Annotated in this window: 47 protein-coding genes and 2 pseudogenes (2 of these 49 running past the window's edge); 17 read left to right on the top strand and 32 right to left on the bottom strand. The window is 66.3% G+C overall.

What is annotated here, in order from left to right; translation table 11 throughout:
• Positions 1-845, bottom strand: partial view of an OPT family oligopeptide transporter gene (locus XCSCFBP4642_RS0108315; RefSeq protein WP_029219380.1) — the 5' end (the start) only. The gene continues 1,108 nt to the left of window position 1, outside the view; 845 of the gene's 1,953 nt are visible here — the first part of the coding sequence; the start codon lies at positions 843-845; its stop codon lies off the left edge, out of view.
• Positions 846-1,345: 500 nt separating this feature from the next.
• Between XCSCFBP4642_RS0108315 and XCSCFBP4642_RS24355 the strand changes: the two genes are divergently transcribed.
• Positions 1,346-1,579 carry a hypothetical protein gene (locus XCSCFBP4642_RS24355; protein ID WP_033898160.1) on the top strand — a complete coding sequence of 78 codons (234 nt, stop codon included), beginning with the start codon at positions 1,346-1,348 and terminating at the stop codon, positions 1,577-1,579.
• A gap of 18 nt (positions 1,580-1,597) precedes the next feature.
• On the opposite strand, the gene XCSCFBP4642_RS0108305 is transcribed toward XCSCFBP4642_RS24355, so the two are convergent.
• Both XCSCFBP4642_RS0108305 and XCSCFBP4642_RS0108300 read right to left on the bottom strand, forming a co-directional pair.
• The gene (locus XCSCFBP4642_RS0108305; protein ID WP_029219379.1) at positions 1,598-2,416 is read right to left on the bottom strand and encodes an HDOD domain-containing protein; all 819 of its coding nucleotides are present in this window, start codon (positions 2,414-2,416) and stop codon (positions 1,598-1,600) included.
• A gap of 716 nt (positions 2,417-3,132) precedes the next feature.
• Entirely contained in the window at positions 3,133-6,381 is a 3,249-nt protein-coding gene (locus XCSCFBP4642_RS0108300; protein WP_029219378.1) for an error-prone DNA polymerase, read from the bottom strand.
• Between XCSCFBP4642_RS0108300 and XCSCFBP4642_RS29145 the strand changes: the two genes are divergently transcribed.
• Positions 6,380-6,523, top strand: coding sequence for a hypothetical protein (locus XCSCFBP4642_RS29145; protein WP_160170359.1), 144 nt, complete (start codon positions 6,380-6,382; stop codon positions 6,521-6,523). The two genes, XCSCFBP4642_RS0108300 and XCSCFBP4642_RS29145, sit on opposite strands and share 2 nt — an antisense overlap.
• Positions 6,524-6,544: 21 nt before the next feature.
• Here XCSCFBP4642_RS29145 and XCSCFBP4642_RS0108290 read toward each other — a convergent pair whose 3' ends face one another.
• From XCSCFBP4642_RS0108290 to lexA, 3 genes are read right to left on the bottom strand one after another with little or no spacing between them, the layout of a single operon-like run.
• Positions 6,545-7,963, bottom strand: coding sequence for a Y-family DNA polymerase (locus tag XCSCFBP4642_RS0108290; protein WP_029219377.1), 1,419 nt, complete (start codon positions 7,961-7,963; stop codon positions 6,545-6,547).
• Between the two features lie 9 nt (positions 7,964-7,972).
• Positions 7,973-8,623, bottom strand: a complete 651-nt coding sequence (gene imuA, locus XCSCFBP4642_RS0108285) for a translesion DNA synthesis-associated protein ImuA (RefSeq protein ID WP_029219376.1) — start codon at positions 8,621-8,623, stop codon at positions 7,973-7,975.
• 1 nt (position 8,624) lies between these two features.
• Entirely contained in the window at positions 8,625-9,230 is a 606-nt protein-coding gene (gene lexA, locus XCSCFBP4642_RS0108280) for a transcriptional repressor LexA (protein ID WP_029219375.1), read from the bottom strand.
• A 145-nt stretch (positions 9,231-9,375) separates the two neighbouring features.
• Here lexA and XCSCFBP4642_RS0108275 point away from each other — a divergent pair, with 145 nt between their 5' ends.
• Entirely contained in the window at positions 9,376-9,597 is a 222-nt protein-coding gene (locus tag XCSCFBP4642_RS0108275) for an AbrB/MazE/SpoVT family DNA-binding domain-containing protein (protein WP_029219374.1), read from the top strand.
• 9 nt (positions 9,598-9,606) lie between these two features.
• Positions 9,607-10,032 (top strand): type II toxin-antitoxin system death-on-curing family toxin, encoded by a 426-nt coding sequence (locus tag XCSCFBP4642_RS0108270; protein ID WP_029219373.1) that lies wholly within the window; start codon positions 9,607-9,609, stop codon positions 10,030-10,032.
• Between the two features lie 322 nt (positions 10,033-10,354).
• Here XCSCFBP4642_RS0108270 and XCSCFBP4642_RS0108265 read toward each other — a convergent pair whose 3' ends face one another.
• Both XCSCFBP4642_RS0108265 and XCSCFBP4642_RS0108260 read right to left on the bottom strand, forming a co-directional pair.
• Positions 10,355-10,948, bottom strand: a complete 594-nt coding sequence (locus XCSCFBP4642_RS0108265; RefSeq protein WP_029219372.1) for a GIY-YIG nuclease family protein — start codon at positions 10,946-10,948, stop codon at positions 10,355-10,357.
• Positions 10,945-12,276: a DUF763 domain-containing protein gene (locus XCSCFBP4642_RS0108260; RefSeq protein WP_029219371.1), complete on the bottom strand. Its 1,332-nt coding sequence runs from the start codon at positions 12,274-12,276 to the stop codon at positions 10,945-10,947. Before XCSCFBP4642_RS0108260 ends, XCSCFBP4642_RS0108265 begins: the two co-directional genes overlap by 4 nt.
• Positions 12,277-12,557: 281 nt before the next feature.
• On the opposite strand from XCSCFBP4642_RS0108260, the gene XCSCFBP4642_RS0108255 reads away from it, so the two are divergent.
• The 4 genes and pseudogenes from XCSCFBP4642_RS0108255 to XCSCFBP4642_RS0108240 all read left to right on the top strand — a co-directional run bounded on the left by XCSCFBP4642_RS0108255 (position 12,558) and on the right by XCSCFBP4642_RS0108240 (position 19,023).
• Entirely contained in the window at positions 12,558-13,133 is a 576-nt protein-coding gene (locus XCSCFBP4642_RS0108255) for a (2Fe-2S)-binding protein (protein ID WP_029219370.1), read from the top strand.
• The gene (locus XCSCFBP4642_RS0108250; RefSeq protein WP_167331408.1) at positions 13,106-14,194 is read left to right on the top strand and encodes an FAD binding domain-containing protein; all 1,089 of its coding nucleotides are present in this window, start codon (positions 13,106-13,108) and stop codon (positions 14,192-14,194) included. Before XCSCFBP4642_RS0108255 ends, XCSCFBP4642_RS0108250 begins: the two co-directional genes overlap by 28 nt.
• A pseudogene (locus tag XCSCFBP4642_RS24350) lies at positions 14,191-16,510 on the top strand (xanthine dehydrogenase family protein molybdopterin-binding subunit). The gene XCSCFBP4642_RS0108250 and the pseudogene XCSCFBP4642_RS24350 overlap by 4 nt, the downstream one beginning before the upstream one ends.
• Before the next feature lie 227 nt (positions 16,511-16,737).
• Complete coding sequence (locus tag XCSCFBP4642_RS0108240; protein WP_029219368.1) at positions 16,738-19,023, top strand: glycoside hydrolase family 3 N-terminal domain-containing protein; 2,286 nt, start codon at positions 16,738-16,740, stop codon at positions 19,021-19,023.
• 261 nt (positions 19,024-19,284) lie between these two features.
• On the opposite strand, the gene XCSCFBP4642_RS0108235 is transcribed toward XCSCFBP4642_RS0108240, so the two are convergent.
• Together XCSCFBP4642_RS0108235 and XCSCFBP4642_RS0108230 are read right to left on the bottom strand one after the other, a co-directional pair.
• Positions 19,285-21,819, bottom strand: coding sequence for an excinuclease ABC subunit UvrA (locus XCSCFBP4642_RS0108235; protein WP_029219367.1), 2,535 nt, complete (start codon positions 21,817-21,819; stop codon positions 19,285-19,287).
• 97 nt (positions 21,820-21,916) lie between these two features.
• Complete coding sequence (locus XCSCFBP4642_RS0108230; RefSeq protein WP_029219366.1) at positions 21,917-22,555, bottom strand: HD domain-containing protein; 639 nt, start codon at positions 22,553-22,555, stop codon at positions 21,917-21,919.
• A gap of 346 nt (positions 22,556-22,901) precedes the next feature.
• Between XCSCFBP4642_RS0108230 and XCSCFBP4642_RS0108225 the strand changes: the two genes are divergently transcribed.
• Positions 22,902-23,648, top strand: a complete 747-nt coding sequence (locus tag XCSCFBP4642_RS0108225; RefSeq protein WP_029219365.1) for an EAL domain-containing protein — start codon at positions 22,902-22,904, stop codon at positions 23,646-23,648.
• Positions 23,649-23,735: 87 nt separating this feature from the next.
• On the opposite strand, the gene XCSCFBP4642_RS0108220 is transcribed toward XCSCFBP4642_RS0108225, so the two are convergent.
• Positions 23,736-25,469 carry an FAD-dependent oxidoreductase gene (locus XCSCFBP4642_RS0108220; RefSeq protein WP_029219364.1) on the bottom strand — a complete coding sequence of 578 codons (1,734 nt, stop codon included), beginning with the start codon at positions 25,467-25,469 and terminating at the stop codon, positions 23,736-23,738.
• Positions 25,470-25,846: 377 nt separating this feature from the next.
• Positions 25,847-26,485: an alpha-ketoglutarate-dependent dioxygenase AlkB family protein gene (locus tag XCSCFBP4642_RS0108215; protein WP_029219363.1), complete on the bottom strand. Its 639-nt coding sequence runs from the start codon at positions 26,483-26,485 to the stop codon at positions 25,847-25,849.
• A 310-nt stretch (positions 26,486-26,795) separates the two neighbouring features.
• Between XCSCFBP4642_RS0108215 and XCSCFBP4642_RS0108210 the strand changes: the two genes are divergently transcribed.
• Entirely contained in the window at positions 26,796-29,150 is a 2,355-nt protein-coding gene (locus XCSCFBP4642_RS0108210) for a GH92 family glycosyl hydrolase (protein WP_029219362.1), read from the top strand.
• Position 29,151: 1 nt separating this feature from the next.
• Here the strand turns inward: XCSCFBP4642_RS0108210 and XCSCFBP4642_RS0108205 are convergent, their stop codons facing one another.
• Positions 29,152-29,859 carry a DUF429 domain-containing protein gene (locus XCSCFBP4642_RS0108205; protein ID WP_029219361.1) on the bottom strand — a complete coding sequence of 236 codons (708 nt, stop codon included), beginning with the start codon at positions 29,857-29,859 and terminating at the stop codon, positions 29,152-29,154.
• Positions 29,860-30,043: 184 nt separating this feature from the next.
• On the opposite strand from XCSCFBP4642_RS0108205, the gene XCSCFBP4642_RS0108200 reads away from it, so the two are divergent.
• Complete coding sequence (locus XCSCFBP4642_RS0108200; RefSeq protein ID WP_029219360.1) at positions 30,044-30,946, top strand: SDR family oxidoreductase; 903 nt, start codon at positions 30,044-30,046, stop codon at positions 30,944-30,946.
• A gap of 273 nt (positions 30,947-31,219) precedes the next feature.
• On the opposite strand, the gene XCSCFBP4642_RS0108195 is transcribed toward XCSCFBP4642_RS0108200, so the two are convergent.
• The 3 genes from XCSCFBP4642_RS0108195 to XCSCFBP4642_RS0108180 form a co-directional block, all read right to left on the bottom strand.
• Positions 31,220-32,668, bottom strand: coding sequence for a glycoside hydrolase family 30 protein (locus XCSCFBP4642_RS0108195; RefSeq protein ID WP_425480172.1), 1,449 nt, complete (start codon positions 32,666-32,668; stop codon positions 31,220-31,222).
• A 444-nt stretch (positions 32,669-33,112) separates the two neighbouring features.
• Positions 33,113-33,988 (bottom strand): NAD(P)H-hydrate dehydratase, encoded by an 876-nt coding sequence (locus XCSCFBP4642_RS0108185; RefSeq protein WP_029219358.1) that lies wholly within the window; start codon positions 33,986-33,988, stop codon positions 33,113-33,115.
• The gene (locus XCSCFBP4642_RS0108180) at positions 33,988-34,776 is read right to left on the bottom strand and encodes a histidine phosphatase family protein (protein ID WP_033898159.1); all 789 of its coding nucleotides are present in this window, start codon (positions 34,774-34,776) and stop codon (positions 33,988-33,990) included. The genes XCSCFBP4642_RS0108185 and XCSCFBP4642_RS0108180 overlap by 1 nt, the downstream gene beginning before the upstream one ends.
• 173 nt (positions 34,777-34,949) lie before the next feature.
• Here XCSCFBP4642_RS0108180 and XCSCFBP4642_RS0108175 point away from each other — a divergent pair, with 173 nt between their 5' ends.
• Positions 34,950-35,579: a TetR/AcrR family transcriptional regulator gene (locus XCSCFBP4642_RS0108175; RefSeq protein WP_029219356.1), complete on the top strand. Its 630-nt coding sequence runs from the start codon at positions 34,950-34,952 to the stop codon at positions 35,577-35,579.
• 5 nt (positions 35,580-35,584) lie between these two features.
• Here XCSCFBP4642_RS0108175 and XCSCFBP4642_RS0108170 read toward each other — a convergent pair whose 3' ends face one another.
• Positions 35,585-35,851, bottom strand: a complete 267-nt coding sequence (locus tag XCSCFBP4642_RS0108170; RefSeq protein ID WP_029219355.1) for an XAC0095 family protein — start codon at positions 35,849-35,851, stop codon at positions 35,585-35,587.
• 416 nt (positions 35,852-36,267) lie between these two features.
• Here XCSCFBP4642_RS0108170 and XCSCFBP4642_RS0108165 point away from each other — a divergent pair, with 416 nt between their 5' ends.
• A complete protein-coding gene (locus XCSCFBP4642_RS0108165) occupies positions 36,268-37,230 on the top strand; it encodes an IS1595 family transposase (protein WP_006448937.1) in 963 nt (320 codons plus the stop codon).
• Positions 37,231-37,520: 290 nt separating this feature from the next.
• Here XCSCFBP4642_RS0108165 and XCSCFBP4642_RS0108160 read toward each other — a convergent pair whose 3' ends face one another.
• The 5 genes from XCSCFBP4642_RS0108160 to XCSCFBP4642_RS0108140 all read right to left on the bottom strand — a co-directional run bounded on the left by XCSCFBP4642_RS0108160 (position 37,521) and on the right by XCSCFBP4642_RS0108140 (position 40,127).
• Positions 37,521-37,829: a type II toxin-antitoxin system RelE/ParE family toxin gene (locus tag XCSCFBP4642_RS0108160; protein ID WP_029219354.1), complete on the bottom strand. Its 309-nt coding sequence runs from the start codon at positions 37,827-37,829 to the stop codon at positions 37,521-37,523.
• Positions 37,830-37,835: 6 nt separating this feature from the next.
• Positions 37,836-38,099: a YlcI/YnfO family protein gene (locus XCSCFBP4642_RS0108155; protein ID WP_029219353.1), complete on the bottom strand. Its 264-nt coding sequence runs from the start codon at positions 38,097-38,099 to the stop codon at positions 37,836-37,838.
• Positions 38,100-38,194: 95 nt separating this feature from the next.
• Complete coding sequence (locus XCSCFBP4642_RS24345) at positions 38,195-38,881, bottom strand: hypothetical protein (protein WP_033898158.1); 687 nt, start codon at positions 38,879-38,881, stop codon at positions 38,195-38,197.
• On the bottom strand, positions 38,871-39,401 hold the full coding sequence (locus XCSCFBP4642_RS0108145) for a hypothetical protein (protein WP_029219351.1): 531 nt from the start codon (positions 39,399-39,401) through the stop codon (positions 38,871-38,873). The genes XCSCFBP4642_RS24345 and XCSCFBP4642_RS0108145 overlap by 11 nt, the downstream gene beginning before the upstream one ends.
• Positions 39,402-39,530: 129 nt before the next feature.
• Positions 39,531-40,127: a TetR/AcrR family transcriptional regulator gene (locus XCSCFBP4642_RS0108140; protein WP_029219350.1), complete on the bottom strand. Its 597-nt coding sequence runs from the start codon at positions 40,125-40,127 to the stop codon at positions 39,531-39,533.
• A gap of 71 nt (positions 40,128-40,198) precedes the next feature.
• Here XCSCFBP4642_RS0108140 and bdcA point away from each other — a divergent pair, with 71 nt between their 5' ends.
• Positions 40,199-40,912 (top strand): SDR family oxidoreductase, encoded by a 714-nt coding sequence (gene bdcA / locus XCSCFBP4642_RS0108135; protein WP_005913962.1) that lies wholly within the window; start codon positions 40,199-40,201, stop codon positions 40,910-40,912.
• 159 nt (positions 40,913-41,071) lie between these two features.
• Here the strand turns inward: bdcA and XCSCFBP4642_RS30720 are convergent, their stop codons facing one another.
• From XCSCFBP4642_RS30720 to XCSCFBP4642_RS0108085, 9 genes are all read right to left on the bottom strand, one after another.
• Positions 41,072-41,251 carry a hypothetical protein gene (locus XCSCFBP4642_RS30720; protein WP_425480171.1) on the bottom strand — a complete coding sequence of 60 codons (180 nt, stop codon included), beginning with the start codon at positions 41,249-41,251 and terminating at the stop codon, positions 41,072-41,074.
• 225 nt (positions 41,252-41,476) lie between these two features.
• A complete protein-coding gene (locus tag XCSCFBP4642_RS0108120) occupies positions 41,477-44,140 on the bottom strand; it encodes a M1 family metallopeptidase (RefSeq protein WP_029219348.1) in 2,664 nt (887 codons plus the stop codon).
• A gap of 175 nt (positions 44,141-44,315) precedes the next feature.
• Positions 44,316-45,608, bottom strand: a complete 1,293-nt coding sequence (locus XCSCFBP4642_RS0108115) for an adenylosuccinate synthase (RefSeq protein ID WP_024938603.1) — start codon at positions 45,606-45,608, stop codon at positions 44,316-44,318.
• A 460-nt stretch (positions 45,609-46,068) separates the two neighbouring features.
• Positions 46,069-46,533 (bottom strand): REP-associated tyrosine transposase, encoded by a 465-nt coding sequence (locus XCSCFBP4642_RS0108110; protein ID WP_029219347.1) that lies wholly within the window; start codon positions 46,531-46,533, stop codon positions 46,069-46,071.
• A 411-nt stretch (positions 46,534-46,944) separates the two neighbouring features.
• Positions 46,945-47,808: a protease modulator HflC gene (hflC, locus tag XCSCFBP4642_RS0108105; protein ID WP_029219346.1), complete on the bottom strand. Its 864-nt coding sequence runs from the start codon at positions 47,806-47,808 to the stop codon at positions 46,945-46,947.
• Positions 47,808-48,947 (bottom strand): FtsH protease activity modulator HflK, encoded by a 1,140-nt coding sequence (gene hflK / locus XCSCFBP4642_RS0108100; RefSeq protein WP_029219345.1) that lies wholly within the window; start codon positions 48,945-48,947, stop codon positions 47,808-47,810. The genes hflC and hflK overlap by 1 nt, the downstream gene beginning before the upstream one ends.
• 703 nt (positions 48,948-49,650) lie before the next feature.
• Complete coding sequence (pilH, locus tag XCSCFBP4642_RS0108095) at positions 49,651-50,037, bottom strand: twitching motility response regulator PilH (protein ID WP_029219344.1); 387 nt, start codon at positions 50,035-50,037, stop codon at positions 49,651-49,653.
• A gap of 319 nt (positions 50,038-50,356) precedes the next feature.
• Entirely contained in the window at positions 50,357-51,253 is an 897-nt protein-coding gene (locus XCSCFBP4642_RS0108090; protein ID WP_029219343.1) for a DnaJ C-terminal domain-containing protein, read from the bottom strand.
• 140 nt (positions 51,254-51,393) lie between these two features.
• Positions 51,394-51,870, bottom strand: a complete 477-nt coding sequence (locus XCSCFBP4642_RS0108085) for an Hsp20/alpha crystallin family protein (protein WP_029219342.1) — start codon at positions 51,868-51,870, stop codon at positions 51,394-51,396.
• Positions 51,871-52,033: 163 nt separating this feature from the next.
• On the opposite strand from XCSCFBP4642_RS0108085, the gene XCSCFBP4642_RS0108080 reads away from it, so the two are divergent.
• Both XCSCFBP4642_RS0108080 and XCSCFBP4642_RS0108075 read left to right on the top strand, forming a co-directional pair.
• On the top strand, positions 52,034-52,516 hold the full coding sequence (locus XCSCFBP4642_RS0108080; RefSeq protein WP_029219341.1) for a peroxiredoxin: 483 nt from the start codon (positions 52,034-52,036) through the stop codon (positions 52,514-52,516).
• 42 nt (positions 52,517-52,558) lie between these two features.
• Positions 52,559-53,119, top strand: a complete 561-nt coding sequence (locus XCSCFBP4642_RS0108075) for a ferritin-like domain-containing protein (protein ID WP_029219340.1) — start codon at positions 52,559-52,561, stop codon at positions 53,117-53,119.
• Between the two features lie 707 nt (positions 53,120-53,826).
• Here XCSCFBP4642_RS0108075 and pbpC read toward each other — a convergent pair.
• On the bottom strand, positions 53,827-56,217 hold the full coding sequence (gene pbpC / locus XCSCFBP4642_RS0108065; RefSeq protein WP_167331406.1) for a penicillin-binding protein 1C: 2,391 nt from the start codon (positions 56,215-56,217) through the stop codon (positions 53,827-53,829).
• Positions 56,218-56,409: 192 nt separating this feature from the next.
• Between pbpC and XCSCFBP4642_RS26675 the strand changes: the two are divergent.
• Positions 56,410-56,673: pseudogene (locus XCSCFBP4642_RS26675) on the top strand (integrase core domain-containing protein) (it continues 262 nt past the right edge of the window).

The following is a 56,673-nucleotide window of genomic DNA, read 5'->3' as shown; positions in this document are numbered from 1 at the left end:
AAGGTCCACACGCCACCGATCAGCATCGCGCCCACGCCCAGGTAGCGGATCTTTGCGCCCCAGATGCCGAACGCCGCATCGGCGGCCGGCACACCGGCCAGGCTCTGCGCCAGGGCCGGATCGCTGCCCATGAAGAACTGCTGGTACAGCGGGATGGCGATGTGCCAGGACAGGATGGAGCCGGACAGCACCACGATGCCCACGTTCAGGCCAACGATGTAACCCACGCCCAGCAGCGCCGGCGACAGGTTGGTGCCGATATAGCCCACCAGGCGGCTGCTGCCCAGGTAGGTGGCCTGCGCCCAGGTATCGGGAATCACGCGCAGGCCGCTGGCCGCACCCAGTTTGACCAGCGCGCCGATGGCGCCGGACACCGCCAGGATCTTCAGGCCCGGGCCGGGATTCTCGCCGGCCTTGAGCACCTCGGCCGCCGCCTTGCCTTCGGGGAATGGCAGCGGGTCTTCGACGATCATCGAGCGCCGCAGCGGCACCGAGAACAGCACGCCCAGCAGCCCGCCCATGCCGGCGATACCCAACACCCACCAGTACTTGAAGTCCGGCCAGTAGCCCATGATCACCAGCGCCGGAATGGTGAAGATCACCCCGGCGGCGATCGACGAGCCGGCCGAGGCGCCGGTCTGGACGATGTTGTTCTCCAGGATGGTGCCGCCGCCGAGCAGGCGCAGCACGCCCATCGACACCACGGCCGCCGGAATGGCGGTGGCGATGGTCAGGCCTGCGAACAGCCCGAGATAGGCATTGGCAGCCGAGAGCACCACGGCCAGTACGATGGCCAGCACAACGGCGCGGAAGGTGAGCTGGCGCGGTTGCGCGTCGTGGCTCATTGGGCATTCCCCTGTAGGCGAAAAATCCGCACCACGCTAGCGCCTGCGCCTGCACGAGTCCAGCTGCGGCGCGGCGTGACAGTGTGCAAGGTATGGCGTGTGGCGCAAACAACATCGGCGGCGACGCCTTGCGTGGCGCGATGGAGACGCCAACTGGCGGCAGCCCGTGTGGATCGGTGCGCCCGTGGCGCCACCGATTCGCACACGGCGCCGGCCAGGGCGTGGCGCTCGCTATCGTCCTGCACAGCAGCGCATCGACAAGCGCCTGTGCGCCACCGCTCCGGCCGATGCGGCGTGTGCTGACCGCCAAACCCGTTTCATCGGCCTTGCGTCGCTACCGCGGCCGCGTGCCGAAAGGTCCGACCCATGATCCGTCCACTGACAGCGTTGTTCTGGCCGGCCTGCCGCCGCCATGCATCCGGCAAGCAGCCTGCTCAGGCCGCGGCACGATGCCCGGCACCTGAAACGGCACCCTCGCCGCGGCGGCGCCCAGCACCGGAGTGCTGGTCAATTGCAGCTACGCGCTAGGCGGTGGCACGGTGGTGGATCTGGCCTACGTCGATCGCCAGACGCCGGGTACGCAACGCAATCTGATCGTCACCCTGCAGAGTCCATCCCGTTGGCGGTTCGATCAAGCGCCATCCCCTGGGCAGGATCAGTTCTATGCATGTTCCCGGAGCGAGGACATCCGAAGCGCGGCGGACCGCGCGTTCGAGCCGCTGCGTCTGGAGTGACGCAGCGGCAAGCACTGTTCAGTGCAGCAACTCGGCAAAGGCGCGATCGGCTTCGATCACATCCGGCAGCGCCGCGAACAAGGCGTTCAGGTCCACGCCATCCATCAACGGCCCACGCACCGCTTCCAGCGCCGCCGGGGTGGCGCCGCCGTGGGCGTGCAGCGCGTCGGAGACCTGCACCGCCTGGGCGACCAGTAGCGGCATCCGCGCACCGTCGGGCGCAGCCGCGGGGCGCACCTGGTAGGCAATGGCGTCCTGGATCACGGCCGGCAGTTGCCAGCGGCGCGCCAGTTCGGCACCCACCTCCGGATAGCCGAAGCCAAGTTGCAGGGTCTCTTCGGCGGCATGGCCGGCCGAGGAGCTGTCGTGGTTGATGCGGCTGGCGTAATCCGGAGCGCCGGACTGGATCAGCAGCTCGCCGATGTTGTGCATCATGCCGCAGGTGAAGGCGGTCTCCGGATCGAGCCCGTGCTGACGCGCCAGCAGGCGGCAGATGCCGGCCACTTCGAAACTGTGGCGCCAGAATGCCTTGAGGTCGAAGCCCGGGCCGGCACGGAAGGCGCCGGTCATCGCCGAGGCCAGCACCAGCGTGCGCAGCGTATTGAAGCCCAGGCGCATGGCGGCGTCTTCCACGCTGGTGGAATCGCGCAGGCCATGGAAACGCGCCGAATTGGCCAGCCGCAGCACCTTGGCGGCGATCACCGGATCGCGCTCGATGGTGTGCGCCAGCGTATCGATATTGGTGTCCGGATCGTCGAACTGACGGATCAGGTCCTGCGCCACCTTGGGCACGGTGGGCAAGGTGTGTAACTGGTCGAACAACGCCTCCAACTTCATGATCGCCTCGTGGATGAAGGAACAGGCCGCGCGGGCGCGCGGGAGTGCATGGTGTAGCACAGACCGGTTGGTTCCCGGTGACTGGGACGTGGCCGGATTCACCTGCGCGTGAGGCGCAGGGGCGCGATCGAGGCATCGTCCGGCAGATGTGCCGAGATGTCGCCCATTGGCGAGCTCGGCCGTCTATGGAAAGCCAGAAGTCATCGACGCCGACGCTCGATGATGGCGCGCCGGGTCGCTGGCGGCAATGCCGCACCGAACCGCGTTGGCGCGAAACGCTTGCACTGTCGGGTGTACGAATGTGGGTAGCCTGGCCCAGGACCGGAGCGCACCGGTGCATGACCAGTTGGATCGATGCTGGCGCGGTCTGCGATCGGCGGCAATGCGCAACAACCGCACCAGTGCGGAACGGCCGCACGGGCTGACCGATTGCCGGCCTGTGCGTGATCGCCGCTGCCTGGTACCTGGGCGCTGCGTGCAGACTCGCTGGCACAAGCCGGTTGTTGGAGAAGGCACGAGCGAAACCTGCGGAGCCGGCGCACTGGCCGCGCCTGACTGCTGGTGGTTGGGATTGAAGCGGCCAACAACGGGTTGCAGGCGGCCGTCGGTGGATGCGCATAGCGGGCAGTCACCTTGGTCGTCAGGTGTTGTATGCCGACTCGGGGCACGGGCGGCGTCAGCCCTCGCCGCCCACGCAGCGATAGGGTTGGCTGTGGTTAGTGGAAATCGCGCGAGGGCAGCTGCATCTGGCCGAGCAGGTCGCTGAGGTCGTGCAGATCGCCGGCGATCAGGTGCTCCACGCCGTCCACGCGTTCCCAACGGCCGCGCACGGCGAGCAGGCGCGATTCCAGCAACGCGCGGCGGCGGCGCAGCGCCAGATGCGCCCAGACGATGACGTTGATCATGCCGTGTTCGTCTTCCAGGGTGACGAAGATGGTGCCCTTGGCAGTGGCCGGCCGCTGGCGCTGGGTGACCAACCCGGCCACGTGCACGCCGCTGCCGTGGCGCCGCCCCCGCAGCTCGCGCAGGCCCAGGATGCGCCGCTGCAGCATCTGCGGGCGCAGCAGCGCCATCGGGTGCTGGCGCAGGCTCAGGCCGACCGAGCGGTAGTCGGCCAGGATCTCTTCGCCCGCGCGCGGCGCCTCGAACTCCACCGGGCGCTCTTTCGGGCTGCCCGGCAACAGCGGGCGGCGTGCTTCCACCCCGGCCATGGCCCAGCGCGCGGCGTTGCGATTGCCCACCAGGCCTTGCAAGGCGCCGGCTTCGGCCAGGGCCAGGCGCGCTTTTTCGTCCAGTGCCGCGCGCAGGCAGAGATCGCCGATATCGGCGAACGCCCGTTGCGTGCGTGCAGCGACGATGCGCTGTGCCACCACTTCTGATAATCCAGCGACTTGCCGCATGCCAAGGCGGATCGCCGGTTGTTCGCCAGGATCTGCATCGCTGCGCCACGGCCGTCCGCCGACCAGGATGTTGTCCCAGTCGCTGTGCAGCACATCCACCGGCAACACCTCCACCGGCTGGCGCTCCGGGCTGCCGCGGCGCGCGTCCTGCACGATCTGGCTGGCCGAATAAAACCCCATCGGCTGCGCATTGAGCAGGCCGCAGGCAAACGCCGCCGGCTCGTGACGCTTGAGCCAGCAGCTGGCATACACCAGCTTGGCGAACGAGGCGGCATGGCTTTGCGGAAACCCGTAGGAGCCGAAGCCCTTGATCTGTTCGAAGATCTGGTCGATGAAGGCGGAGGCGTAGCCTCTGCCCTCCATGAGGGCACGTATGCGCACGCGATGCGATTCCATATCGCCGCCGCGCCGCCAGGCTGCCATCGAACGCCGCAGATTGTCGGCCTCATCAGGCTCGTAGCCTGCGTGGATCACCAGTTCCATCACCTGCTCCTGGAACAGCGGAATTCCCAGGGTCGGTCGGAGAATCTTTTCTACGCCTTCGGAGGGGTAGCTGATCAGGCTGCTGTCTTTGCGACGTTGCAGATACGGGTGCACCATGTCGCCCTGGATGGGTCCTGGTCGCACGATCGCCACTTCGATCACCAGGTCGTAGAACCTTGCAGGCTTGAGCCTCGGCAGCATCGCCATCTGCGCACGCGATTCGATCTGGAACACGCCGACGGTGTCGGCGCGCTGGATCATCTTGTAGGTAAGCGCATCCTCATCGGGCAGCGTGACCAGCGTGTAATCGCGACCACGGTGGCCGCTTACCAGATCCAGCGTCTTGCGGATGCAGGTGAGCATGCCCAGGGCCAGGCAATCGACCTTGAGCAGCTGCATGGTTTCCAGATCGTCCTTGTCCCACTGGATGATGGTGCGGTTAGCCATGGCCGCGTTTTCCACCGGCACCAGCAACGACAATGGCTCGTCGGAGATCACGAACCCGCCGACATGCTGCGACAGATGGCGCGGGTGATCGCGCAGATGCTCGGTCACTGCAAGGATCTTGTTGATCAGCGGGTTGGCCAGATCGAAGCCGGCTTCTTCGATGCGCTGCTCCATCGGCGTGTCGCCATTGCCCCAGCCATAGCAATTGGCCAGCAACGCGATCTGGTCCGGCGGCAGGCCGAAGGCCTTGGCCACGTCGCGCACCGCGCTCTTGCCGCGATAGCAGATCACCGTGGCGGCAAGGGCTGCACGTTCGCGTCCGTATTTGTTGTAGACGTATTGCAGCACTTCCTCACGGCGTTCGTGCTCGAAATCCACATCGATGTCCGGTGGCTCGTTACGCGCCTTGGACAGGAAGCGCGAGATCAGCAATCGTGTCTTGATCGGATCCACCGAGGTGATGCCGAGCGCATAGCAGACTGCCGAATTTGCCGAAGACCCACGTCCCTGACACAGAATTGCTTTGGACCGGGCGAATCGCACCACATCCTGTACGGTGAGAAAAAATGCCTCGTACTTCTTGTAGGCGATCAGTTCCAGTTCGTGTTCGATGTCATCGCGTATTTTGCTCGGCACCCCATCCGGCCAGCGCTCGCGGATGCCGGCTTCGGTGAGCTGACGCAGATAACTGGCAGGCGTATGCCCTTCGGGCACCAGCTCCCTGGGATAGGTGTACTCGAGCTTGGAAATATCGAAGGTGCAGCGCTGCGCCAATGCCACCGTGGCCTGCAGCAAGGCCGGCGGGTAGATATTGCCCAGCGCGCGCCGGGTGCGCAGATGCCGCTCGCCATTGCGGAACAGGTGCGCGCCGCATTCGGCCAGCGGCAGGCCGTGGCGGATGGCGGTCAGGGTGTCCTGCACGATGCGCTCGCGGCGCTGCGCCATATGCACATCGCCGCTGGCCAGTGCGGTCATGCCCAGGCGCTGGGCCAGCAATTGCAGCGCCTGCAGGCGCGCGACGTCGTCCTGTTCGCGGTGCAGCTCCACCGCCACGAATGCGCGCTCGCCGAACACCTGCTGCAACCACGCGCCCTGCTCTGCCTGCGGTTGCACACCGGGCAACCACAACGCGAACACCCCCGGCACCCCGGCGCGGAACTGCGCCTCCACCTCGGCGCGCCCCAACCGATAGGCGCCCTTGCCTGCCGCGCGCCGTGCGGTGGTGATCAGCGCGCACAGCTGCGGATAGCCTTGCGCATGTTCCACCAGCAGCACGAAGCGGGTGCCATCGACCAGGGTGAATTCGCTGCCGACGATCAGCCGCACCCCGGTGGCACGCGAGGCCTCCAGGCCGCGCACGATGCCGGCCAGCGAGCATTCGTCGGTGATCGCCAGCGCGCTGTAGCCGCAGTGCTGTGCGCGGGAAAACAGCTGCTCGGCACTGGATGCGCCATGCAGGAACGAGAAGTCCGACAGACAATGCAGCTCGGCATAGGCGGGCAACCCATCGGCGACTTCCCCATGGGTGACATCGTCATTGGCCGCGCGCAGGCGTGCAGCCACAGTCCAGGCACGCGGCATGCGCCCGCCGGGCGTATCACGGTCCACTCCATCGACGGCGTCGTCCCAGCTCATGGACACAGTTCTTGCGCAGCGCACGACCCTGCACGGACGTTGCAGTGCGCGGCAGATCGTGCGCCTGCAGATCCTGTTGCCGATTGCGCGAAAAGCGGGCCGCGTGCGCCACCGCCGCAGCGATGCGCCGGCCAGGACGTAAGGCGAACGGGCCTGGGTCCGGTCACGCAAACCACCCATGCAGCATCCAGCCATCCACACGGCCCGGCGCGGCGAACACCCAGGCGCGCCGACCGCGCGCGGTTTCCACCACGTAGTAGTCGCGTCGTGCCTCGTCGTCGTCCCACCAACCGCTTTCCAGGCGCTCCGGGCCGGACACGATGCGCAACTGCGTTTCGTGCAGCGGCACCGGTTGCGGCAGCAGCCAGGTGGGCCGCGGCGGGCGCGCCGGCGCGGCGGCTTCGTGTACTGCATCGCCGATGGCGCGGCGCCAGGCCCGCTCCGGGCGCGGGTCGTCGGCCGGCATCACCCGATAGACGGCCTCGTCGCCCAGCCGCGCACGCAGCCGCTCGCGCAGCTGCGGCCAGTCCACCGATTGTTGCGCACGCTGATCGAACAGGTCGCGCATGGCCGGCACGAACGGCGGCAGCTGGCGCGCCAGCAGGCGCATCGCCACCACCGGGCGCGGAATCTCCACCCGCTCCAATCGGTTGCGGGCCAGCTCGAACAACAGCGTGGGCGCACGCTCGGGCGTGAGCAGGCCGATCGCCACATCGGTGGCGCCTTCCTCGTGCTCCAGCCGCAGCAGGAAACGCTGCACGCCGCCGTCGCGGATCGACAGGTAGGTGCACAGGTCGCCGATCAACCGCCGCAGCGGAAACAGCAGGGCCGGGTGCGTTTCCACCTCGTAGCCCAGCTCCACGCGCTGGTCGAAGTGGTCCGGCGGCGCATAGCACTCCAATGGGTCATCGGCATCGCCGTAGAGACGATCCAGGTGATCCAGCAGGCCGGCACCGAAGCGCCGACGCAGGCCGTCGCGCGGCAGCGCACGCACTGCGGCGAGCGTGCGTACGCCCATGTGCTGCAGGCGCTCGCCGGCATCGCCCGGTAACGCGGCGCGGCGCACCGGCACGGCGTCCAATGTGCGGTGCAAGGCCTGCAGTTCGGTCACCACCATGCCATCGCGCAGGCCGGCCAGCACGCGCGCCGCGCGCGGCGTGGGCGCCAGCGCAAGCCGGTGCTGGAAGCCCAACGCCTGCAGTTCATCGCGCAAGCGGCGCTCGAAGCGTGGCCAGGGGCCGAACAGGCGAAAGCTGGCCGCAGCTTCCAGCACGATGGCACGCGACCACTGCTGGCTCACCAGCGAACTATGCCGATACGCCCAGGCCGCCAGAAACCGCTGCGTGCGCGCTTCGTTCTGCGCGTCGTAATCGATGGTGCGCACCTGCGTCATCAGCGCATGCGCCGCCGACAGCCGCATCCCCGCTTTCAAGCCGGCCGCTGCGGCCGCGGCATTGACCGAATGCAGGTTGCGCAGCTGCGCCGGCCCCTGCACCAGCACCAACGGCGCCTGCGGTTCTTCCAGACGCCGAAGGACAGCGTCCAGCGCCAGCTGCGGCAGCAATAGACAGGCCCACAACATGCGCGCGCCTCAATGCGCCAGCCGCAGCGGCTGCGACGGCACCTGCCCGCCGCGGCACTTGCGCACCTGCCAGGCATCGCGCTCGGGCAGGAATTCCAGCCGCAGGGCCGCCGGCGATGCATTCACCGCATGGCGCCGGTCGCGCAACGCGAACGCACAGCAGTTGCCGCTGTCGGCCGCCACCTGCAGGCGCCGCAGGGCGCGGGTATCGCCGGTCTGCGGCCAACCCAGCACCGCCGCACAGGCACCACTGCGCAGGCATTGCTCGAACGCCCACAGTGCTTCGCGTGGCTCGGCCTGCACCACCTCCAGCTGCTGCAGCACCACTCCGCCCGCCTGCCAGGCCGGCGCATACGGAATGAATGGCGGCGCCACCAGCACCACCCGGCTGCCGGCGCCGGTCATGCGCGCCAGCGTGGGCAGCAGCAAGGCGATCTCGCCTACGCCATGGGCGGGCAATAGAAGTTCGGTCAGCGCGCGCCTCGGCCAGCCGCCATCGGGCAGCACCGCATCCAGCCCGGCATGCCCGGTGGCTTCGCCACCGCCGACGGTCGCCGTGCCATGGCCGGCCCGCCACACCGTACGCGCCGCCAGCAATGCGTCCAGCGGCATGGCCACCGCCGCATTGCCGTGTTGTCGCAGTTGCACCGGCTCGCTCATCTCAGCCCTGCCGGATCAGGCCGCAGTAGAGCCCTTCGATCGCGAAGTCGGCATCGGCCGCCACCACGATCGGCGCATGCGCGCGGTTGCGCGGCAGCAGGCGGATACGCTCGGCACCACGCTCCAGCCGCTTGATGGTGATTTCGCCATCCACCCGCGCCACCACGATCTGCCCATTGCGCGCCTCGTTGCTGCGGTGCACGCCGACCAGGTCGCCGTCCAGGATGCCGTCGTCGATCATCGAATCACCCTGCACCTGCAGCAGGTAATCCGGCTGCAGCGAAAACAGCGCGCGGTCCAGCCATAGTTGCCGGTCCAGGCCGATATCCGCGCCGATCGGCACGCCGGCCGCCACCCGCCCCAGCACCGGCAACGCCAGCAAGACATCGCGCCCGCCACCGCCGGGCATGCGGATGCCGCGCTTCTGATTGGGCCGCAGTTCGATCAAGCCGGCCTCGGCCAGTGCCTGCACATGCTTTTGCGCCGCGGTGCGCGAGGCGAACCCGAACGCCTGCGCGATCTCGGCCAGGCTGGGCGAGACGCCAGCGCGGGCCTGCTCCTGCAGGAAGGCCAGCACCGCGGTGCGTTGGGGAGACAAAGTGGACATGGATGGAGACCGACGTGACAAGGTGTACATTTGTACACCGATCGGTCGCAGCAGGCGAGATTGGCTTGCTGAGCCGCTTCATCGCGGTGGCTTGCAGGCTGGCACCTATCAAGTTATAACTTATGTACAAACAAGGGAATCCGTCATGAAGCTCAAGATCACCGCCATCGGCAATTCCGCCGGGGTCATCTTGCCCAAGGAACTGCTGGCCCGCCTACGCCTGGGCAAGGGCGACGAGGTGTATGCACTGGAAACCCCCGACGGCATCAAGTTGACCGCCTTCGACCCCACGCTGGCCGCGCAGATGGATGTGGCCGAGCAGGTGATGCGCGAGCGCCGCACGCTGCTGCACAAGCTGGCGCAGTAACCCGCAGCCATGATTATCTGGATCGAACGGCCATTGGTGCTGGCCATCCATGACCGCCAGCTCGCAGAACATGGTGGCGGCAGCGGCGTGCGCGACGATGCCCTGCTCGACTCGGCGCTGACCAGACCCAGACAATTGCTGTCCTACGGCGACCCGCCACCGGATCTGGCGGCACTTGCGGCCAGCCTGACCTATGGCCTGGCACGCAATCACCCGTTTGTCGACGGCAACAAACGCACCGCCGCCGTCGCCTGCGAAACCTTCATCGTGCTCAACGGCGCAAGCTTGGTGGCAGACGACCTGGAACTCTACCGGTTCTACATCGGGCTGGCCGACGGCTCGCTGGACGAGGCCGCCTGCGCAGCGTGGTTGCGGCCCCGCCTGCAAGTACGGCACTCGCAGCGCATCAACGAATCAATGTCCAACTACGGCTGAGGCGAACTGACGATACAAGCCGTGTCAGGCGGTTGCGTAAAAGGCGTGTCTGGCGAAGCACGCAACATGATCGATCGCTGCGCTAGGTCTTGCTGCCCTGGGCGGCACGCCTGCGTGTCGCCCCCGGCTCCTTCGCGGCTGCATTGCCTGCTACTGGTACCACTCCAACCCATGGTTTCGATGCGCATCTTCAAGGTAGATTGGAAGCTGACATCGTCGCAGCCTGCCCTTCCCCGCCGCAACGGCTCGCCCTGCGCATCGAGGCCTGCCTGGAAACTGCTGCGCTGCTCGCTTGCACTGCGTCACCGGCTCGCCAACCCACTCACTGCGCACCGCAATACCAGGCCCAGATCTGCTCGGGCAGATGCGCCTGCAGCGGCAGATCCAGGGCGCGATACCCGTCCAGCACGTCGCGCAGCGCGCGTTGCGCCGATGTCGGCCCGACCAGGCCATCCAGTTCGTCCGGACTCAGCTGCACGGCCGACCAGTCGTACAACCAATCGATACGCTGTGCCATCGACGCGTGTAACCAGTCGCGCAGTACGAACACGCGGTAGCCGTGGGCCTGCAAATCACTCACCGCCAGTTCCAGTGCTTCACTTACGCCACGGAACCACTCGGTCTGCCCACCAGCGGCAACCCGGATCGCCATCGGTGCCGGTGCGTTATGCGCAAGCAAGGGGCGACGCAGTTGCAGCTCCAGATCGCGCGCATCGCGCTCGCGTTCCGTTTCCACCAGCAGCCCACGGTCGAGATCGAAAAACTCGAACCAGCGCGGATGCAGGCTGCCGATGCGCGCCAATGGATCGCGCGAAAAGCCGATCTTGCAATGGTCTTCCCATTGGCACGGAAACACGTAGGTAAAGCAGCGGCCATCGGTCGCCACCGTCGCGCCACGATCCCTGCGCACGGTCATCGCCGCGCTGCGCGCGCATGCGCTGACGGCGCCGGTGCAACCGGAGCCGGCGCCGCTTCCCAACCGAACACGCTGCGCCCACCATGACGGTGCGCATCGCGCCGTTCCTGCGCGATGTACTCATCGACCGAGGGACCATGCGCGGTGGCTTCGAGCCGGCGCGCCTGCGCGTCCAGCCGCGCAATTGCCTGCAGGCGTTCGTCATTGCCCAGCCGGGCCTGTTGCATCGCCTGCTTGAGCACGCCGATGGTGTGGTCGAGCACGCGCGTGGGCACCGGGAACGGCTGCCGATCCTTGCCGCCATGGGCCAGCGAAAAACGCGCCGGGTCGCTGAACCGGCAGGGCGTCCCGTGCATCACCTCGGCCACCATTGCCAGCGAGCGCAACGTGCGTGCGCCCACACCGGGCACCTGCAACAAGGCGGTGAAATCGCGGGGGCCAACCTCTGCTGCGGCGGCCAGGCTTGCATGCAGGCGCCGCGCAATCACCGTCTCGCTGCGCACCTCATGATGGTCGGGCATGCACAGATGCGGTTGTTGCGCCGGATCCCAGGCGTGGCCGGCAAACAGATCGCCGGTAACCGGGACCGGAGCGACAGCCGGCGATGCAGGCGCTGCCGCATCGGCGATGCGCTGCCACTGGCGTGCCAGCTGGTCCGGTGCGGTAGTGCGCAGCAGCTCCACTTGCGCATCGCGCGAGGCGGCAGCGCGATGGTCGGCCAGATTGACGATATCACCCTGGTGCCTTCCGTCGATGGCCGCATGCGGCGCATCGACAAAGCTGCTCAAACCTTCCGACAGCCAGTGGTAGCGGCGCGCCTGCCTGCGCTGCGTCTGCATGCCCTGCTGCACCACCACCCAACGGCCGTCGTCGCTGACGATGAAGCCGTGCAGATACAAATCAAATCCATCCTGCACCGCAGCGCTGTCCACCTTGGCCACCAAGCGGCTGGCCTGCGCCAGCGCTGCGCCATCGATGCCCACCGCATCGCCCACCGCCATCAATTCGACAGGCGTGGCACGCGAATGTCGGCCGCGTCCGCCGCAGACATGGATCCCGAGTTCCCCGGCCAACGGCGTCAGGCCACGCTTGAGCGCACCGATCACGCTGGTGGTGATGCCCGAGGAATGCCAGTCCATGCCCATCACCGCGCCGAACGACTGGAACCAGTACGGATGCGCAAGCCGCCGCAACAATTCGTCGCGCCCGTAGCTGTGCACGATCGCCTCGCACATCACCGTCCCCAGCCGCGTCATGCGCTCGCCCAACCAGTGCGGGACGCGTCCGCCATGCAACGGAAGATCCGCACTGCCGCCACGCTGGCTCATTGCTGACACCTTGTTCTCATCTTGCAAGGATACCGGCGCGGTGTCGCACCAGCCGGGACGCCGGCACATTGCTCAGCCGCGTGGCTGACGAATTCAGCTCGCGCTATACCTGTTGCGTGACCACGCGATGCCTGCACGCGCAAGCGTGCCACCGTCACAACGCCGCACGATGCCTGCATCACAGCATGTCAGGCATCGCTCCAGAGCCCGCGTGGTCACCCTGTCTTGACCGTAGCGCGGTCAAGGTGGTGGCCCTCCTCAGCCATCGCCACGGGGTTCGCATGAATGCCACGCCCGCCACCGCCCATGACACGGCATCGGCACCCGCCACGTCCGCACCGACCTACCCGGTCAACCTGCGCATCAACGGCCAGCCCTATCACTTGCAGCTCGAAGCCTGGGTGAGCCTGCTCGACCTGTTGCGCGACCGGCTCGATCTCACAGGCACCAAGAAAGGCTGCGATCACGGCCAATGCGGTGCCTGCACGGTGCTGGTGAACGGGCGTCGCATCAATAGCTGCCTGACGCTGGCCGTGATGCAGGACGGCGCCGACATCACGACCGTCGAAGGCCTGGCCGACGGCGAGCAACTGCATCCGTTGCAACGTGCCTTCATCGAACGCGATGCATTCCAGTGCGGTTACTGCACACCGGGCCAGTTGTGCTCCGCCGCCGGCCTGCTCAACGAAGGCAAGGCGCATACCCGCGACCAGGTGCGCGAGTTGATGAGCGGCAACCTGTGCCGCTGCGGCGCCTACCCGCAGATCACCGACGCGGTGATGGATGTACTCGATGCATCCGGCCAGGCAAGCGACAGCACCGGCAAGACCTGGGAACCAGGGACGGTACCGGCATGATCCCGCTCAGCTATGCGCGCGCAGACAGCATCGACGCAGCGCTCACCGCCATCGCCCCGCGCGCCGACGAGGCGCACTCCGTGCCGTCGGAAGCGCCGGTCCGGCTGATTGCCGGCGGCACCAATCTCACCGACCTAATGAAGCTGCAGCTGATGCGCCCCAGCAGCCTGGTCGACATCACTCGCCTGCCGCTGGACAGCATCACCGTACAGCCCGATGGCGGCATGCGCCTGGGTGCACTCGCGCGCAACGCGGAGACCGCCTACCACCCGGAAGTGGAAACACGTTACCCGTTGTTGAGTGCGGCGATCCTGGCCGGCGCCTCGGCGCAGATCCGCAACATGGCCAGCAATGGCGGCAACCTGCTGCAGCGCACGCGCTGCATGTATTTCTACGACAGCGCCACGCCCTGCAACAAGCGCGCACCCGGCAGCGGTTGCTCGGCCATCGGCGGGCTTACCACCTACAACGCCATCCTGGGCACCAGCGCGCACTGCATCGCCACGCATCCATCGGACATGTGCGTGGCACTGGCTGCACTGGATGCAGTGGTGCATGTGCAAGGCCGCACGGGCGAACGCGCTATCGCATTCGCCGATTTCCACCGCCTGCCCGGCGACCACCCGGAGCTGGACAGCACGCTGGCGCCGGATGAGTTGATCGTGCATATCGACCTGCCCGCGGCGCAGCGTTTCGTCGCGCACAGCGCCTACCTGAAAATCCGCGAGCGCCTGTCGTATGCGTTTGCGCTGGTATCGGTTGCTGCAGCGCTGGATCTGGCCGAGGACGGCAGCATTGGCGATGTGCGCGTTGCGCTGGGTGGCGTGGCGCACAAGCCCTGGCGCAAGCCCGAGGCCGAAGCACAGCTGGTAGGCCTGCCCGCCAACGCAGACAGTTTCGCGCGCCTGGCCGACGCGTTGCTGGAAGGCGCGCAGCCGCAGGGCGCCAACGCCTTCAAGCTGCCGCTGGCACGCCGCGCCATCGTGCGCGCGCTCCAGGTCGCGCGCGAGGGCAGCATCGACAGCCGCGGGCGCTCCCATGCGCTGGAGGAATCGCCATGAACGCACGCAGCTCCGATCTATCCAATACCGAGTTGACGCCACCGGTCGCCGATCGAGGCACCGGCTTTCGCCCCACCGGCACTGGTGTGCCGCGCATCGATGGACGTGCAAAAGTCACCGGCCAGGCACGCTATGCCGCCGAATGGCCGGTGCCGGACCTGGCCTATGGCGTGGTGGTCAGCAGCCGTATTGCGAAGGGCACCATCGTCGGCTTCGACCTGGCGGCCGCACGCGCGGTCCCCGGCGTGCTGGAGATCGTCACCCATGAGAATCGCCCGCATATGCGCGGCATGGATCTGTTCTACAAGGACATGACCGCACCGCCTGGCTCGCCGTTCCGGCCGCTGTACGACAACGTCATTCTCTACAGCGGCCAGCCCGTCGCGCTGGTGGTGGCCGACACGTTCGAGGCGGCGCGGCATGCCGCGCATCTGGTGCAGGTGGAGTACGCGCAGGAACCGCACCAGACCGATTTGATGACACAGCTGGACCGGGCGCACAAACCCAAGGGCATGCGCGCCGGCTTCACGCCGCCGCCCAAGGACAAGGGCACGCCGGAGACCGCCTTCGCCGATGCCGCCTGCCAGGTGCAGGCCGACTATTACAGCGGTGTGGAGCACCACAACCCGATGGAGCTGTTCGCCTCCACCGTGACCCGCGAAGACGACGGCCACTTCACCATCTACGACAAGACCCAGGGCTCGCAGAACAGCCGCTGGTATGTCTCGCATGTGTTCGGCCTGAGCAAGCGCAAGGTGACCGTGCGCAATCCGTACGTGGGCGGCGCGTTCGGCTCAGGGCTACGCCCGCAATACCAGCTGGCGCTGGCGGTGATGGCGTCCATCCTGCTGGATCGCTCGGTGCGCGTCGTGCTCACCCGCCAGCAGATGTTCACCTTCGGCCACCGCCCGGAAACCGTGCAGCGGCTCAAGCTCGGCGCCGACCGCGACGGCACGCTGCGTGCGATCTGGCACGAGGCCATCGCCGAAACCTCGCGCATCGAAGACTACGTCGAAGTAGTGGTCAACTGGAGCGGGCAACTGTATGCCTGCGACAACGTGCACCTGGGCTATAACCTGGTCAGCCTGGACCAATACAGCCCGATGGACATGCGTGCCCCCGGTGCCACCCATGGCATGCATGCACTGGAAGTGGCGATGGACGAACTGTCCTATGAAGTGGGCATCGATCCGCTGGCGCTGCGGCTGAAGAACTACGCCGAGGTCAATCCGGCCGACGACAAACCGTTTTCCAGCAAGGCGCTGCGCGAGTGCTATCAGCAAGGCGCCGAACGCTTCGGCTGGTCGCAGCGCCCCCTGCAGCCACGCGCGCGCAAGGAGGGCCGTGAGTGGGTCGGCTGGGGCATGGCCACCGGGCAATGGGATGCGATGCAGATGTTCGCGCGTGCGCATGCCGTGCTGCATGCCGACGGGCGCCTGGTGGTGAGCAGCGCCGCCAGCGATATCGGCACCGGCACCTATACGGTGATGACGATGATCGCCTACGGTGATGACGATGATCGCCGCCGAAGCGCTGGGCCTGCCGCTGGAACAGGTCACCTTCCAGCTGGGCGACTCCACCTTGCCGGTTGCTCCCATCGAGGGCGGCTCATCGCACGTGAGCACGATAGGTTCTGCCGTGGATGGCGTGTGCGGCAAATTGCGTACGCAGCTGCTACGGCTGGCGCAGGCATTGCCCGATTCGCGCTTTGCGCGAGCCAAGCTGGACGATGTGGTGTTTGCCGATGGCAACATCGCCTTGCGCGCGGACTCCAGCAGTGCCATCGCCCTGCCGGACCTGTTGCGGGCCGCCGGACGGGAGCAGATCGACGACAAGTTCCTGCTGCTGCCCAATGTGCTCAAGCAACGCAAATACACCCGCGCCACGCACGGGGCCGTGTTCGTGGAGGTGCGAGTGGACGAAGAACTGGGCACGGTGCGGGTGACGCGTGTGGTCAGCGCGATCGCTGCGGGGCGCATCCTCAACCCGACCACTGCGCGCAGCCAGATCATCGGCGGCGTGGTCTGGGGCATTGGCCAGGCCCTGCACGAGCACACCCAGGCCGATCACCGCTTCGGCCGCTTCATGAACCACGATCTTGCCCAGTATCACGTGTCCGCCAATGCCGACATCCACGACATCGAGGTGATCTTCGCCGACGAAGACGACCGCGTGGTCAGCAGCCTGGGCGCAAAAGGTGTGGGCGAGATCGGCCAGGTGGGCGTCTCTGCGGCCATCTGCAACGCCATCTTCCACGCCACCGGCAAGCGCATCCGCAGCACGCCGATGACGCCGGAGAAGATCATGGCCGACTGAGCGGCTCGCCGCGGAGATTTCTCCCGCCTCCCAGACCACAACCGGCCCGACACCGCACACTGTCGGGCCGGTAAGCATTGTCCCTGCTGCATTCGCAGTCACCAACGCGTTGCAAAAACCGGCGCGTATCCGAAGCGACCTCATTGAATGCGAACTCCGCGGGCACGCATGCGGCGGCGGTGCTTTAGCGTAAGTGCATCTCCTCTTTCGACCCCGCAAAAGCGCCCATGACCCCGCATCCAACGCGTCGACAGTTGCTCCGCGGTGTGGCCACGCTGGCCGTGCTCAGCCGGGTCCCGAGCGGTTGGGCGCTGCCGCCGCCTCCCTTGCGCGGACCGGCCTTCATCGAAGACCTGATTGCTCGCATGACGCTGGAGGAAAAGGCCGGTCAGCTCAGCCTGTTTGCCTCGGCAGAGCAGACCGACAAGGCCATTGTTGCCAACCCGGTCCGCAACGACACTGCAAATCGCACCCAGTTGGCGGCAGCGCGCGCCGGGCGGCTGACCGGGGTCTTCAATGGCTCCAACGTGCTCTGGCACCGGCAATTGCAGCAGGCGGCGATGCAGAGCCGGCTTAAAATCCCGCTGTTTTTTGCCGCCGACGTGATTCACGGCTACGCCACGGTGTTTCCGGTGCCGCTGGGCGAGGCAGCCAGCTTCGAGCCGGAGCTGGCGCAACGCACCGCACGCGCCGCAGCGATGGAGGCCAGTGCGGTCGGGATCGACTGGACGTTCGCGCCGATGGTGGACATCGCCCGCGATGCCCGCTGGGGCCGCGGGGTGGAAGGCGCCGGCGAAGACGTGCTGCTGGCGCAGCGGTTTGCGCAGGCACGCGTACATGGTTTCCAGGGGAGGGCTGGGCTGGCGCATGCCGATGCGCTCGCGGCCTGTCCCAAGCATTTTGCCGCCTATGGCGCAGCCGAGGGCGGCCTGGACTACAACAGCGTGGACATCTCCGAGCGTACGTTGCGCGAGGTATATCTGCCGCCGTTCCAGGCCGCTTTCGACGCCGGCGCGGTCACCACCATGGCCGCGTTCAATGCGCTGTCGGGTGTGCCGGCAACGGCCAACGTCCGGTTGCTGGACACGGTGCTGCGGCAGGAGCTGCAGTACCGCGGTCTGGTGGTGTCCGACTACACCGCCGATCAGGAACTGGTGGCGCACGGCGTGGCCACAGACGACCGCGACGCGGCACGGCTGGCGTTTCTGGCTGGCGTGGACATCAGCATGCAGAGCGGCCTGTACCTGCAATACCTGCCGGCGCTGGTGGCTGCGGGTATGGTGCCGATGCAGCGGTTGGACGCCTCGGTGCGCCGGGTGCTGGGCTTCAAAGCGGCATTGGGGTTGTTCGACGACCCGTTCCGGCGCATCCAGCCTGCACGGGCACAGCCGCGGCAGCGCCGCGCAGACACCCTGGCGTTGGCCCGCGAGGCGGCCTGCAAATCGGTGGTGTTGCTGAAAAACGAGCGTGAACTGCTGCCACTGCAACGCAGCGGCCAACGCATCGCGTTGATCGGGCCACTGGCGCGCGACTGGGCCAATCATGACGGGCCGTGGAGCATGTTCCGTCAGGAAGACCGTAATAACACCGTGGCCGCGGCCGTGGCTCGTGCCATGACCGACCCACAGCTGCTGCAGGTGGTGGACGGGTGCGGCTTCGACCAGCCGCTGCCCGGCGGCGTGCAGGCTGCGGTGGAGGCCGCGCGCACCGCCGACGTGGTACTGCTGACAGTCGGCGAGCCGATGACCTATTCCGGCGAGGCGCAATCGCGGACCGAGATAGTCCTGCCGGACATGCAACAGCAGTTGCTGGCAGCAGTGGTGGCCACCGGCACCCCGGTCGTGCTGCTGCTCAGCACCGGCCGGGCGCTGGCGCTACAAGGCCCGGCACTGCAAAGCGCAGCGATCCTGGTCACCTGGTTCCTGGGCTCGCAGGCCGGCAACGCGATGGCGGACATCCTGTTCGGTGCACAGGCGCCCAGCGGCCGCCTGCCGGTGAGTTTTCCGCATGCGGCAGGCCAGGTGCCCTACACCTACGCGCATCCGCCCAGCGGCCGCCCCAGTCCGAATCCGGCCGTGTGGAGCGAGTACACCACGCAATACCGCAACGTGCCCAATACGGCGCTGTTCCCGTTCGGTCATGGCCTGACCTATGGCCGCATCGACTACAGCAACCTGCGCCTGAGCGCACCGCACCTGACCGCCACAGGCAGCCTGCAGCTCAACGCGCGCATCGGCAACCGTGGCAGTCGCGATGCAGACGAAGTGGTGCAACTGTATGTGCGCAGCCGCACCGCCAGCGTCACCCGCCCGGTGCGCGAACTCAAGGATTTTCGCAAGGTCACGGTGCCTGCCGGCGGTAGCGTCGAGGTGCAGTTCGAACTGCGCCGCGAAAACCTGCTGTTCGTCGGTCAGGCACTGACGCCGACCGTGGAGCCAGGCCTGTTCGACGTGTGGATCGCGCCGTCGGCCGAGGCCGATGGCGTGAGCGGCAGATTCGAACTGCGGGGCTGATCGCGCCGATGTCACACAATCGTTGCGTGCGTTGCGCGTTGGGCTTGATTGCAGAGCCGGGGCATTGCGGTGGCGGCGGCGCCATCGCGACACGCGCCGGCTGTTGATACAGCGACCGGCCAGCGACCACGCAGGGCATCAACGTAATGCATCGGCGCCATCGCGCGCGACCACACCGACGGTACGCACCGCGCAGACGCACCCGGCTCGCTGCGTCGAAGGCACAACATCCTGCTTTGACGGCAACCGGCGCAGCCCTGCTTATTTCCCGGCCAGCACCTGCGCCAGGAACGGCGCCGTACGGCTGCCACGGTGCTGCGCCACCAGCTCCGGCGTTCCGGCCACCACCACTGTGCCGCCGGCGCCGCCCGCGCCCGGGCCCATGTCCAGCACCCAGTCGCTGCTGGCGGCCACGCGCATATCGTGTTCAACCACGATTACCGTATTGCCTGCCTCCACCAGCCCCTGCAACTGCGTCATCAAGGTATCCACGTCGGACGGGTGCAGGCCGGTCGTCGGCTCGTCCAGCACGTAGACGGTGTCGCGCCTTTGGGCGCGTTGTAGTTCGGTGGCCAGCTTGATGCGCTGCGCCTCGCCGCCGGAGAGTTCGGTAGCCGGCTGGCCCAGCCGCAGATAGCCCAGCCCCACTTCGCGCAGCACCTGCAACGGCCGCAGCACGCTGGCGTCGTCGGCAAAGAAGCCGGCCGCCTGCTCCACCGTCATCTCCAACACCTGCGCAATGGTGTGCCCGCGCAGCTCGATCTCCAGGGTCTTGGCGTTGTAGCGCGCGCCGTGGCAGGTGGGGCATGGCGCGTAAACGCTGGGCATGAATAGCAACTCTACCGATACCGAGCCCTCACCTTCGCAGGTGGCGCAGCGGCCCTTGGCCACGTTGAAGGAAAACTGCCCCGGGTCGTAGCGGCGGCGCCGCGCGGCGGGCGTGGCCGCAAACAACTTGCGCACCGGATCGAACAGGCCGGTATAGGTGGCCAGGTTGGAACGGGGCGTGCGCCCGATCGGCTTCTGGTCCACGCGCACCAGGCGGCGCACCTGATCCAGCCCAGCGACGATCGCACCATCCACGGGCGCCTGGGTGCCCCGCTCCAGCGGATCGAGCGTCTCGTCTTCCTCCACCTGCGTGTGCCCCAGATGCGCCGCCAGTAGTTCCACCAGCGCCTGGCTGATCAACGACGACTTGCCCGAGCCGGATACGCCGGTGACCGTGGTGAACACACCCAGCGGCAGATCCACATCCAGGCCCCGCACGTTGTTGCGGGTGATGCCGCGCAACTGCAGCCACCCGCCTGCCTCGCGCGCATGGCGATGCACCTGCGGCGGCGCGCCGAACAGATAGCGTCGTGTGGATGACGCCTGCACCGTCTCCAGCCCGGCGGGCGGGCCGCTGTACAGCACCTGCCCGCCATGCGCACCTGCGGCAGGGCCCACATCCACGATCCAGTCGGCGTGGCGGATCACATCCACTTCGTGCTCGACCACGAAGACCGAATTGCCCGCTGCCTTGAGCTGATCCAGCGCGCCCAGCAGTGCCTGCGCATCGGCCGGGTGCAGGCCGGCCGATGGTTCGTCCATCACATACACCACGCCGAACAACTGCGAGCGGATCTGCGTGGCCAGCCGTAGCCGTTGCAGTTCGCCTGGCGACAGCGTGGGCGTGCTGCGCTCCAGGCTGAGATAGCCCAGGCCCAAGGCCTGCACCACGGCGATGCGCGCGCGCAGGTCCGCCGCGATGCGTTGCGCGGCGATGCGCTGCTCCGGATGCTCGGCCGCGCCGTTCTTCCTGCCCTGCGTGCGCAGGTCGGCGTCTGCCGCCGGACGCAGCAACTCGGCCACCTCGTCCAGCGGACGCCGCGACAATTCACCGATATCCAGCCCGGCAAAGGTCACCGACAGTGCTTCGCGCCGTAGCCGCTTGCCCTCGCAGTGCGGGCATTGCGTGCTCACCAGGTACTGCGCCACGCGCCTTTTCATCTGCGCGCTCTGGGTGGTGGCGAAGGTGTGCAGCACATAGCGCCGCGCACTGGTAAAGGTGCCCATATAGCTGGGCTCTTCCTTGCGTTTGAGCGCGCGTTTGACCTCGTCCAGGTCGTAGCCGGCATACACCGGCACCACCGGCTGCTCGTCGGTGAAGAGAATCCAGTCGCGGGTCTTCTTGGGCAATGTCCGCCACGGCACATCCACATCGATGCCCAGCGTGGTGAGGATGTCGCGCTGGTTCTGTCCATGCCAGGCGCCCGGCCAGGCCGCCACCGCGCGCTCGCGGATGCTCAGGCTGCGATCCAGCACCATGGTCGCCTCGGTGGCATCGTAGATGCGGCCCAGGCCGTGGCAGGTGGGACAGGCGCCGGCCGGCGTGTTCGGCGAGAATCCATCGGCATAGACGATCTCCTGCCCCGGCGGGTACGTCCCCGCTCGCGAATACAGCATGCGCAGCGAATTGGAGATGGTGGTGACGCTGCCTACCGACGAACGCGCGCTTGGCGCGCCACGCGCCTGCTGCAGCGCCACCGCAGGTGGCAGGCCGTCGATGGCATCCACTTCCGGCACGCCTACCTGATCGATCAGGCGCCGCGCGTAGGGCGAGATGGAATCCAGATAGCGCCGCTGCGCTTCGGCAAAGATGGTGCCGAACGCCAGCGACGACTTGCCCGAGCCGGACACGCCGGTGAACACCACCAGCGCATCGCGTGGAATGTCCACGTCCACGTTCTTGAGGTTGTGCTCGCGCGCGCCGCGCACGTGCACCTGGCCGGAGGGAGCGGACGTTGCGTTGGACATGAACATGGAACCGGAAGCGACAAGGCCCCAGCCTAGCGCGCCCGGCATGCAGCCAACGTCAGCGCTTGCGGTCGGTCACCGCCTGCGCACGCCGGCCTCAGGCCGGGGCATGCACAGGCACCGGCTGCTCGCCGGTCTCCGCAAGTGCCTGCATGCGCGCCACCACCGCACTGAACAAGCGCGCAGTGGCGGCATTGCGCGTGCGAAAGATCTCTGCCAGCGCAGCGTAGTACCACAGCGTGCCATCGCGGCCGGCAGTGAAGACAGTGAAGATGTCCTGGCCCACCGCGGGGTTCTCCAGGTCCTGCACGATGCTGCGTGCGTTGTAGAGCTTGTCGCAGCCGGACACCAGCAAGGCTCGCTCCGGGGTCTTGCGCAGATGCTCCAGGTAGGCCAGCTTGCGCTCGCGCCAATCGCGCTTGCGCGCACGCTCGCTGTTATCCACCTCGGCCTTGTCTTCGGCGGTGGCATCGGTGCAGGCCATCACGATGTCGGCAACGCTGTCGCCGAACTGCGCGCGAATCGACGCCTCATGACCGCCACCGCAGTCTTCCACCACATCGTGCAGCAACCCGGCAATGGCCTGCTCCTCGTCGCCGCCGCATTCCAGCACCAGCGTGGAAACGCCCAGCAAGTGGCTCAGGTACGGGATCTGTGTGCCCTTGCGCAGTTGCCCGGCATGGGCAATGCGGGCGTAGTCCACGGCCTGGGCGTAGCGTTCAGTGAGAGCGGTCATGGGGCATCCGATGCGGGTGGTACCGCCAGTATCGCCGAGCCCGACCACAGACAGGGTGAGGACGTTGCGATGGATCAAACGAGCGGGGCAGCAGGCCTGTCGCGCAGCAGACCCGCGCACCGCATATGGACGGCCATCGCAGCGAGGCCGCCTCCGCGATACCGGCGCACTACCGCGCGCGCCCGCCGCGTATTGGCGTGCCGGGCAGTTCGAAGCACTGTGCCGCTTCCGGGCATTGGCCTTGCCAAACCTGTCGGCCGCATCCGGATCGGGCCGGGCGTCTCAATGACGCCCCATTACAGCCGATAGGACTAGGCTCGATCCACGCCGCACGGTGACCCACGCCATGACCCAGATTCCTGTTTGCAACGCCTGCCGCGATGGCCAGGAATTCCCGACTGCCATCACCATGGCGTTCCAGCCCATCGTCGATATCGCTACGCGCAGCATCTACGCAGGCGAAGCGCTGGTGCGCGGCGTCAATGGCGAGTCGGCCGGCAGCATCCTGGCCGCCGTGGACGCACGCAACCGCTATGCCTTCGACCAGGCCTGCCGCATCAAGGCGATCGAGTGCGCCGCACAGATCGCCCTGCCCGCGCTGCTGTCGATCAACTTCATGCCCAACGCGGTCTACAACCCCGAGCACTGCCTGCGCGCCACGCTGTCGGCCACTGCGCAATACGGCTGGCCGCTGGCGGGCATCATCTTCGAGGTCAGCGAACAGGAACATCTGGCCGACCCCGCCCACCTGCTCGACATCCTGCGCACCTATCGCGCGAGCGGCATGAAGACCGCCATCGACGACTTCGGCGCCGGCTATGCCGGCCTCGGCCTGCTGGCCGAATTCCAGCCGGACCTGCTCAAGTTGGACATCGCGCTGGTCCGCGGCATCGACACCGACCGCAGCCGCCAAGCCATCGTGCGTCACGTCACCCGCATGTGCGAGGAACTGCACATCGCCGTCATCGCCGAAGGCATCGAGCAGCCTGGCGAATGCCGCGCCCTGCGCGACCTGGGCATCCACCTGCAGCAAGGCTATCTGTTCGCCCGCCCGCAGATCGGTGCGCTGCCGCAGGTGCACTGGCCGGAGTGAGTGGGCGTGCGTGTACGCGCGAAGCGAGCGAACCGCCCATCAACACGCGCGCAAATCGCCCCATACAAAAATCCGCATCCGACCAAATCAACCAGCACGCAAGCCGCTTTTACGATTCCCGACTCCCGATTCCCCAGCATTGGCAAGCTCGGACACCGGCACCGGATTGGCCTGATGGGCCAGATACTGATGGATCTGCGCGACCACCGCGGCACCCTCGCCCACCGCGGCCGCCACGCGCTTGACCGATCCGGCACGCACATCGCCGATGGCGAACACACCGGGGCGATTGGTTTCCAGCGGCAGGCAGGCCGGCACACCGTCGCCGCGCGTGGTGCCGGTGATAACGAAGCCACGCGCATCGGTCTCCACGCACTGCTGCAACCAACCGGTATTGGGATCGGCACCGACGAACAGGAACAGGTGCCGCAGCTCCACGCGCGTGGTCGCGCCATCGGCGCGCGTGCGCAGCGTCGCCCCCTGCAGCCCGCGCTCGTGGTCGCCGTCCAGCGCGGCCACTTCGGTGCCGGTGTGCAGCTGCACGTTGGGCAGTGCGGCAATACGTTCGATCAGGTATTGCGACATCGACGCTTCCAGGCCATCGCCGCGAATGATCAGGTGCAATTCCTTTACCCGCGGTGCCAGAAACGCGACCGCCTGACCTGCGGAATTGCCGCCACCCACCAGCGCCACCACGCTGCCCTCGCATAGTCGCGCTTCCACCGGCGAGGCCCAGTACGACACGCCATGGCCCTCGAAGCGATCCAGCCCGTCGATCTCCGGGCGCCGGTAACGCGCGCCCGGGGCAACCACCACGGTGCTGGCCAGCAGTTGCTTGCCGTCGGCCAGATCCAGCTTCAGCGCACCATCGTCGCGCCCGCATTCCAGCGTGCCGGCCTCGATCGGAATCGCCAGCTCGGCACCGAATTTCAGCGCCTGGTTATAGGCACGCCCCGCCAACGCCTGCCCGGAAATCCCGGTGGGAAAGCCCAGATAGTTCTCGATGCGCGCCGAGGCGCCGACCTGGCCGCCGATGGCGCGTTGGTCCATCACCAGCACCGACAGGCCTTCGGAAGCGGCGTACACCGCCGTGGCCAGGCCCGCAGGGCCAGCGCCGACGATGGCCACGTCGTAGCGCTTGCCCGGGTCGATGTCCGGTGTCATGCCCAGGCAATGCGCGGCTTCGGCATCGCTGGGCTGGCGTAGCACGCGGCCGCTGGGGCAGACCATCACCGGCAGTTCCTGCTCATGGATGCCGAAGCGCTGCACCAACGCGCGGCCTTCCTCGTCGGAAGCATCGATCACCGTGTTCGGGTAACCGTTGCGGGTCAAAAACCCCTGCAGCCGCGTCAGATGCGGATCGTCCGGCTCGCCGATCAACACCGAGCCGGAGGCATCGCCTTCGATCAGGCCGACGCGGCGCAGGATCAGCGCACGCATCACCACCTCGCCCACTTCGGCAGAACTGATCATCAATGCGCGCAGGTGTGCGGTGTCGAATGGCAGTGCCAGGCAGCCATCCGGCCCGGCCCGCCCGGCCGCCAGCGACGCGCGGCCGGCCAGCTGGCTCACCTCGCCAGTGAACTGCCCGGGCGTATGTCGGGTGATCGGCTTTTCGTTGCCCAGCCCGTCGCGCCGCACCACTTCGATGGCGCCTTCCAGCACCACCCACACCGGCGCGTGCGCATCGCCCACGTCGAAGACGAGCTCGCCCGCATCGAAACGCTGCGCCGGCCCGCTGGCAAACCGCCGCGTGATCGCCAATTGGCCCGAGTCCAGCTCGGGGAACATCTGATGGTGGCGGGTATCGGCCAGGGACATGGAGTGGAGACGCTGAGGGGGAGTACATGCAAGCATGGCCAGCCGTGAGGGTGATGGCAATCACCCGAACGGGCCATGCCGTGCGCGACAGAGCGCATGCACGAGCAGCACCAGCGCGCGCACCAGTGCGGTGTTTGCACGGGTAAAACACCTCACGCGGCTGCCAGCGGTACCGCACGCTCACCAGCGGTGACCGGCACAATCAACCGCAACCGTACGCGCAGAAGGTGGCCGACGTAGCTGGCGCGCTGGCCGTCAAGCGAACACGGCACTGGGCCCGTAGCCGGTACGCGGCACTCGTGTGATCCCGTCGCTCCTGTTGCCCGGGAGACTCCGGCTTGCTCCGCACCGTGCCGACGAAACCACACAATGCCTTGTCAGCCACGCTCTGGTTGTACCGGCTCCCAGTGCGGCCCGTGCTGGCCGGCGGCCATGCGCTCGGCCGGGCGCACGCGAAACACCACGCTGATGCGCTCGCCCACCGCACGCGCGGTCTTGGCGATGCCGTGCTCGTGGCTCAGTTGCGAGGCATGGCTCATCGCCAGCAGGCTGCCGGGCGCCAGCTCCACACCGATCGCACGCGTGTTGCCATCCTTTGCGCGCAGCTGCATCCGCCGCGTCGCACCCAGCGACACCAATGCGATCGGATACGGCGCCAGTAACGTCTGCAGCTTGTCGTGATGCATCGCCACGCTGTCGCGGCCATCGCGATACAGATTCAGGCCGGCCGCGTTGTACGGCGCGGGCAACACGGCCTGCACCGCATCGAGCAGCGCCTGCAGCGGCAGCCCGGGCGGCAGCGGTGCGTCCAGCCGATACGATGCCAGCAGGCGCGGCACCTCCACCGCACGGTCATACATCTCGCGGCGCTGGCTGCGCCAGTCGGTCGCCTGGCGCAACGCGGCAAAGCACTGCTGCGCCACGGCAGGCGCCAGCAGCTGCGGCCAATAGCGCACGCCGCCCTGCGTATCGTGCAGCAGCTGCACGGGCGCGGTGGGAGTATCGAACAGATCCATCCGGGTGATATGCGGACGGTTTGCGCGATTTCAGCAGCCTGCCGTTGCGATTGCCCGCAGCCGAAGCCCCGCATTCGCACGCTCTCTCGCAGTTGCTGGCATTGCGCTCGTTCCGTGCAGAAGGGCGACCGACCTGCGCATCCGCAGTCTCCTGCGCGCAACGCCGGCAACCTCTCAAAGACAGGCGCACGCATCACCGCCGCCAGCCCCGCACGGGTTAGCGAGCTCAACGATGCAGGCATGGACGTCATGCGATCAGGCCCGACAGCTGTGCTACGGTCCGGCGCTGCATCCGCCTGGAACCGTTCGCATGCAGCATCGCTCAATCGCCTTCTCTCCCCTGCGTTGGCTGGCGCTGCTTGCCGCCTGCGTCAGCTTTGCCGGCAATGCGGCGCCACGTGGGGACGACGCGGGTTTCAGCGCGGTCGACCCGTTGATCGGCACCGGTGGCGAAGGCCACACCTATCCCGGTGCCACGCTGCCGTTCGGCATGGTGCAGCTGAGCCCGGACACGCAGATCAAGCCGCGCAAGGAGGCCTATGGCTGGGCCGCCGGTTACCGGCACGGCGACACCACGATTGTCGGCTTCTCGCACACGCACTTTTCCGGCTCCGGGCATTCGGACCTGGGCGACGTGCTGCTGATGCCGCAGACCGGCCAGGTCAGACTCGAACGCGGCGATGCCGCCACACCGGGCAGCGGCTACACCGCGCAGTTCGACCATGCCAGCGAGCAGGTGCAACCCGGCTATTACGCGGTGACCTTGAAGGACCGCAACATCCGCGCCGAACTCACCGCCAGTGCGCGCGTGGGTGTGCATCGCTACACCTTCCCCAAAGGCACGCCGGCGCATGTGCTGGTGGACCTGCGCACCAGCCTGTACGACTACCCCGGCAAGGTGCAGTGGTCGCGGCTGCGCGTGCGCGGCGACGGCACCGTCACCGGCTTTCGCGAAACCCGCGGCTGGGCACCTGGCCGGCAGCTGTACTTCGCCATGCGTTTTTCGCGCCCACTCACCGCTACCCAACTGCACGACACCGAGCAGGACATCCCGTACAAGGGATTTCCGCCGCCGGGCGAGAAGAACCCCGCGCAGCGCGCACAGATCGAAGGCCGGCAACTGGTCGGCGTGTTCGACGTCGCCAACGATGGCACGCCGCTGGTGGTCAAGGTTGCGCTGTCGCCGGTCAGCGAGGCCGGCGCCATCGCCAATCTCGACGCGGAAGTGCCCGATTTCGATTTTGACCGCGTGCGCGCCGATGCACGCGCGCAGTGGACACAGGCGCTGTCGGCGATCGATGCGCAAGGCACGCCGCAACAACGCACCCAGCTCTACACCGCGCTCTATCACACTCTGCTCGGCCCCACCCTGTTTATGGACAGCGATGGCCAGTACCGCGGGCCGGACAATGCCGTGCATCAGGCGCGTGGCTGGACCAACTATTCCACCTTCTCGCTCTGGGACACCTACCGCGCCCTGCATCCGCTGCTGACCCTGGTGCAGCCGCCACAACGCAGCAGCGACATGGTCAATTCCTTGCTCGCCTCACGCCGCGAGAGCGCCTACGGCATCCTGCCCGTCTGGGCGTTCCACGGCCTGGAAACCTGGTGCATGATCGGCTACCACGCCGTGCCGGTGATTGCCGATGCCTACATGAAAGGCATCGGCGGCTTCGATGCCAACGAAGCGCTCGATGCCATGGTCGCCAGCGCCAACTACGGCCCTTACGACGGCATCGCGCAGTACCGCGAGCTGGGCTACGTGCCCATCGATGAAGAAGGCGAAGCCGCCTCCAAGACGCTGGAATACGCCTTCGACGACTGGACCATCGCGCGCATGGCCGACAAGCTTGGCAAGCCTGCCATCGCCGCAGAATTCAGCAAGCGCGCTAGCAACTGGAAACACGCCTTCGATCCCGCTACAGGCTACATGCGTGCACGCACGCGTGCCGGCAACTTCCGCGAACCATTCGACCCCTCGGCCAGCGGCTACGGCAGCGACTACACCGAAGGCAATGCCTGGCAATACTCCTGGTATGTGCCGCAGGACGTCGCCGGGCTTGCCGCCGCACATGGCGGCGACGACAAACTGCTGGCGCGCCTGGATGCGGTGTTCGATGCCAAGGTCGACCCCAAGGTGTTCGCGCATATGGAAGACATCACCGGCCTGATCGGCTGGTACGCGCACGGCAACGAGCCCAGCCACCATGTCGCCTACCTGTACGCCTACGCCGGCCAGCCCTGGCGCACCCAGGCGCGACTGACCCAGATCATGGACACCCAATACCACGCCGGCCCAGAGGGCCTGGCCGGCAACGACGACCTCGGCCAGATGTCGGCCTGGTACGTGTTCACCACGCTGGGTTTTTATCCGGTGGCACCGGGCAGCAACCAGTACATCATCGGCCGCCCGTTCCTGCCGCGCGCCACGCTCAAGCTGCCCAATGGCAAGCGCTTCAGCGTGATTGCCGATGGCCTGAGCAAGGCGCGCAGCTACGTCGGCAGCGTCACCCTCAACGGCCAGCCGCTGACCCGCGCCTACCTCACGCATGAAGAAATCCAGGCCGGCGGCGAGTTGCGCTTCCGCATGCAGGCCACGCCGAACACGCAATGGGCCACCGATCCGGCGCAGCGGCCGTATTCGATGTCGACGCAGACGCGCTGAGTCAGTAGTGGATGCCCATGCGTAGCCCGCAGGCATCGCGCTCCACCACCGCCGGCAGGCTGCCGGCGGTGCCCGCGGCAATGCGCTGCGCGCTCCAGCAGGCCACCAGGGCATCGAGCACATCGTCCGGCTTGGCCAGCGCACGCGGCACGCGCTCCAGCAACGCGGCCACCTGCCTGGCGCCATAGCACTGGACCAGCAAGGCGGCGCGCTGTTGGTGGCCCGCGCTGCTCTTCTTGCCCGCCGCCAGGCCAAGCCCGCCGGCGAGCACGGCGAACGACACCTCCGGGTGCACCTCGAACACGCGCTCCGCCCACGCCGGATCGGCGCGCAAGGCATCGTCCCAGGCACGAATCTTCGACAGCAGCGCAAACGACTGCACGCCAAAGCCACGCTGCCCGTCGTGGTCCAGCACCCGATGCAACGCAGAGGCGTCCACCTGCGTGGGTGCATGCAGCATGCCGCGCAATGGCGCGGCAAAGATGCTGCATGCGCGGCGCCCACCCACAAAGCGCCGCGCCTGCACATCCGCGGCGCGTGGCGCGTGCTCGCTCAAACCGATCGGAATATCCACGCCCAGCACAGCAACGTCCCCCAATGCGCTCGCCACCGCGGCCACTGTGGGATAGCCGGCAAACTGCAATCCATCGCCGGCCTGCCACACCGCCAGCCAGCCGCTGCCGGCGCCATCGATCCCTACACACTGCATTGCGGTCCTCCTGGTCGTGGCCTGCGTGCACGGCGCAGCAGCACCGCACGCACGCCATCTGCGTGGCGCGTTCACATCATGCACAACATTCGTTCACCCGCACGCATCGCCGTGGTTTCCAGACTGCTCCGCATCGGCCGCAGCACGCTGCGGCCCTGCCATCCCCCACTGCAGGAGCCAGCGCATGTCCAGCACCAAGAACCAGTACGAAATGCAGAACCCGCTCACCCAGTTTCCACAGCCCAAGTTCCCCGAGCAGACCCAGGAAGCGCCGGGCACCATCCATGCATTGCAGCCCAAGGCCGACCACGGCGAGCAGAGCTACCAGGGCTTCGGCCGCCTGAAGGGCCGCAAGGCGCTGATCACCGGCGCCGACTCGGGCATTGGCCGCGCCACTGCAATCGCCTACGCACGCGAAGGCGCCGACATCGTGCTGAACTACCTGCCGGAAGAAGAGCAGGACGCTGCGGAGGTGGTGAAGTTGATCGAGGCCGAAGGCCGCAAGGCGATCAGCATCCCCGGTGATCTCAAGGATGAGGCTTTCTGCAACCAGTTGGTCGCACGCGCGGTCAAGGAGCTCGGTGGGCTGGATCTGCTGGTCAATATCGCCGGCAAGCAGACCGCGATGAAAGACATCGCCGACATCACCACCGAGCAGTTCGACGCCACCTACAAGAGCAACGTGTACGCGATGTTCTGGCTGTGCAAGGCGGCCATTCCGCACCTGCCGCCGGGCGCATCCATCATCAACACCGGCTCGATCCAGTCCTACCAGCCCTCGCCGACGCTGCTGGACTACGCGTCCACCAAGGCGGCCATCGTCAACTTCACCAAGGGCCTGGCCCAGCAGGTCGCCGAGAAGGGCATCCGCGTCAATGCCGTCGCGCCCGGGCCGGTGTGGACCCCGCTGCAACCCAGCGGTGGCCAGCCGCCGGAAAAGATTCCCGAGTTCGGCTCGGAAACCCCGCTCAAGCGTGCCGGCCAGCCGGTGGAGATGGCGCCGCTGTATGTGATCCTGGCCTCGCAGGAATCCAGCTATGTGACGGGCGAAGTATTCGGTGCCACCGGTGGGTTGCTGCTGTCCTGAGTTAGCTTAAAGCGCACTTCCAACGTCACGTCACCAGAACCCCGCCGATCGCTGCATGCGCAGTGGTCGGCGGGGTTTTCTTCAATGGCGCTTTTGGTAGTGGCGGCAGTCTCGAATGCTGATGCATCAGCACCACCGAACCGCAAGGTAGTTCGACCAGCTACGCAAAGACGGCTTCGATCATGCGAAGCTTCCCTTCTCCCACCGGGAGAAGGTGCCCGAAGGGCGGATGAGGGTACGCAACCCCACCAATGGTCCGCCCACGGCCTGCGCTTATTGCGTCATCACCACCGTCTGGATCGCATGCGGCGGGATCTCCAATTCACTCGATGCCTCGCCCACATACAGGTTGTAACGGATCGCCACATCGCTGGCATTCATCACCACCGTGGCCAGGCTGCCATCGGTGTTGAGAAAGGACGTCGTTGCCAGATTGCTGCGGCTGCTGGCCGCACTCACCCGCCGCGCGCCGGGGCGGATGAACTTGGAAAAGTGGCCGATGTACCAATAGCTTGGCGTGTAGATCACCTCGCCGGTGCGCGTGTCGGCATGCACCGGCGCAAAACAGTAGTTGCCCACGTGGTTCGGCCCGCCGTGCTGGTCGAGCAGGATATTCCAGTCGGTCCAGCCCACCGCCCCATGATTGAGATCGTTGATGATGGCGGTGCCATAGCGCTCACCGTTGGGCCAGTACTGCAACTTTGCCGGATCGAACTTTTCCACCGCCGCTTCGGTCAGCAGTAGCGGCTTGTCCGGGTACGCCTGTGCCACCGCCGCCACGTTCTCTACCATCGGCGCGAACCCGGCCCAGGTCTCGTACCAGTGGAAGCCCATGCCCCACGCGTATTTCGCCGCTTCCGGATCGTCGAAGATCACATGCGCGCGGTGCAGCATCATGTCGCGGTTGTGGTCCCACACGATGATCTTTCGGTCGCCATAGCCGGCCTGCTCCATCGTCGGGCCGAGGTGGTTCTTCAAAAAGTCGCGCTCTTCCTCGGCGGAAAACACCATCGACTCCCAGGTCTGCACCGCCATCGGCTCGTTCTGCAGGCTGATGCCCCAAATCGGGATGCCGGCTTTCTCGTAGGCCGCAATAAAGCGCGTGTAGTAGGTGGCCCAGGCCGGCGCATACGCGGGCAGCAACTTGCCGCCCTTGAGCATGTTGTTGCTGTCTTTCATAAAGGCCGGCGCGCTCCACGGGCTGGCAAATGTCGTCAACTTGCCGCCGGCCGCCGCAATGGCCTGGCGCAGCATCGGGATGCGATAACGCTGATCGTGCCTGACCGAAAAGCTCTTCAGCGCCGCATCGCCTTCCTTGATGTAGGTGTAGCTGCCGCTGCTGAAATCCGAGCTGTGGATGGTGGTGCGCGCCAGCGTATAGCCGATGCCCTTTTGCGGGTCGTAGTAGGCAGTGAGCAAGGCGCGCTGCGCAGGCTTGGGCAGCCTGGCGAAGGTCTCGGCACTGGCATCGGTGATCGCCCCACCGATGCCCAGCACCTCCTGGAAGCGCCGCTGCGGATTGACGAAGATGGAGTTCTCCTTCTCGGTCAACGCATGTCCGGCGGTGGGCGCATCGACAGTGCTGACACGCATCTGCTGCGTTGCGCCCTGGGCAGAGGTGTAAACGCGTAGTGCACCGGCGGCGGCTGGCGGAACAGCAGCATCCGCAACCGCAGCTTCTACCGCCTTCGATGCGGGCGTGGATGCAGGCGATGCCGGCATCGGAATCGGCGTTGTTGCTGTTGCTGTTGCTGTTGCTGCTGTTGCAGATGCAGATGCAGATGCCAACACCGTTTCAGTCGCAGCACCCCAAACTCCCAGAACCCCGACCATCGACCACGCAATCGTTCGCTTCACCGTGCACCCTCCCAGGTTGGTGACCAAGCCTAACCGACCAACGCGGCGCAACATCGCGCAACAAACGAGCGCAACCATGCACCCTTTCACCAATGGATACTCCCTTCTCCCCTCGGGAGAAGGTGGCCCGAAGGGCCGGATGAGGGTACGCCTGCCAAGAGTGCAACCCGCCCCCTGCAATCAAGGCAACAACCTAAACCCCAACTGGAAAGACAGCCCCACGACTCCAGCAAACCTACCCTCACCCCAATCCATCTCCCGCTGGAGAGGGGCTTGGTCTGCGCGCCGCATCAACGCGACGAGCGTCGATCACCGGCGTGCCAACCGATCCAAAATCCCAGGCACTTCCAGCCCAAGCTCGCGCGCCAGAAACCCCACTGGCCCAATCCGCCTGGCCAACTGCCTGCCCGCCGCCGCATGCACAAACACGCCCCATAACGCAGCGGTCAACGCATCGCAGCCGCGCGCGGCAAAGCCGGCAATCAATCCCGCCAGGACATCGCCAGACCCGGACGTACCCAACCCGGACGCGCCCCCGCGATGCATCCACACCACTCCATCCGGGCCGGCAATAAAGCTGTCCGCGCCCTTGACGATCACCACGCTGCGCAGCTTCTGCGCAAACTTCAACGCGTACGCGTACGCGCCCGGCGCCGCTTCCACCGCCGCCTTGTCGTCGCCGGCCAGGGTTGCCATCTCGCCCGCATGCGGCGTCAATACGAATGGCCGCCCGATCGGCGCCCGCAGGCCACGCGACAACGCACCGGCATCCAGCACCAAGGTGCACACCGCCTGCTCGGCGGCGCGCCTGACCATCGCCGTGGTGGTGGCCGACGACGCCATCCCCGGCCCGATCACTGCCGCATCGCAGGCCGCCATCGCACCGTCCAGCGCGCGGTGCCCGCGCGCGATCTCGCCCTGACCGTTCTGCGCCAACCCCAGCACCAGCGCCTCCGGTACCGCCAAGGCCATGCCCGGCGCCACACTGGCCGCTGTAGCGATCTGCAACTTGCCCGCACCGGTGCGCAGCGCCGCCTCGCCGGCCAGCAGCACCGCACCCGGCACACGCATCGAGCCGCCCACGATCAACACGCGCCCACGCTGCTCCTTGTCGCCACCCGGGGCCGGCAACGGCATCGCCCGCAAGGCGGCCGCAGTGAGCATGCGCACGCGCGGGGCGGCCATCAGCGCGCCCCGGCCGGGCGGTCGGACTCGGTGGTCACCGGCTCGTCGGCCAGCTCTGGCGGCACGAACTTGGTGCGCAGCAATTCCAGCGATTGCCCATCGGCCGCAGCCGCGTATTCGGTGACGCCGCAATTGGGCACATCGCCCTCGCGGTCGATGCCCAGGATGGTGGCCTCGTCCATCCGCTCGATCAGGTAGCGGAAGCAATTGACGATCACCTGATGCCCCACGATCAGCACCCGCGCGCCCACATGGTTGCGCTGCAGATCGCCCACCACCCCGCGCAGGCGGAAGATCACATCGCACCAGCTCTCGCCACCGGGCGGGCGAAAGTAGAACTTGCCCACCAGCTTGCGCTGCTCGGCCAGCTCCGGAAAGGTCGCAAGAATGCCGGCCGTGGTGTAGCGGTCGAGCACGCCGAATTCCTTCTCGCGCAAACGCTCGTCCACGCTGACCGACTCGGCCAGCTGCCCCAGCGCACGCGCCACCGCAGCGGCGGTCTGGCGCGCACGCACGTAGGTGGAACTCAGGATCAGCGTCGGGCGCTCGTGCTCGGGCAAACCGGCCATCCACGCCCCCAACGCCTCGGCCTGGCGCTCGCCCAGCGCCGACAACGGCACATCCGCATCGCGGTGCTCCAGGTCGATCAAGGCCGAGCCGTTGGACTCGGCCACATCGCGCGCCACATTGCCCGCGCTTTGCCCATGCCGCACCACCCACAACCGCGCCGGCCACTGCGCCGAGACACCGGCTACCGCACTCTTCTCACTCACATGCTTCTCCTGCACAACGTCGACCTCACGTGTCGCACAGCCGCCGTGAAAACATGGTCGACCAGCGCATCTGTGACCGGTGTTTCAATACGCACGCGCATGCATGACTGATGGCACAGCAACAAGCGAACGCAACGGATGGGTAACGCCGCGCCGGTATACTGCAGCCCCCCGACACCCTGCTGCCCATGTCCAACGTCCTGTTGCTGCGCACGGTAAAAGAGCGCGAAGCACTGCTGCTGGAAGAGGTGCTGGACGCCACCGAGCAGTGCATCGACGTCATCGGCCTGAGTGCCACCAGCTTCGAGCTGATCGCCGAGCGCGCCAAGGTCAGCTGCGGCAGCCTGCTGCAACGTTTCGAAGACAAGGACGCGCTGGTGCGCGCATTGCTGGAGCGCAACTACATGCGCGCCATCCGCCAGATGTGGCTGGTGGAACGCCCGGCCAACGTGCACGTGGTGGATTTCATCGCCGGCCTGCTCGAAGAATGGCTGCTGCAGGAAATCAACATCAAGCGCACCCGCATCGACCTGGAACTGCACCTGGCCACCCTGCGCGACCCGGTGCTGGCCGCCTTCATGCGCCGGCAGAGCGCATCGCTGATCGAACACCTCAGCGCCCTGCTCAAGCGCCTGCTGCGCGGCCACGCCGACCCGGCCAGCAGCGAGCAGGAATTCCAGGCCCGCGTCTTCGCCGTCGCTGCCATGTGCGGCGGCCTGCACAGCGTGATGACCAGCGGCATGGAACTCAACCGCATGCATTTGCAGTTGATCCTGCGCGAGAGTCTGTCGGGGATTTTGAAGTCTGCGCCGGTGTAAGAGCGCTACTTTCCGCCTGATTCTTCCAGACTCGCCGGCCACTGCACCTGCTTCAGCGCATGGGTCATCTGATCGGCAAGCAGCTCCAGACAAAACGCCAACTCGTCCATGCAGATGGCAGGCTGTCGCGCCTGCTCTTCCGCTGGTGTGCGCGGCTGCGCCAAACGCGCTAGAAAGCGCATGTGGTCGCGCAGCTGCTGCAAGCGGTATTGCGCGCCCTCTGGCAAGTAGTAGCCCCGGTATGACTGCGCATCGCGTACAACGTCCGACATGGCCTGCTCCTCATTCCATGGAATCAGCCCGCCCGCCGCAAAGCGACGGACGGGAAGTCGGGAGGCTCGAAACCGCTTACAGCCGGCGGGCGTATTCCCCTTGCGGGTGTTGTATTAGCCGCCCTCCCGACACAGAGCATCGCGTCGGTTGCACCCACAGAACATGCAGGCACAAAAAACCCACCGATATGACGGAGGTGGGTACCGCTGTAAGCGGAGTTTCGAGGCTCCGTACGGAAAGATTGCTATCGGCATCCTGAGCTGTCAAGTAAAACCGAAGATCTTATTCGCACACCTCAAATCGCAGGTAATCCACAAGCCGCCTCCTGATTAGCCCTGACCATCAGCCGCCTGTCGCAGGATCTGCGCCGCGCTGGGTGGATGCTGCTGTCACCTGAAGCCAACGAGGTGGCGTGATGAGTATCAATGCCGTGCAGTTCCAAGCGGGATTGTCGATGCCTGAGTTCTTCGCGTCCTACGGCACCGAAGCCAAGTGCTATCGCGCGCTTTACAAGTGGCGCTGGCCGCAAGGCTTTCGTTGCCCTGTTTGTGCCGGACGCGTGCGCTCGCGTTTCAAGCGGGGTGCTGCGATCTACTACCAATGCAGCGCGTGCCGGCATCAGACCAGCCTGATTGCAGGCACGATGTTCGAAGGCACCAAGCTGCCGCTGCGCACCTGGATGCTGGCGTTGCACCTGCTGACCTCGACCAAAACCAACATGGCCGCGCTGGAGTTGATGCGGCATCTGGGCGTCAACTACAAGACGGCCTGGCGGATGAAACACAAGATCATGCAGGTTATGGCCGAGCGCGAATCCATGCGGAAACTGGCGGGTTTCGTGCAGATCGACGATGCCTATCTCGGCGGCGAGCGTAACGGTGGCAAGGCCGGACGCGGATCGGAGAACAAACAAGCGTTCCTGATTGCGGTGCAGACCGATGCCACCTTCACCGCGCCGCGCTTTGTGGTGATCGAGCCGGTGCGCAGCTTCGACAACACCTCGCTGCAGGACTGGATTGCCCGTCGCTTGGCGCCCGAATGCGAGGTCTACACCGATGGGCTGGCCTGCTTCCGCCGGCTAGAAGACGCCGGCCACGCGCACACCACGCTGGACACTGGCGGTGGTCGTGCCGCGACCGAAACGGCCGGTGCACGTTGGCTCAACGTGGTGCTGGGCAATCTCAAACGCGCCATCAGTGGCGTGTATCACGCCATCGCGCAAGGCAAATACGCAAGGCGTTACCTGGGAGAAGCGGCCTATCGTTTTAATCGTCGATTCCGCTTGCGCGAGATGCTGCCACGACTTGCCACGGCCATGATGCAATCCACACCATGCCCAGAGCCGGTTTTACGTGCAGCGAGCAATTTTCATGGCTGAGAGTCGGGGCTAATCAGGTCAACCTGTGAGTCAACCAGCGTTGAGGCTAGTGATTCCACGGAGTCGCCCGCCGCACGACGCGTAAGTAGCCATGCAAAATACTTGGATTGGTGAGGTGTAAGATTATGTTCCAAGCAAACTCATCCATTCAATCCGGCAACTTATGATGTGCATTTCCCTGGCAACCTTTTAGAGCACAGAACAACGAGCGCACACGCTAGCAGCTGCGGCGCCTGCTGATATTGGCCATCTACTTCCCCTGTGGCACGACGTTGGCGCTAACACCGTGCTTAATGATAGTCGTCTTCACGCTGATGCCTGACTGCCAAAACGGTGACGACCTGATCGCTTTCAACCTCAAACAGCAGCACATAACCGCTGGCACCGAAGCCGATCACCAGCTCCCGCAAGAACGGGTCCGCCAACCCCGCCTTGCGGCAGCTCAACGGGGCTAGTTCGAGCACGGTGACGCCGTCGCGGATGGCCTGCAGCGCGCGCTCGGCCACGGTGAAGTCGCCTTTGGCACGCTGTAGCAGCCAGTCGTAAAGACGCACGAGATCGTCGCGCGCTTCCTGAGTGAAGCGGACGGAAAATCCCACCTTGGCTTAGCCCTTGCGCGCCTTGTCCAGTTGGGAATGCAGCCCGGCCAGCACATCCTTCGCGTCGCTATATCGGTTTGATGCCTTGGCGCTGTCACGCGAGGCCAGCCCGCGCGCAATGAAGGCTTCCTGCTGCTGCCGCTGCTGCACCTGGGCGCGCACGGAGTGCTCGACGAAGCTGGACAGCGTCTCGCCCTCTTGCAACACGGCCTCGGCCGCTTGGCGCAGCGCCGGGTCTACCCGAAGCGATGGAAGAGATGCGGATTTCATGGCAGGCCCAGTGCGTTGCAGTTGCGATGCATCATCGCAAGCGGGCGGCGGTGCTTCAAGGTTTTCTTTGCAGACCTAAGCCGACGATGTCGCAGCTACGCTGATGCAATGGTACCTAGACGCTGAAGCACGACGCTTGCGCGCTCCGGTTCGGCGACCAATCCCGGCAACGCGTTCACAAAAGCCGGGTTATCCACCAGCCCCACGAACACGTCGGCAACCCAATGCCGAAGGTCTGCATGCTCCACGGCAAACTCTTCCACCAGCTCGGCCCGGCCATCGATGACATTGAGAACGTCCTCCAGGTCGTGACTGGAAAGGAAGTCGCTGTTGCCCCGGGTAACGAAGGCTTCGAGCTTGGTCGCCACGAATGCTGTCGCTGTCACCAGGCGGATGGACAGGCGATCGCTCAAGGCCACCACTTGGGCCGTCTCTACAGCATGGGCGTACCAGCGGTTGGAGAAGCCAAGCACGCCGGCATCCACCGGCATCAGGTCGAAGAGGACGCCCGACGCTTCGTGTACCCAGCGGCAGACGACACCGCTCTGCATCTCGCGCGCAAAGCCCTGCGATTCCACACGCGCCTCGATACCGCGGAACCGGGACCAATCAAGATTGACCACCGCATCGACGTCATAGGTGGCGCGGACGCTTTCCGCCAATGGATCGGATACCAGCAGGCCAACGACTGCTCCGCCGAGGAAGACTACGTGTTCGCAAAGCTCGCCCAATGCATTCGCAATCACAAGCAGGTGCGGCAAATTAGGATCGTCAGAGCGCATCGCCAAGCCTCAGCAGTTGTTTGAGATAGCTTGCTGCCAGCGTGCGCTCGCGGGCACGCCCGCTGCGTAGGGCGTCCTGCAGCGCCAGCAGTTGGTGCAAGGCAGGGTCGGCCAGCGCAGCGTTGGGCGCACCGGCCGACAACGGCGACAAGCTGGGGCCTTTGGCCGTGCCCTGCGCGCTTGGCCACACCGGTGCATCCCCTGGGGAGCTGGAAATGGCAATGGACAGTGGGGGCACGCCGAAGGCCGTAGGAATGCCACGCCTTAGCGGCCCGATGACGGCAGGAAAGGCATAGCGCACGCCGTGGACCGCAAATTCATGCAGCGCTGTGCGTACCGTCTCCCACTCGCCACGGCTTTTTTCCAGCGCCAAGCCGGATGCCACCGCGCGCTTGACGCTGCGATGCACCTGAGACGGGCTCATGCCCAGCGCTTCTCCAAGGGATGCATACGTCCAGACCTGGCCCGCCTGGGCGACCTGCTTGTACAGCACCACCAGATCCTGGGGCTTCAGTTCCACAGCCGAACCGCCTTATTCCATATTCCGGAATATGGAATATCCAGCGAGAGAGCTTTTTTTGCAAGCAGTCTTCGCTAAGCGCTCTGACTAAACGAGGGTCTACCGCTCAATGGCGGAAGCCAGACACGCTCACCCAATTCCGCGTAGCGCCACCCGAAGCGCCTCCCCCGCCAAGCGCGCACTCGCCAACAGACGCTCCAGGCTCTGCCCATGCCGGGCGCTGGCGGACAGCCCGGCCATGGTGGTGCTGACGAAATCCGCCAGCCGGTCTGCGTCATGCGGGCACTGCTTGGCGATGTGGGAGCGAATCAACTCCTGGGCTGCGACATGAAAACTGCAGGCGGCCTCGCGTGCCTGCGCGTCGTTGCTGCGCGTGCCTTCCAGCACCAGGCAGCCGGTGGCGACGGGGTCTGCGGCGTAGCAGCGGGCGGCCTGCTCCAGTACGTCGGCCAGGGCGTCCGCCAGCGGGCGGGCGGTGTCCAGGATCTGGGGCAACGGGATGGCCCCGGTCTGCGCATAGCGGTCGAGGATGCGCGCGTACAGGCCGGCCTTGCTGCCGAAGGCGGCGTAGAAGCTGGGCGGGTTGATGCCCAGTGCCTGGGTGAGGTCGGCCACGCTCAGTGCGTCGTAGCCGCGCGCATGGAACAGCTGCTGCGCGGTGGCGACCGCTTGGTCCGGGTCGAACGCCCGCGGCCGGCCGCGGGCCCGGGGGGTTTCTGTAGTCATAGTTACAAAACTCTTGACGGCAGGCGAAATCTATTATGTATTACTCGCTACATTAATTGCGAGGTGAGTGCATGTCAGCATTCAAAGACAAGTCGGTGCTGGTGCTCGGTGGTAGCCGGGGGATTGGGGCCGCCATCGTGCGGCGCTTCGTGGCCGAGGGCGCACGGGTGACGTTTACCTATGCCGGTTCTGCCGACGCGGCGCAGCGCCTGGCCGGTGACACCGGCAGCACCGCGGTGCTGGCCGACAGCGCCGACCGCGATGCGGTCATCGACACGGTGCGCCGCAGCGGGCCGCTGGATGTGCTGGTGGTTAACTCCGGCATCGCGCTGTTCGGCGATGCGCTGGACCAGGATCCGGACGCCGTGGACCGGCTGTTCCGCATCAACGTGCACGCGCCTTACCACGCCGCCGTGGAGGCAGCGCGGCAGATGCCGCCCGGCGGGCGGATCATCGTGATTGGCTCGGTCAACGGCGACCGCATGCCGCTGCCCGGCATGGCGTCCTACGCGCTGAGCAAATCCGCGCTGCAAGGGCTGGCGCGCGGGCTGGCCCGCGACTTCGGGCCGCGTGGCATCACCATCAACGTGGTGCAACCGGGCCCGATCGATACCGATGCCAACCCGGAAAACGGGCCGATGAAAGACCTGATGCACAGCTTCATGGCGATCAAACGCCACGGCCGCGCCGACGAAGTGGCCGGCATGGTGGCCTGGCTGGCAGGCCCGGAAGCGAGCTTTGTCACCGGGGCGATGCATACGATCGATGGTGCGTTTGGGGCATGACGCGGCGACGCCTGCCTTGGCTACGGCGATGAGGGAACTGCGAACATCATGGCCCCGCAAAGCCCGCCTCACGTTGCGAGCGAACGGCCAGCACAAACACCGTGTCGATCTGCGCGACATGGCAGTACAGCGCCAGATTGCCGTGCGCGCCGTGACCGATCACCAGTTCGCGCTTGTCGCCGCCGGCCGGCCGATCAGCGGATTGGTTTCCAGCACGTCGATTGCCGCAATGATCTCGTGCAGGCGTGCTGTGACATGTGCGGCCTCATGGCGCTGGAGCTGGTCGAAGATCCGCTCAAGATCTTGCGCAACCTCCGGTGCCAGCGCGATACGCGCCATGCTACCGGGCTAGTTTGCGGGCCGTGGGACGCTTTGCCGGCTCGCCGGCCATGCGCTTTTCCAGATAGCCACGCATGTCGTCCCAGGCGATGGTCTTCCCGGACGCCACGATGCCGGCATCACGCTGCTCGGCAACCTCGCTCCCACCTCTAGGTGACTGCCGGCGCGGCAAAGAAAAAGCCCGGCAAGGCCGGGCTTTATCCTGTGCTGCGATGACCGCAACGCTCAGCGCTTGCGCGCTTTCAACCATGCCTTGATCTGCGGCAGCGAGGCCGCCCGCAGCTTCACCCGCGTCTGGATCGTGTTGATGGCGTTGTCTGCGGCCTGCCGCGAGGTGGGTGCGATGTACTGCTCGGCATAGGCCTTGATCCGGTCGGCGGTGGCAAGCTCGGCCGAGCCCATGCCCAGGCCGGGGTAGTAGCGGGCACGCGAGGTGGAGTCCACCAGGGTGTCCACCTGCGTGCGATGCGCCACCGCGAAGTCGAAGGCAAGCTCCGGGTGCCGGGAAGCGACCCGGTCGATCATGCTCGCACCGGTGGTGGCGCCCGGCTCGGCTGTCAACGCCAGTTCCAGCGCGCGCCTGGCCAGTGCCTCGTTGTTGGGCATGGAGAGGAAGTCGTAATAGGTGTCGCGCACCATCGACGAGGTTTCCTGCCTGGCCAAGGCATGCAAGGCGTCCCAGGTGGCGGCGTCGGCATTGTGCGCAACCGCGCCCAGCACGCTGTCGCGCAGCTCCGGCGACAGCGAGGCGGGGTTGGCCTGAAAGGCGGCAAAGCGCCGGCGCGCCTCGGCGATCACAGCCGCATCGCCCATGTCGCTGAGGGTGGCGATCAGGCGGGTACGCAACTGCTGGATCTGCGCCGAATCGCCATCGCGCTTGTCCCAGCCCAGCGTTGCGAATTCGGCCGACAGCCGCGGCACGGCATAGGCACGCCACGTGGCGCGCGCAGCCGGATCACGCTCGAAGCTGCCGTCCACATCGCCATAGATGCTGGCCACCATGTCCCAGACATCGGGCGATGCCCCTGCCGCCACCTGGGCGGTGAGATCCAGCACGTCGGCCTGCGCCTGCACGCCGGCACCGGCCAGTGCGTTGGTGTCGTTCAACACGCCTACCTGGTCCACCACCGGCAGCAGTCCAAACCTGTCGGTCAGCGCCTTGAACTGCGCGGGCGCATACCAGGTGCGGAAGTAGCCCTTTTGCCCGGCATTGACCACCACCGGTGCGTCGCAGCCGGGCACCTGCACCTGGGCGGTGCCGTCTACCAGCACGCGCACCGGCGCGCCATTGCCGCTGCGCAGGACCACCGGCACATGCCAGCGCAACGGCTGCTTGTCGGGGCGGTCCAGAGTGAACTCGCCCTGCTCCAGCGTCACCGCGGTCTGGCCGCCGACGCAACGGCTGCTGGCCTTGATCAACGGCACGCCCGGCTGCAGGGTGAAGTCGTGCGCCACCTGGGTGAATTGCTTGCCCGGGGCCACCGCATCGATCTGCTGCCACAACTGGTCGGTCACCGCGTTGCCGTACTGGTGCTGCTTGATGTAGCTGCGCACGCCGGTGCGCCAGCGATCGGAGCCGACGTAGTCTTCCAGCATGGCAATCACCGCCTCACCCTTCTGGTAGGTGATGGCGTCGAAGGCCTGGCTGGCCTGCTCCACGGTGGCCACGTGCTGCACCACCGGGTGGGTGGTCGCATACGCATCGCGCCGCATCGCCGCGCGGCTCTTCAGCGCCGGGCCGGTCTTATCGATATCCCATTCCGGATGCAGTTTTGCCGTGGTGCGCGCTTCCATCCAGTTGGCGAAACCTTCGTTGAGCCACAGGTCGTCCCACCACGCCATGGTCACCAGGTTGCCGAACCACTGGTGCGCGATCTCATGCGCGGCGACGGTGAACACGCCTTGCTTGGTGTCGATGTTGGCCACCGCCGGATCCAGCAACAACGAGTATTCGAAAGTGAAGATCGCGCCCCAGTTTTCCATGGCGCTGAAGAACTGGCTGCGCCCGGGCGCGGCGATGTTGTCCAGCTTGGGCAGCGGGTACGGGATGCCGAAATAGGCGTTGTATTCGTGCAGCACGTCGCGGCCGGATTCCAGCGCGAACTGCGCCTGGTCGACCTTGCCCTTCTGCGCGATGACGCCGATCTCGGTGCCGTTGTCGGCGGTGACGGTGGCACGCTCGAAATCGCCCACGCTGACGAACAGCAGGTACGTGGACATCTTGGGCGAGGTCTGGAACGCGATGCGGGTGCGCCCGTTTGCGCCCGGCTTGGACGAGGCCACCGGCATGTTGCTCACCGCCATCTGCCCGGCCGGCGCATTGATCGCCAGGTCGAAGGTGGCCTTGAAGTTGGGCTCGTCCCAGGAAGGAATGAAGCGGCGCGCATCGGAGTTTTCGAACTGGGTGAACAACGCACGGCGCGCACCTTGCGCGGTGGTGTAATCCAGCGCGAACAAGCCGTTGGCCTGCGTGTTGATCACGCCGCTGTAGTCGATGGACAGCACGTACTCGCCCACTGCCAGCGGCTTGTCGAACGCGAACGTGGCGGTTTGCGCCTCGGCATCGGTGCTGACCTTGGCAGCTTGCGGCTTGCCGCCTTTTTGCGTGAGCGTGCCGCGCGCCAGGCTCAGGTTGGCCGCCTGCAACACGATGCGGTCGGTGGCCTGCAGCACGCTGATGTCGATGGCGACCTTGCCGTCGAACGTCATCTTGTCGGCATGCGGCGTGATCTCCACCGCGTAATGCGTGGGCTTGGCCGTACGCGGCAACTGGGTGGTGATGGACGAGGCGGCGGCGCTCGGCGGCGCGGCCGTGGCGGCGAGCACGGAGGCGGCCGGACTTGTACCGACCAGGGCCAGTGCGATGGCGGTCACCAGGGGAAGACGCATGGGAAATTCTCGATGTGGGCGAAGTGGGCAGGCAAGTGGCGCCAGGCCGCGGATGATCCGCCGGAACAGTGCGCGCAGGCACCGCCGGAAGTCATGGCAAATCTCAGCAATCCTCAAATGCCAACGGCCCGGACAAGCCGGGCCGTTGGACGATGCCACGTCTGGCGTCAGCCGATCAGGCGAACGGATCCTGCAGCACCATCGTGTGGTCACGATCCGGGCCGGTGGAGACGATCGAGATCGGGCAGCCGGCCAGTTCTTCCAGCGCGCGCAGGTAGGCACGCGCGGCCACCGGCAGCTTGTCCCACTCGGTGATGCCGTGGGTGTTTTCGGTCCAGCCCGGGAACTCCAGGTACACCGGGGTGCACTCTTCCCAGCCCTGCGCGTCCAGCGGGGCGTATTCGGTACGCTTGCCGCGGTATTCGTAGGCGATGCAGACCTTGAGCTTTTCCATGCCGTCGAGCACGTCGAGCTTGGTGATGCACAGCCCGGAGATGCCGTTGATGGCCACCGCACGCTTGAGCGCGACGATGTCCATCCAGCCGCAGCGGCGCGGGCGGCCGGTGGAGGCGCCGTACTCGGCACCGCGGTCGCGGATGCCCTGGCCCACTTCATCGTCCAGCTCGGTCGGGAACGGGCCGCCACCCACGCGCGTGGCGTAGGCCTTGGCGATGCCCAGCACGTAGTCGATCGCATCGGCGCCCACGCCGGTGCCGGCCAGTGCGCCGCCCACGGTGGTGTTGGAGCTGGTGACGTACGGATAGGTGCCGTGGTCGATGTCCAGCAGCGCGCCCTGCGCGCCTTCGAACAGCACGCGCTTACCCTGCTTGCGCAGATCGTGCAGGATGCCGGCCACGTCCGACTTCATCGGCTGCACGTAGTCGCCGAAGGCCAGCGCTTCGTCGAAGGTCTTCTGGAAGTCCACCGCTTCCACGCCCAGGTACTTGGTCAGCACGAAGTTGTGGTAATCCAGCGCGGTGCGCAGCAGCTCTTCCAGCTGCGGCGGGTAATGCAGGTCGGCGATGCGGATACCGCGGCGGGCGACCTTGTCTTCGTACGCCGGGCCGATACCGCGGCCGGTGGTGCCGATGGCCTTGCCGCCGGCGGCCTTCTCGCGGGCCTGATCCAGGGCGATGTGGTACGGCATGATCAACGGCGCGGCCGGGGAGATCTTCAGGCGCGAGCGCACTTCCACGCCGGCACCTTCCAGCTCGCTGATTTCCTTGATCAGCGCGGCCGGGGAGATCACCACGCCATTGCCGATCAGGCACAGCGCGTCGTCGCGCAGGATGCCGGACGGAATCAGATGCAAGACGGTCTTCTTGCCGTTGATGACGAGCGTGTGGCCGGCATTGTGGCCACCCTGGAAGCGGACCACCGCACCGATCTCTTCGGTAAGCAGATCGACGATCTTGCCTTTGCCTTCATCGCCCCACTGGGCACCGAGCACGACAACTGACTGACCCATGACGGGTGAACTCCTGAGTTTTGCTGCGGCCATCGGGGCCGCGGGATGGGACCGGTTCACGGCTGGCGGCGCCGCCTGACGCGCGGCTCCATCGGGGAGCGTTGCAGCGGCGCGTGAAGCCCTGACACGGAAAAAGCCGAACGAGGTGCCCTGTGTGAGCTTGCCCGGCCGGCTTTTGTGCATTATCCGGGTTTCCGGTGACGTGCACTACCCCTGGCGGACGGCGGACCGGGCGCGGGTCAGATTGCGGCTGGCCGTCGGTTGCGCGGTGCTCCGAGCGCTGCCGGCCTCTAGGGCCCCTAGCCTGGAAGATCACCGTAGCGACAATCCCAATGGGTCGAAGGAGCGCACCCGGGCGCGACAGGCATTCCCGGTAACGCCAGTCGCACCCAGGTGCGCTCCCACGCGGCCGAGCGCGGCAAACGGTGGGCACGCAGTAGTTCTGCTCGCGGCTCGACGCTCAGAGCCAGATAGCGTCCCAGAACGGATAATCACCGATGTGGGTGACCAGCCCGGCCCGGAGCGGATTGGCGATGAGGTAACGCGCGGCTGCGTGCAGGTCATCGTCTTTGCGCAACGCGTGGTCGTGGTAGCTACGGCTCCAGACCGGTGCGTGATGCTGCCGCTGATCGTTCACCGAACGCGCTGCGCACGCTTTCATGCGGGACACGGCGTCGGCCAACGAGGTGACGCTCCCCAGTTGCAACAGCCAATGTGCATGATCCGGCATCAACACCCAGGCCAGCAGCCTGGCATCGCAAGGCGTTGCTGCGGTGAATGCCCGGCAGGCGATTGCTGCAAGCAGAAAATCTGCGAACACGGCGCGATGCTGCCATGTCGTGGTGGTCAGCAGGTAAACGCTGTTGGGCGAAGACTGCCTGCCGCGGCGCAGCGCACGATGCCCTGGGGAGTCGATGTTGGCCATGGCGCGATGCTGACGGCCTTGGACCACGCGGGATATCGGCGGTTGCCGCGTTCTGCGCTAGGGGGAATCCATATGGCGACTGACTGTCAAAGGCAATCAGCGGGGTCTGCCGATAAGGCCCCTCGCGCCCGGGTGCGCTCCTACCGGGTCGAGTCTGGCCAACACGACGGGAGAAGTGCTCCAGGCAGTTGCGGATTCCGGACATCCCCATCAGCGTCACAGTGCACGAAGCGCCATGCGCCCGATCCATCGGCCGACGCGCGCCATGCGTAGGAGCGCACCTGTGCGCGACGGGCATCCCCGGTAAAGCCGGTCGCGCCCGGGTGCGCTCCTACGGTGGGCGCGCAGCAGTGAGAGGCACATACGACAACGCCCGCATCACGCGGGCGTTGTCGATTCAGCGCAGAGCGATCAACGATCGCTCTTAAGGTACTGCAGGAACGGGTCGTTCTTGTCCAGCACCACCACGCCGTTGCCGTCGGTCATCGAGCCGCGATAGGCCTGCAGGCTGCGATAGAACGCGTAGAACGACGGATCCTTGGCACCGGCTTGGCCGTAGATGCGGGCGGCGTCGGCATCGCCTTCGCCGCGCAGCTTCTGCGCATCGCGCTCGGCGTCGGCCACGATCACGGTGGACTCGCGGTCGGCCTGGGCGCGGATGGTCAGGGCCTGTTCCTCGCCTTCGGCGCGCAGCTTGCTGGCTTCCTGCTTGCGCTGGGCGCGCATGCGCTCGTAGACGTCGGTGATCACCTGGCTGTCGGTCGGCAGGTCGATCTGCTTGATGCGCAGGTCGGTGATCTGCATCCCTAAGCCCTTGATCGCGCCGTTGATGCCCTTGAGCTGGTTGGCGATCAATTCGCTGCGGTCGCCGGAGACCAGTTGCTGCAGGGTGCGCGAGTTGATCTGGTTGCGCAGCGAGTCGGTGATGATCGGGGCCAGGCGCGAATTGGCGACCGACTCTTCACCACCGGTGGCGCGATAGAACGCCCGCACATCGGAGATGTAGCCAATGGCGAAGAAGTCCACGCTGACGTCTTTCTGCTCGGCGGTGAAGTAGCGCGCCGGGGCGGTGTCCAGCACCTGGAAGCGGCGGTCGAACACGCGCACCGACTCCACCACCGGGATCTTGAAGTGCAGGCCGGGCTTGAGGTCGGCTCGCACCACGCGGCCCAGGTTGAGCACCATGGCGGTCTGGTCCTCGCGCACCACGAACACCGAGCCCATCAGGGTCAGCAACACGGCGACGATCAGGCCGATGACTAGCGAATTCTTCATTATTCGGTTCCCTCACGGCCGGTCGGGCGCGGGCCGCGCTCCGGGTTGCGGATGCCCTCGCTGCCGCCACTGGTTTGCGACGGATTCAACAGCACATCCTGCGGCACCATCGACGGCATGCTGCCGTTGCCCGCAGTGCCGCTGTTGCTGGCGGACTTGCTGGCGTCGGCCGGCAGCGGCACATAGATGACCTGGCGGCCATCGCTGCCGATCACCTTGCGATTCTCCGACAGCACCTTCTGCACGGTTTCCAGCCACAGACGCTTGCGCGTCACCTCAGGGGCGTTGGCGTACTGCTCCTGCAACAGCGTGAAGCGATCGGCGTCGCCCTCGGCTTTGGAGATCATCGCCTGCTTGTAGCCTTCGGCGCCGGTCCGGGTGCGCGCACCCTGGCCGCGTGCCTCCGGCACCACCTTGGCGGCGTAGGCCTGGGCCTCGTTGATCAGGCGCTCGCGCACCTGCTGGGCGCCGTTGACCTCGTCGAAGGCCGGCTTCACTTCTTCCGGCGGACGCGCGTCCGGCAGGGTCACGCCGGTGACGGACAGACCCGTATTGTAGGCATCCAGTGCCGCCTGCAGACGGTCCTTGGAGGCAATGGCCAGCGGGCCGCGATTGTTGAGCACGGTATTGAGGTCGGAACGACCCACCTGCTCACGCACGGCGCTTTGCGCGGCCTGCTCCAGCACCAGGTCGGCATTGCGCGAACCGAACAGGTACTTGCGCGGGTCGCTGATCTGGTACTGCACGTTGAGCGAGACGTTGACGATGTTCTCGTCGCGGGTCAGCACCGGCACCTGGTTGCTGAAGGTCTTGATCTCGGTGGCGTTGACCTTGCGCACCGACTCGACCGGCCAGGGCAGCTTGAAATTCGGGCCAGGCTGCAGGATGCGCGAGAACTGACCGAAGCGCAGCACCACGCCACGCTGCTGCTCGCCGATGAGCTGGAAGCTGGAGAACAGCACCATCAGCACCACCGCGACCAGGATCCAGCGCCCCACGCCGCCGTCGACCAGCTCCTTCAATGGCGCAGGCAGATTGCCCCAGCCCCCGCCACTGCCGCCGCCGCGCGGCCCCCAGGACCTGCGACGGTTGGGGTCCGGACCATCTCCGCCCTTGTTGCCGGGTGTATTCCAGGCCATGCACGCTCCGTGATCGAGGGGCTGTGCGGGCCAGTCCCGCAGTGCCGCCGTGTTGTGTGATTCGCTGATTCTACTAGATGGGGCAGACCCGCCGTTTTGAAAGGCCCGGATCGGTGCATCGGCGGTTTAGCCGCTGGGGCGGCTCGGGAGGCGCGTCGGTTGCCGGTCGGGACTGAGCAACCAGCGGCATGCCTGCGCGAGCGCGAATCGGGCGACCAGGCGCGCCCCTGCGCTGCGGGCTGGCGGCAAGGAACGCGCTGTTGGTATGGCGTCCGCCCTGGCTAATCAGTCCCGGCCTGCCGACGCTGGGCTGGCGTGCCTGAGGGCGAGCGTGCGCGCCGGACACGCATACTGGTCGACTCAAAGGTGCGCAAGCCTATGACCCTGCGTGTGGGAACCGTGCGCGCCGCGATGATGAGCGATGCGCGCGAACGGAGGTATCCGGGGCAGTGAAAGCATGGCGGTTGCGGGCAGGCAAGCGCGGCGCTGGCCGCAGGCCTGACGCACTCTGTTGAGCTGATGTGGCCGTGCGCAGCGAAACATGACGCAGGCGGCGTTCGAGGGCGTGCCTGCTCAATCCAGGCGCCAGGTCGGCGGTGGCGATCACTCGGCCCCTTTTCAGCACCCTGCCCTCTCCCGCAGGAGCAGGCCCTGCTCTTCTTGCGTGCGAAGCGCGTCGCCGGGAATCGCCTCGCCGAAGCGATCAGGCCGCCGGTGGTTCGTCCTTCTGGTTGAACACGCGCTCCATCACTTCCAGCAGTTCGTCTTCGGAGAACGGCTTGGTGATGTAGGCGCGCGCGCCCTGGCGCATGCCCCACATACGGTCGGTGTCCTGATCCTTGGTGGTCACCAGGATCACCGGGATGTGCTGGGTGGTGGGCTCGCGCTTGAGCGTGCGCGTGGCCTGGAAGCCGTTGAGGTTGGGCATGACCACGTCCATCAGTACCAGATCCGGCAGCGACTCCTTGGCCGCTTCCACGCCAGCGGCGCCATCGGTGGCGGTGATGGTTTCGTGTCCCAGCTTCTCGACGATGCGCTGAATCCCCAGCAGCTGCGACGGCGAGTCGTCGACGATCAGAATGCGTGCCATGTGTTTCCCCTAGTGTGCGGCGAGTGTAGTGCGCCGGCAGCGCTTTCGATAGGTGGGCAGGGTAACGGCTTGGTGCCTGCCAGGTGGTGCCACCTATGATGGAGTGACGCGCTGCCCTCGCCTCGTACACGACTGCAGGAGTACGGCGCAGGACATGGCTTGGCTGGATTCGACGCGCCCATCGACGGGGCGCGGCGTCGATTTCTTTCTCCCACCGGGAGCTGGTTCCTTCTCCCATCGGGAGACGGTGGCGCGCAGCGCCGGATGAGGGTGCGGCTGCGATTCGATGGTGCAGATCGACGTCGACTGCGGAGCAACCTCACACCGTCTCGCCAAACGCCTTGGCGAGATTGCGATACGCCTTCTTCTGCGCATCGTCGGTCGGCGCCGGTGCCAGGATTTCCAGTTCCACGATCTGATCGCCCGGGGTGGTGCCCGGCAGCCCGCGCCCGCGCAGGCGCAGCTTGCGGCCGGCCTCCGAATCGGCCGGCACCTTCAGCTCCACCGACCCGCCCAGGGTCGGCACGCTGATGGTGGTGCCCAGTGCGGCCTGCCAGGGCATGACCTGCAAGGTGTACAGGATGTTGCGCCCGTCCACCTCGAACTGCGGGTGCGCGGCATATTCGATCTCCAGCAGCAGATTGCCGCCGCCATTGCCCTGCCCGCTCAGGCGGATCACCTGGCCGGGCTGCACGCCCTTGGGCACGCGCACATCCAGCTGCTTGCCGTTGATGGTGATGCGCACGCTGTCGCCCGAATGCACGGCCTCCAGCGGCACCGCCAGCTTGGCGCGGGTGTCGCCACGCGCCTGCGGGCCGGCTCCCGCGCCTGGACCGGCACCCGGGCCACGTGGCCGCCCACCGCGCTGACCGGCGAACAGGCTCTCGAAGAAATCGCTGAAGCCGCCACCAGCACCGCCGTTGCCGAACACTTCCTCGAAATCGAAGCCCTGCCCGCCGCCGTAGCCTGGGGGAGCCTGGAATTCGTCGCCCGGGCGATAGCCCTGCGCCTTCAGCTGATCGTAGGCCTTGCGCTTGGCCGGGTCGCGCAAGGCCTCGTAGGCTTCGTTGATGGCCTTGAACTTGTCTTCGGCGCCGGCTTCCTTGCTGACGTCGGGGTGGTACTTGCGCGCCAGCCGCCGGTAGGCGGTCTTGATCTCCGCATCGCCTGCGCTGGGCTCCACGCCCAGCGTTGCGTAGTAATCCTTGAATTCCATCTAATCACCTCTGAAAAAAACGGCCCGCAGCCGAGGCCACAAGCCAGTCATATCGCAGCCGGGCGGGCAACCCCACCTATTCTACGGTGCGGTTGCCGCCGGGAAGCGAAGCATGCCGCTCCGCTCCAGGTTTTGCTGCCTTACTGCACCGTATTGCCGGCCGGGTCCTGCCCGTTGCCGACCTGAATACGACGCGGGGTAGCCGCCGGACGCTTGGGAATGCGGATCTCCAGCACACCGTTGCGGCCAGCCGCGGTGATGCCATCGGCATCGGCACTATCGGGCAGCGCGAAGCGGCGATGGAAGCTGCCGTAGCGGCGCTCGATGCGCGAGAAGCGCTCGGTCTCGGTACTGGACTCGCCCTTGCGCTCGCCCTTGATCGACAGGATGCCCTTGTCCATCTGCACCTCGATCTGGCTCGGGTCGATGCCCGGCAGGTCGGCATACAGCACGAAGTGATTGGCCTCTTCCTTGATATCCACGCGCGGCACCCACTGCGCGGTCACCACGGCCGATTCGTCGGTATCGCCGTTCTGTTCGAAGAAGCGGTCGAACACATGCTTGATCTCGTTTTGCAGGGCGTGCGTGGGCCACTGGGGATAACGAACGATGTTCATTGCAAGCCTCCAAAAGGTTGGGTGAGGGGCCGGCGGCGGTGGCGTGCACCGTTGCGTCGGCCATGTGCGTCAGATAGGCGTCGGGCTGCGGATTTCAAGCGCGTTGACGCGCTTTTCCCCTGCCCTTTTCTAGACTTCGTTCAGCCACTGAGAGCCCTACCCCATGACCATCGCCGTTGGTGACAGCATTCCCGAAGTGGTGCTCAAGCGCATGCGCGAGGGCATCGAAGCAGTCGACACGCATAGTCTGTTCGCCGGCCGCAAGGTGTTGCTGTTCGCGGTACCGGGTGCGTTTACACCCACGTGTTCTGCCAAGCACCTGCCGGGCTATGTGGAGCACTTCGAGGAGTTCCGCAGACGCGGCATCGAGGTGCTGTGCACCGCCGTCAACGACCCGTTCGTGATGCAGGCGTGGGGGCGCAGCCAGTTGGTCCCCGACGGCCTGCATCTGCTGCCCGATGGCAACGCCGAACTGGCGCGCGCCCTGGGCCTGGAGATCGACGCCAGCGGGTCGGGCATGGGCCTGCGCTCGCGCCGTTACGCGCTGTATGCCGATGACGGCGTGGTCAAGGCCTTGTTCGTCGAAGAGCCCGGCGAGTTCAAGGTGTCTGCCGCCGATTACGTCCTGCAGCACCTTCCCGATTGATCCATTGATTCCCCCGTCCACTCAGAAGGAAAACGGCCAGCCATGTCCAATCAGCCAGCCAGCACCACCTCCGCCGGCATCACCGATACCGCCACCTTGCGCGCCCGCGCGCGCAAGAGCATCGAAGACGGTGCCATCACCGAGAGCTACCACGCCGACCGCGAGAAGGTGATCGCGCTGCTCAATACCGCGCTCGCCACCGAATACGTGTGCACCCTGCGTTACTACCGCCACTACTTCATGGCCAAGGGCATGCTTGCCGACGCGGTGAAGGGCGAGTTCCTGGAACATGCGCAGCAGGAGCAGGAACACGCACACAAGCTCGCCGAGCGCATCGTGCAGCTGGGCGGCGAGCCCGACCTCAACCCGGATACGCTGACCAAGCGCTCGCACGCCGAGTACAAGGAAGGCAGCGACCTGCGCGACATGGTCAAGGAAAACCTGATCGCCGAACGCATCGCCATCGACAGCTATCGCGAGATGATCGATTTCATCGGCGACAAGGACACCACCACCAAGCGCATCCTGGAAAGCATCCTGGCGCAGGAAGAAGAGCACGCCGACGAATTCGCCGACATGCTGGAAGGCTGGATCGGCGAGTGAGCCGAGTGACTGCAATGCAGCAATGCAGCGACGCGTTGCGATCGATGATCGGTATCGACATTCACACTGGAGTTGAAAGTTGAAATCGACTCGATGATTTGAGCAAACAGGGCGCTTTGAGCGCCCTGTCTGTTTTCTGTGCCGCAGGATGGTGCGTGGTTGCCTGCGGCGGTAGGAGCGCACCCGGGCGCGACGTGGCATCCCCGGTAACGCCCCATCGCGCCCAGGTGCGCTCCTTGTATCTGGACATGGCCGCCGAACAGCGGTATGTCTTCCGACTGATCATCGGAGCAGATGCGGCAAGTCCATGCGCTCCTGAAGCTTCGAGCTTGTATCGTAGATCGGCTCCCGCATCTGCATTTGCTGGCCCTTGTGTGTCCGCACGGTATCCAGAGTCCGCCCCAGGCGTGAACTCACATCACAAGGCAGGACCAGGACCGGCGTTGATCTTCGTCCATTCCGTCTAAGGATGGTCTGATCAACGCAGCCGGAAAACGAAACACGCCACATCCGCCGCGCTGAGGGCGCTCAAACCCCCGGTTTTTTGCCGTTTTCGNGTCTGTGCCGCCATGCGCAAGCTGCTGCATCTGGCCTACGGCGTGCTCAAATCCGGCACCGCGTTTGACCCGCAGAAGGCCCTTGCCACATGAGGGGCAAGACGGTATCTACGCGTGTGTGCACACTGGCCGGGCGCAGCACGTGCGCGGTCAGCGCAATACGCGAAAGCGCAGCTGCGTCCAGGCACCGTCGCTAGCCATTGCGGTGAGCGTATGCGTGCCGACCTCGGCAAATTCGCGCTGAAATCCCTGGCGTCCGCTGGTCTGGGCGATCCAGCGGCCATCCAGTAGCCAATCGATGCGCGCTTCACTGCCCAGCGCGCGCAGTTGCAGCCGCACCGGGCGGGCGCTGTCGTTTGCGCGTGCCAGGGTGGCACGGTCGCTCAGCCCGTCGATGCGCAGCACGCCGCTACCGGTCATGCGCCCATCGGGCAGGCAGTCGGCGGCCAGCGGCGGCAATTGCGCGGCCGCACGCTCGGCCGCGCTGAGCCAGGGCGACACCAGCGCCGGCCAGCGCGCCAACGCACGCGGTTCCCGCTGATGCGGCTGGGTGCATTCCTGCGACAACCGCTGGCCGCTGCCCGCGTCCACCTCGAACCGCAGCTGGCCGCTCTGCCATAGCCGCGCATCGCGTTCGGCAAAGGTGGGCGGCACCGCGCCCTCGAGCGTGTAGGCCTCGGCCCGGCGCGCGCACAGCGGCGGCGGCGTCTGCTCGGCCGCACCACCCAGCGGCCAGCAGATCTCCACCGGCTGCACCGTCGCAGGCATCGGCACCGGCGCGCTGTCGCCAGCATTGCGCGGCAATGCATCGATGACTTCGAACATCAGCGGCAATGCAGTCACCGCACCGTACTGCCCGGGCAGCGGCGTGCCGTCCGGCCGCCCTACCCATACGCCCACCGTGTAGCGACGCGTGCCGCCGATCGCCCAGGCATCGCGGTAGCCATAACTGGTACCGGTCTTCCAGGCCACGCCCGGACGCGCGGCGGTGTCGAAGGTGCCGCTGCCATAACCGGGGCGCGGGTTGCTTTGCAGGATCTCGCGCACGATCCAGGCGGCACCGGGCGACATCAGCCGGCGGTTGATCTGGGCATCGTCCGGCGTATAGCGCACATGCCCGGCAATGCCGCCGCGATTGAACGCCGCAAAGGCGCCCACCAACTCCTGCAACTGCGCACCGGTGCCGCCCAGGATCAACGCCAGCGATGGCGGTGTGCCGCGCGGGAAGTGCAGCGCAATGCCGGCATTGGACAGCCGCGCGGCAAAGCGTGCCGGGCCGATGCGATCGAGCAGATCCACTGCCGGCACATTCAACGACAGGCGCAATGCAGTGGCCGCGCTCACTGGCCCATTGAACGCGGCATCGAAGTTGCCTGGCCGGTAATTGCCGAAGCTCTGCGGCGCGTCCACCAGCAGGCTTTCCGAATGGATCAGGCCATCGTCCAGCGCCATGCCGTAGAGAAACGGCTTGAGCGTGGAGCCAGGCGAGCGCCAGGCCTGCACCATGTCCACATGCCCCAGCCGTTTGCGGTCGCCGAAGCTGGCCGAGCCGACATAGGCGCGCGCTTCCATGGCGGCGTTGTCGACCACCAGCAAGGCTGCCGAGGTACGTTCGGGCAATTGCGAAAAATAGGTGCTCACACGTTCTTCCAGCGTGCGCTGCAGCTCCACGTCCAGCGTGGTGACGATGCGTGCTGCACGCGGCTGTGCGCTGTGCAGGCGCTGCGCCAGCAAGGCCGCATGCAGCGGCGGCTTGAGCGACCGGGTGACTACCGGCTCGATGCGCGCATCGTCCACCTGCACGCGCGACCACACGCCCAGTTCCACCATGCGGTCGAGCACCTTGTCGCGCGCACGTTGCGCCGCTTCCGGGTGCCGGTCCGGGCGCAACCGGCTGGGCGATTGCGGCAACACCGCCAGCAAGGCTGCTTCTGCCTGCGAGAGCGCCTTGGCCGGCTTGCCGAGATAGGCCCAGCTGGCTGCTTCCACGCCCTCGATGGTGCCGCCATACGGTGCGCGCTCCAGGTAGAGGGTGAGGATCTCGCGCTTGCTCAGATGCAGTTCCAGTTGCATCGCACGCAGCAGCTGCTTGGCCTTGCCCCACGGCGTGCGGGTATGCGGGTCGAGGATGCGCGCCACCTGCATGGTGAGGGTGGAGCCGCCGGAGACGATACGGCCCTGCCCCATCCACTGCCCGCCGGCACGCAGCAGCCCCCATGGATTGATGCCAGGGTGCCGCCAGAACCAGCGGTCCTCGTAGTTCAGCAACGCCTGCAGATACAGCGGCGACACCGTCTCCGGGCTGGCCGGATAGCGCCACACACCATTGCGGTCGGCGAACGCGCGCAACGGCGTGCCGTCGCGCGCCACCACCAGGGTGGAGGTGTCGCGGGATTTGGGTAGCGGTAGCGGGAAGCCCAGGTCCAGCACCAGCAACACGGTAAGCAGCGCGGCAGCGCTCCAGCGCAGCCATCGCAACCAACGGCGGCGACGCTGGGCCGTTTGTTTCGGCGCACGCGGGCGCGGCGGCGTGCGGTCCATCCCTCTCTGCGCCTGCGATTGTTCGTCCATCGTGCAAAGCATGCAGCGCAAAACGCATTTCGGCCACTGCCACGCGGTGTGGGCGGCAATATTGCCACCGCCGGCTGACCAGCCGCGGCGCTAGGCGACGTCCCCCAAGTTTGAGTAGCACCTTGGTTTGGAGTCCAATTCCCCATCCCGAGGAGATTGGACGTGAAGAAGCGTTTTTCCGAAGAACAGATCATTGGGTTCCTGCGCGAAGCAGAGGCCGGCGTCGCCATCAAGGACCTGTGCCGTCGGCATGGCTTCAGTGAGGCTTCCTACTACCTGTGGCGCAGCAAGTTCGGCGGCATGAGCGTGCCCGATGCCAAGCGGCTCAAGAATCTAGAAGCCGAGAATGCGCGACTGAAGAAGTTGCTGGCCGAGCAGGTGTTCCAGAACGACCTGATCAAGGATGCGCTGCAAAAAAAATGGTGA

This window comes from Xanthomonas cassavae CFBP 4642 (assembly GCF_000454545.1).
Lineage (GTDB): Bacteria > Pseudomonadota > Gammaproteobacteria > Xanthomonadales > Xanthomonadaceae > Xanthomonas > Xanthomonas cassavae.
Note: the sequence above shows the minus strand (reverse complement) of the source record. Positions and strands in the feature narration are given on the sequence as shown.

Coding starts and splice junctions, on each gene's coding strand:
- XCSCFBP4642_RS0108155 (WP_029219353.1), bottom strand. CDS start 38,099: ATGAAATCCGCATCTCTTCCATCGCTTCGGGTAGACCCGGCGCTGCGC.
- XCSCFBP4642_RS0108290 (WP_029219377.1), bottom strand. CDS start 7,963: ATGTTGTGGGCCTGTCTATTGCTGCCGCAGCTGGCGCTGGACGCTGTC.
- XCSCFBP4642_RS0108110 (WP_029219347.1), bottom strand. CDS start 46,533: ATGGCCAACATCGACTCCCCAGGGCATCGTGCGCTGCGCCGCGGCAGG.
- XCSCFBP4642_RS0108090 (WP_029219343.1), bottom strand. CDS start 51,253: ATGGAATTCAAGGATTACTACGCAACGCTGGGCGTGGAGCCCAGCGCA.
- XCSCFBP4642_RS0108210 (WP_029219362.1), top strand. CDS start 26,796: ATGCAGCATCGCTCAATCGCCTTCTCTCCCCTGCGTTGGCTGGCGCTG.
- XCSCFBP4642_RS0108260 (WP_029219371.1), bottom strand. CDS start 12,276: ATGAGCCAGCGTGGCGGCAGTGCGGATCTTCCGTTGCATGGCGGACGC.
- XCSCFBP4642_RS0108305 (WP_029219379.1), bottom strand. CDS start 2,416: ATGAAGTTGGAGGCGTTGTTCGACCAGTTACACACCTTGCCCACCGTG.
- XCSCFBP4642_RS0108085 (WP_029219342.1), bottom strand. CDS start 51,870: ATGAACATCGTTCGTTATCCCCAGTGGCCCACGCACGCCCTGCAAAAC.
- XCSCFBP4642_RS0108140 (WP_029219350.1), bottom strand. CDS start 40,127: ATGACTACAGAAACCCCCCGGGCCCGCGGCCGGCCGCGGGCGTTCGAC.
- XCSCFBP4642_RS0108115 (WP_024938603.1), bottom strand. CDS start 45,608: ATGGGTCAGTCAGTTGTCGTGCTCGGTGCCCAGTGGGGCGATGAAGGC.
- XCSCFBP4642_RS0108265 (WP_029219372.1), bottom strand. CDS start 10,948: ATGACCGTGCGCAGGGATCGTGGCGCGACGGTGGCGACCGATGGCCGC.
- XCSCFBP4642_RS0108220 (WP_029219364.1), bottom strand. CDS start 25,469: ATGTCCCTGGCCGATACCCGCCACCATCAGATGTTCCCCGAGCTGGAC.
- bdcA (WP_005913962.1), top strand. CDS start 40,199: ATGTCAGCATTCAAAGACAAGTCGGTGCTGGTGCTCGGTGGTAGCCGG.
- XCSCFBP4642_RS0108120 (WP_029219348.1), bottom strand. CDS start 44,140: ATGCGTCTTCCCCTGGTGACCGCCATCGCACTGGCCCTGGTCGGTACA.
- lexA (WP_029219375.1), bottom strand. CDS start 9,230: ATGTCCACTTTGTCTCCCCAACGCACCGCGGTGCTGGCCTTCCTGCAG.
- XCSCFBP4642_RS0108175 (WP_029219356.1), top strand. CDS start 34,950: ATGTCCAACGTCCTGTTGCTGCGCACGGTAAAAGAGCGCGAAGCACTG.
- XCSCFBP4642_RS0108275 (WP_029219374.1), top strand. CDS start 9,376: ATGAAGCTCAAGATCACCGCCATCGGCAATTCCGCCGGGGTCATCTTG.
- hflK (WP_029219345.1), bottom strand. CDS start 48,947: ATGGCCTGGAATACACCCGGCAACAAGGGCGGAGATGGTCCGGACCCC.
- pilH (WP_029219344.1), bottom strand. CDS start 50,037: ATGGCACGCATTCTGATCGTCGACGACTCGCCGTCGCAGCTGCTGGGG.
- XCSCFBP4642_RS0108165 (WP_006448937.1), top strand. CDS start 36,268: ATGAGTATCAATGCCGTGCAGTTCCAAGCGGGATTGTCGATGCCTGAG.
- XCSCFBP4642_RS0108255 (WP_029219370.1), top strand. CDS start 12,558: ATGAATGCCACGCCCGCCACCGCCCATGACACGGCATCGGCACCCGCC.
- XCSCFBP4642_RS0108170 (WP_029219355.1), bottom strand. CDS start 35,851: ATGTCGGACGTTGTACGCGATGCGCAGTCATACCGGGGCTACTACTTG.
- XCSCFBP4642_RS0108075 (WP_029219340.1), top strand. CDS start 52,559: ATGTCCAATCAGCCAGCCAGCACCACCTCCGCCGGCATCACCGATACC.
- hflC (WP_029219346.1), bottom strand. CDS start 47,808: ATGAAGAATTCGCTAGTCATCGGCCTGATCGTCGCCGTGTTGCTGACC.
- pbpC (WP_167331406.1), bottom strand. CDS start 56,217: ATGGACCGCACGCCGCCGCGCCCGCGTGCGCCGAAACAAACGGCCCAG.
- XCSCFBP4642_RS29145 (WP_160170359.1), top strand. CDS start 6,380: ATGGACACAGTTCTTGCGCAGCGCACGACCCTGCACGGACGTTGCAGT.
- XCSCFBP4642_RS0108225 (WP_029219365.1), top strand. CDS start 22,902: ATGACCCAGATTCCTGTTTGCAACGCCTGCCGCGATGGCCAGGAATTC.
- XCSCFBP4642_RS0108195 (WP_425480172.1), bottom strand. CDS start 32,668: ATGCCGGCATCGCCTGCATCCACGCCCGCATCGAAGGCGGTAGAAGCT.
- XCSCFBP4642_RS0108300 (WP_029219378.1), bottom strand. CDS start 6,381: ATGAGCTGGGACGACGCCGTCGATGGAGTGGACCGTGATACGCCCGGC.
- XCSCFBP4642_RS0108270 (WP_029219373.1), top strand. CDS start 9,607: ATGATTATCTGGATCGAACGGCCATTGGTGCTGGCCATCCATGACCGC.
- XCSCFBP4642_RS0108185 (WP_029219358.1), bottom strand. CDS start 33,988: ATGGCCGCCCCGCGCGTGCGCATGCTCACTGCGGCCGCCTTGCGGGCG.
- imuA (WP_029219376.1), bottom strand. CDS start 8,623: ATGAGCGAGCCGGTGCAACTGCGACAACACGGCAATGCGGCGGTGGCC.
- XCSCFBP4642_RS0108230 (WP_029219366.1), bottom strand. CDS start 22,555: ATGACCGCTCTCACTGAACGCTACGCCCAGGCCGTGGACTACGCCCGC.
- XCSCFBP4642_RS0108240 (WP_029219368.1), top strand. CDS start 16,738: ATGACCCCGCATCCAACGCGTCGACAGTTGCTCCGCGGTGTGGCCACG.
- XCSCFBP4642_RS0108200 (WP_029219360.1), top strand. CDS start 30,044: ATGTCCAGCACCAAGAACCAGTACGAAATGCAGAACCCGCTCACCCAG.
- XCSCFBP4642_RS0108215 (WP_029219363.1), bottom strand. CDS start 26,485: ATGGATCTGTTCGATACTCCCACCGCGCCCGTGCAGCTGCTGCACGAT.
- XCSCFBP4642_RS0108080 (WP_029219341.1), top strand. CDS start 52,034: ATGACCATCGCCGTTGGTGACAGCATTCCCGAAGTGGTGCTCAAGCGC.
- XCSCFBP4642_RS24345 (WP_033898158.1), bottom strand. CDS start 38,881: ATGCGCTCTGACGATCCTAATTTGCCGCACCTGCTTGTGATTGCGAAT.
- XCSCFBP4642_RS0108205 (WP_029219361.1), bottom strand. CDS start 29,859: ATGCAGTGTGTAGGGATCGATGGCGCCGGCAGCGGCTGGCTGGCGGTG.
- XCSCFBP4642_RS0108235 (WP_029219367.1), bottom strand. CDS start 21,819: ATGTCCAACGCAACGTCCGCTCCCTCCGGCCAGGTGCACGTGCGCGGC.
- XCSCFBP4642_RS30720 (WP_425480171.1), bottom strand. CDS start 41,251: ATGGCGCGTATCGCGCTGGCACCGGAGGTTGCGCAAGATCTTGAGCGG.